43 protein-coding genes and 2 pseudogenes (1 of these 45 running past the window's edge) are annotated in these 48,160 nt (G+C 43.5%); 20 read left to right on the forward strand and 25 right to left on the reverse strand.

Going from position 1 to position 48,160, the window contains the following annotated elements; translation table 11 throughout:
* A protein-coding gene (gene shyA, locus ACTRWI_RS02795) for a peptidoglycan DD-endopeptidase ShyA (protein ID WP_499129176.1) crosses the window boundary here: on the forward strand, window positions 1-1,197 show its 3' portion. The gene continues 120 nt to the left of window position 1, outside the view; 1,197 of the gene's 1,317 nt are visible here — the last part of the coding sequence; its start codon lies beyond the left edge, outside the window; the stop codon is at window positions 1,195-1,197.
* A gap of 145 nt (window positions 1,198-1,342) precedes the next feature.
* On the opposite strand, the gene ACTRWI_RS02800 is transcribed toward shyA, so the two are convergent.
* Window positions 1,343-3,184, reverse strand: a complete 1,842-nt coding sequence (locus tag ACTRWI_RS02800) for a putative bifunctional diguanylate cyclase/phosphodiesterase (RefSeq protein WP_499129178.1) — start codon at window positions 3,182-3,184, stop codon at window positions 1,343-1,345.
* 105 nt (window positions 3,185-3,289) lie between these two features.
* Entirely contained in the window at window positions 3,290-4,186 is an 897-nt protein-coding gene (locus ACTRWI_RS02805) for a LysR family transcriptional regulator (protein ID WP_004737774.1), read from the reverse strand.
* Window positions 4,187-4,293: 107 nt separating this feature from the next.
* Between ACTRWI_RS02805 and ACTRWI_RS02810 the strand changes: the two genes are divergently transcribed.
* The 3 genes from ACTRWI_RS02810 to ACTRWI_RS02820 all read left to right on the forward strand — a co-directional run bounded on the left by ACTRWI_RS02810 (window position 4,294) and on the right by ACTRWI_RS02820 (window position 6,317).
* Complete coding sequence (locus ACTRWI_RS02810) at window positions 4,294-5,499, forward strand: multidrug effflux MFS transporter (RefSeq protein ID WP_499129181.1); 1,206 nt, start codon at window positions 4,294-4,296, stop codon at window positions 5,497-5,499.
* A gap of 97 nt (window positions 5,500-5,596) precedes the next feature.
* A complete protein-coding gene (locus ACTRWI_RS02815; protein WP_004737776.1) occupies window positions 5,597-5,947 on the forward strand; it encodes a hypothetical protein in 351 nt (116 codons plus the stop codon).
* A 235-nt stretch (window positions 5,948-6,182) separates the two neighbouring features.
* On the forward strand, window positions 6,183-6,317 hold the full coding sequence (locus ACTRWI_RS02820) for a hypothetical protein (protein WP_004737777.1): 135 nt from the start codon (window positions 6,183-6,185) through the stop codon (window positions 6,315-6,317).
* 149 nt (window positions 6,318-6,466) lie between these two features.
* On the opposite strand, the gene ACTRWI_RS02825 is transcribed toward ACTRWI_RS02820, so the two are convergent.
* From ACTRWI_RS02825 to ACTRWI_RS02835, 3 genes are all read right to left on the reverse strand, one after another.
* Complete coding sequence (locus ACTRWI_RS02825; RefSeq protein ID WP_128164883.1) at window positions 6,467-7,084, reverse strand: glutaredoxin domain-containing protein; 618 nt, start codon at window positions 7,082-7,084, stop codon at window positions 6,467-6,469.
* Window positions 7,085-7,169: 85 nt separating this feature from the next.
* Window positions 7,170-8,045, reverse strand: a complete 876-nt coding sequence (locus ACTRWI_RS02830) for a DMT family transporter (protein WP_499129189.1) — start codon at window positions 8,043-8,045, stop codon at window positions 7,170-7,172.
* A gap of 155 nt (window positions 8,046-8,200) precedes the next feature.
* The gene (locus ACTRWI_RS02835) at window positions 8,201-9,193 is read right to left on the reverse strand and encodes a porin (protein WP_499129191.1); all 993 of its coding nucleotides are present in this window, start codon (window positions 9,191-9,193) and stop codon (window positions 8,201-8,203) included.
* A 376-nt stretch (window positions 9,194-9,569) separates the two neighbouring features.
* Between ACTRWI_RS02835 and ACTRWI_RS02840 the strand changes: the two genes are divergently transcribed.
* Window positions 9,570-10,589, forward strand: coding sequence for a succinylglutamate desuccinylase/aspartoacylase family protein (locus ACTRWI_RS02840; protein WP_499129193.1), 1,020 nt, complete (start codon window positions 9,570-9,572; stop codon window positions 10,587-10,589).
* A gap of 327 nt (window positions 10,590-10,916) precedes the next feature.
* Here the strand turns inward: ACTRWI_RS02840 and ACTRWI_RS02845 are convergent, their stop codons facing one another.
* The 4 genes from ACTRWI_RS02845 to ACTRWI_RS02860 form a co-directional block, all read right to left on the reverse strand.
* Window positions 10,917-11,636, reverse strand: a complete 720-nt coding sequence (locus ACTRWI_RS02845; protein WP_004737782.1) for a DsbA family protein — start codon at window positions 11,634-11,636, stop codon at window positions 10,917-10,919.
* Window positions 11,637-11,742: 106 nt separating this feature from the next.
* Window positions 11,743-12,312: a protein disulfide oxidoreductase gene (locus tag ACTRWI_RS02850; RefSeq protein WP_004737783.1), complete on the reverse strand. Its 570-nt coding sequence runs from the start codon at window positions 12,310-12,312 to the stop codon at window positions 11,743-11,745.
* A 3-nt stretch (window positions 12,313-12,315) separates the two neighbouring features.
* On the reverse strand, window positions 12,316-14,427 hold the full coding sequence (locus tag ACTRWI_RS02855) for a protein-disulfide reductase DsbD family protein (protein ID WP_499129196.1): 2,112 nt from the start codon (window positions 14,425-14,427) through the stop codon (window positions 12,316-12,318).
* An 899-nt stretch (window positions 14,428-15,326) separates the two neighbouring features.
* Complete coding sequence (locus ACTRWI_RS02860) at window positions 15,327-15,575, reverse strand: hypothetical protein (RefSeq protein WP_008215629.1); 249 nt, start codon at window positions 15,573-15,575, stop codon at window positions 15,327-15,329.
* A 513-nt stretch (window positions 15,576-16,088) separates the two neighbouring features.
* Here ACTRWI_RS02860 and ACTRWI_RS02865 point away from each other — a divergent pair.
* Together ACTRWI_RS02865 and ACTRWI_RS02870 are read left to right on the forward strand one after the other, a co-directional pair.
* Window positions 16,089-16,292, forward strand: a complete 204-nt coding sequence (locus ACTRWI_RS02865) for a hypothetical protein (protein ID WP_499129197.1) — start codon at window positions 16,089-16,091, stop codon at window positions 16,290-16,292.
* Window positions 16,293-16,477: 185 nt separating this feature from the next.
* On the forward strand, window positions 16,478-17,311 hold the full coding sequence (locus tag ACTRWI_RS02870) for a RecX family transcriptional regulator (RefSeq protein ID WP_499129199.1): 834 nt from the start codon (window positions 16,478-16,480) through the stop codon (window positions 17,309-17,311).
* Window positions 17,312-17,486: 175 nt separating this feature from the next.
* On the opposite strand, the gene ACTRWI_RS02875 is transcribed toward ACTRWI_RS02870, so the two are convergent.
* Entirely contained in the window at window positions 17,487-19,334 is a 1,848-nt protein-coding gene (locus ACTRWI_RS02875; protein ID WP_499129201.1) for a M3 family metallopeptidase, read from the reverse strand.
* 202 nt (window positions 19,335-19,536) lie between these two features.
* On the opposite strand from ACTRWI_RS02875, the gene ACTRWI_RS02880 reads away from it, so the two are divergent.
* The 3 genes and pseudogenes from ACTRWI_RS02880 to dbpA all read left to right on the forward strand — a co-directional run bounded on the left by ACTRWI_RS02880 (window position 19,537) and on the right by dbpA (window position 22,752).
* Window positions 19,537-20,103: a hypothetical protein gene (locus ACTRWI_RS02880; RefSeq protein ID WP_499129203.1), complete on the forward strand. Its 567-nt coding sequence runs from the start codon at window positions 19,537-19,539 to the stop codon at window positions 20,101-20,103.
* 217 nt (window positions 20,104-20,320) lie between these two features.
* Window positions 20,321-21,224, forward strand: a pseudogene (locus tag ACTRWI_RS02885) (aldo/keto reductase).
* A 148-nt stretch (window positions 21,225-21,372) separates the two neighbouring features.
* Window positions 21,373-22,752 (forward strand): ATP-dependent RNA helicase DbpA, encoded by a 1,380-nt coding sequence (gene dbpA, locus ACTRWI_RS02890; protein ID WP_102424864.1) that lies wholly within the window; start codon window positions 21,373-21,375, stop codon window positions 22,750-22,752.
* Between the two features lie 105 nt (window positions 22,753-22,857).
* On the opposite strand, the gene ACTRWI_RS02895 is transcribed toward dbpA, so the two are convergent.
* A complete protein-coding gene (locus ACTRWI_RS02895) occupies window positions 22,858-23,031 on the reverse strand; it encodes a hypothetical protein (protein WP_004737794.1) in 174 nt (57 codons plus the stop codon).
* A 277-nt stretch (window positions 23,032-23,308) separates the two neighbouring features.
* Between ACTRWI_RS02895 and ACTRWI_RS02900 the strand changes: the two genes are divergently transcribed.
* A complete protein-coding gene (locus tag ACTRWI_RS02900; protein WP_499129206.1) occupies window positions 23,309-24,145 on the forward strand; it encodes a DUF6279 family lipoprotein in 837 nt (278 codons plus the stop codon).
* 89 nt (window positions 24,146-24,234) lie between these two features.
* Here the strand turns inward: ACTRWI_RS02900 and ACTRWI_RS02905 are convergent, their stop codons facing one another.
* From ACTRWI_RS02905 to ACTRWI_RS02920, 4 genes are all read right to left on the reverse strand, one after another.
* Window positions 24,235-24,858: a 3'-5' exonuclease gene (locus tag ACTRWI_RS02905; RefSeq protein ID WP_499129208.1), complete on the reverse strand. Its 624-nt coding sequence runs from the start codon at window positions 24,856-24,858 to the stop codon at window positions 24,235-24,237.
* Window positions 24,859-24,928: 70 nt separating this feature from the next.
* Entirely contained in the window at window positions 24,929-25,333 is a 405-nt protein-coding gene (locus ACTRWI_RS02910) for a PPC domain-containing DNA-binding protein (RefSeq protein ID WP_499129210.1), read from the reverse strand.
* Window positions 25,334-25,441: 108 nt separating this feature from the next.
* The gene (locus tag ACTRWI_RS02915; RefSeq protein ID WP_499129212.1) at window positions 25,442-26,647 is read right to left on the reverse strand and encodes a DEAD/DEAH box helicase; all 1,206 of its coding nucleotides are present in this window, start codon (window positions 26,645-26,647) and stop codon (window positions 25,442-25,444) included.
* Between the two features lie 207 nt (window positions 26,648-26,854).
* Window positions 26,855-28,486, reverse strand: a complete 1,632-nt coding sequence (locus ACTRWI_RS02920) for an NAD(P)/FAD-dependent oxidoreductase (RefSeq protein ID WP_499129214.1) — start codon at window positions 28,484-28,486, stop codon at window positions 26,855-26,857.
* 256 nt (window positions 28,487-28,742) lie between these two features.
* Between ACTRWI_RS02920 and fdxA the strand changes: the two genes are divergently transcribed.
* The gene (gene fdxA / locus ACTRWI_RS02925) at window positions 28,743-29,066 is read left to right on the forward strand and encodes a ferredoxin FdxA (protein ID WP_499129216.1); all 324 of its coding nucleotides are present in this window, start codon (window positions 28,743-28,745) and stop codon (window positions 29,064-29,066) included.
* A gap of 98 nt (window positions 29,067-29,164) precedes the next feature.
* Here fdxA and ACTRWI_RS02930 read toward each other — a convergent pair whose 3' ends face one another.
* The 3 genes from ACTRWI_RS02930 to ACTRWI_RS02940 all read right to left on the reverse strand — a co-directional run bounded on the left by ACTRWI_RS02930 (window position 29,165) and on the right by ACTRWI_RS02940 (window position 31,599).
* The gene (locus ACTRWI_RS02930) at window positions 29,165-29,899 is read right to left on the reverse strand and encodes an RNA methyltransferase (RefSeq protein ID WP_499129218.1); all 735 of its coding nucleotides are present in this window, start codon (window positions 29,897-29,899) and stop codon (window positions 29,165-29,167) included.
* A gap of 162 nt (window positions 29,900-30,061) precedes the next feature.
* Complete coding sequence (locus tag ACTRWI_RS02935) at window positions 30,062-31,114, reverse strand: aldo/keto reductase (RefSeq protein WP_499129220.1); 1,053 nt, start codon at window positions 31,112-31,114, stop codon at window positions 30,062-30,064.
* A 341-nt stretch (window positions 31,115-31,455) separates the two neighbouring features.
* Window positions 31,456-31,599, reverse strand: coding sequence for a hypothetical protein (locus tag ACTRWI_RS02940; RefSeq protein ID WP_499129222.1), 144 nt, complete (start codon window positions 31,597-31,599; stop codon window positions 31,456-31,458).
* Window positions 31,600-32,028: 429 nt separating this feature from the next.
* Between ACTRWI_RS02940 and ACTRWI_RS02945 the strand changes: the two genes are divergently transcribed.
* From ACTRWI_RS02945 to ACTRWI_RS02955, 3 genes are all read left to right on the forward strand, one after another.
* A complete protein-coding gene (locus tag ACTRWI_RS02945) occupies window positions 32,029-32,529 on the forward strand; it encodes a zinc-binding metallopeptidase family protein (protein ID WP_499129224.1) in 501 nt (166 codons plus the stop codon).
* A gap of 76 nt (window positions 32,530-32,605) precedes the next feature.
* Window positions 32,606-33,073: a DM13 domain-containing protein gene (locus ACTRWI_RS02950; protein ID WP_499129226.1), complete on the forward strand. Its 468-nt coding sequence runs from the start codon at window positions 32,606-32,608 to the stop codon at window positions 33,071-33,073.
* Between the two features lie 428 nt (window positions 33,074-33,501).
* The gene (locus tag ACTRWI_RS02955; protein WP_499129228.1) at window positions 33,502-34,344 is read left to right on the forward strand and encodes a mechanosensitive ion channel family protein; all 843 of its coding nucleotides are present in this window, start codon (window positions 33,502-33,504) and stop codon (window positions 34,342-34,344) included.
* An 86-nt stretch (window positions 34,345-34,430) separates the two neighbouring features.
* Here ACTRWI_RS02955 and ACTRWI_RS02960 read toward each other — a convergent pair whose 3' ends face one another.
* Complete coding sequence (locus ACTRWI_RS02960; protein ID WP_499129230.1) at window positions 34,431-34,874, reverse strand: dCMP deaminase family protein; 444 nt, start codon at window positions 34,872-34,874, stop codon at window positions 34,431-34,433.
* A 168-nt stretch (window positions 34,875-35,042) separates the two neighbouring features.
* Here ACTRWI_RS02960 and ACTRWI_RS02965 point away from each other — a divergent pair.
* A pseudogene (locus ACTRWI_RS02965) lies at window positions 35,043-35,547 on the forward strand (efflux RND transporter permease subunit); the annotation flags it as partial.
* Window positions 35,548-35,864: 317 nt separating this feature from the next.
* On the forward strand, window positions 35,865-36,542 hold the full coding sequence (locus tag ACTRWI_RS02970) for a MaoC family dehydratase (protein WP_499129232.1): 678 nt from the start codon (window positions 35,865-35,867) through the stop codon (window positions 36,540-36,542).
* A 97-nt stretch (window positions 36,543-36,639) separates the two neighbouring features.
* Here ACTRWI_RS02970 and ACTRWI_RS02975 read toward each other — a convergent pair whose 3' ends face one another.
* A complete protein-coding gene (locus tag ACTRWI_RS02975) occupies window positions 36,640-37,455 on the reverse strand; it encodes a phosphate ABC transporter substrate-binding protein (protein ID WP_499129234.1) in 816 nt (271 codons plus the stop codon).
* Window positions 37,456-37,711: 256 nt separating this feature from the next.
* Here ACTRWI_RS02975 and ACTRWI_RS02980 point away from each other — a divergent pair, with 256 nt between their 5' ends.
* Entirely contained in the window at window positions 37,712-38,074 is a 363-nt protein-coding gene (locus tag ACTRWI_RS02980; protein WP_499129236.1) for a DUF3024 domain-containing protein, read from the forward strand.
* Window positions 38,075-38,173: 99 nt separating this feature from the next.
* Here the strand turns inward: ACTRWI_RS02980 and ACTRWI_RS02985 are convergent, their stop codons facing one another.
* The 3 genes from ACTRWI_RS02985 to rnb all read right to left on the reverse strand — a co-directional run bounded on the left by ACTRWI_RS02985 (window position 38,174) and on the right by rnb (window position 41,176).
* Entirely contained in the window at window positions 38,174-38,644 is a 471-nt protein-coding gene (locus tag ACTRWI_RS02985; protein ID WP_499129238.1) for a helix-turn-helix domain-containing protein, read from the reverse strand.
* A gap of 45 nt (window positions 38,645-38,689) precedes the next feature.
* Window positions 38,690-39,004, reverse strand: coding sequence for a hypothetical protein (locus ACTRWI_RS02990; protein ID WP_499129240.1), 315 nt, complete (start codon window positions 39,002-39,004; stop codon window positions 38,690-38,692).
* Between the two features lie 165 nt (window positions 39,005-39,169).
* Window positions 39,170-41,176 carry an exoribonuclease II gene (gene rnb, locus ACTRWI_RS02995; RefSeq protein ID WP_499129242.1) on the reverse strand — a complete coding sequence of 669 codons (2,007 nt, stop codon included), beginning with the start codon at window positions 41,174-41,176 and terminating at the stop codon, window positions 39,170-39,172.
* 657 nt (window positions 41,177-41,833) lie between these two features.
* Between rnb and ACTRWI_RS03000 the strand changes: the two genes are divergently transcribed.
* Together ACTRWI_RS03000 and ACTRWI_RS03005 are read left to right on the forward strand one after the other, a co-directional pair.
* A complete protein-coding gene (locus tag ACTRWI_RS03000; protein ID WP_499129244.1) occupies window positions 41,834-43,750 on the forward strand; it encodes a DEAD/DEAH box helicase in 1,917 nt (638 codons plus the stop codon).
* Between the two features lie 557 nt (window positions 43,751-44,307).
* Window positions 44,308-45,501 carry an acetate/propionate family kinase gene (locus ACTRWI_RS03005; protein ID WP_499129246.1) on the forward strand — a complete coding sequence of 398 codons (1,194 nt, stop codon included), beginning with the start codon at window positions 44,308-44,310 and terminating at the stop codon, window positions 45,499-45,501.
* A 278-nt stretch (window positions 45,502-45,779) separates the two neighbouring features.
* Here ACTRWI_RS03005 and ACTRWI_RS03010 read toward each other — a convergent pair whose 3' ends face one another.
* Together ACTRWI_RS03010 and ACTRWI_RS03015 are read right to left on the reverse strand one after the other, a co-directional pair.
* The gene (locus ACTRWI_RS03010) at window positions 45,780-46,814 is read right to left on the reverse strand and encodes a hypothetical protein (protein WP_499129248.1); all 1,035 of its coding nucleotides are present in this window, start codon (window positions 46,812-46,814) and stop codon (window positions 45,780-45,782) included.
* 9 nt (window positions 46,815-46,823) lie between these two features.
* On the reverse strand, window positions 46,824-47,900 hold the full coding sequence (locus ACTRWI_RS03015; protein ID WP_499129250.1) for a hypothetical protein: 1,077 nt from the start codon (window positions 47,898-47,900) through the stop codon (window positions 46,824-46,826).
* Window positions 47,901-48,160 lie beyond the last annotated feature (260 nt).

Genomic DNA, 48,160 nt, shown 5'->3' on the forward strand with positions numbered 1-48,160 from the left:
GCTCTGCAATCGTCTCAATCGAATCTGACGAAAACGATCGATTTGAACCTACCTGATTCAACCGTGATTGAGTCTATTTTGTCATCTTCTTCTGTCGTGGTTATTGAACCGCCAACGTTTGAATATCGAATTCAAACGGGTGACAACCTAAGTAGCATCTTCACTCAACTTGGTTTCTCTTACAAATCGATGATGAATGTGATGGAAACCGACTTAAACTTCCTTGCACTTGATACGCTCCGCCCCGGTAATACGCTCCGTTTTTGGCGTGATGAGGCGACAGGTGATCTATCCAAAATGGAACTTCAATTCAGTGTTGCTGACAAAGTGGTTTACCGACTGCTTGAAGACGGCTCTTATGAATTTGAAGACATCTCCATTCCAGGTGAGTGGAGACATAAACCTTTAGTGGGTGACATTCAAGGCAGTTTCTCTGTATCAGCAAATAAACTGGGTCTAAATGGCCTTGAGATTGACCACATTGTTACCTTGTTAAAAGACAAATTGAACTTTAGCCGCGACCTACGTGCTGGCGATAAGTTTGAAGTGCTGCAGAAAGCACAGTTTGTCGATGGTGTTGCCACTGGTAAACGCGAAATTGAAGCGATTAAGATCATTAACAAGAATCGCGTTGTCTCTGCGTATCTGCATACTGATGGACAGTACTACGATGCAAATGGTGATAGCTTGCAGCGTGCTTTCCAGCGTTATCCGGTAAGCCGCGGTTGGCGTCAAAGCTCTCAGTTCAACCCTAAGCGTTTGCACCCAGTGACAGGTCGAGTTTCACCGCACAACGGTACTGACTTCGCAACGCCGATTGGTACGCCAGTTCAGGCAACGGGCGATGGCAAAGTGATCATGACGCGTAAACACCCTTATGCAGGTAACTACGTAGTGATTCAACACGGTAGTACGTATAAAACACGCTACCTGCACTTGAGCAAGATTCTGGTTCGTAAAGGGCAAATGGTTTCTCGTGGTCAACGTATTGGATTATCAGGGAAAACGGGTCGAGTTACTGGGGCACACCTTCATTACGAACTGATTGAACGTGGTCATCCTGTCGATGCGATGAAAGCGAATATTCCAATGGCAGACTCTGTTCCGAAAAAGGAAAAATCAGCGTTTATCGCAGCGAGAGACGAAGCGGATGTCTTGCTACAGAAAGAATTAGAAGTACAATCGAAAAAGAGTTAATGATTGACGTTTAGTCGTCATTAATAAGATCGTTAAGACCACACAAATGAAATAGCCGCGATATTAAGCCTAATTTTGAACTATTTGGCTAGGAATCGCGGTTTTTTTGTTCTCAAGGCAACGGGCTTTTCGACGTTAGTCATGCTCAAGCGAGAGGCTCAGAGTGTGTCACGTAGCTGACAATGGCTTCTGGTCTCATTGGTGGAGAGTAGAAATATCCTTGGATCTTGTCGCATCCCATTGCGTGTAACTTTTCTAACTGTTCCTGTTTCTCAACACCCTCAGCCACTAGTGACACATCGAGTCTATGTGCCAGTTGGACAATCAACCAAACGACGCTCTCCGAGGTGGAGTTAGTCAGCAAATTGCGAATGAACGTAGCATCAATCTTAATGCAGTCGATCGGATAGCTGTGAATGTAGCTCAGACTGGAGTAGCCAGTACCGAAATCGTCCAAAGCGATAGTAAAACCTTGCTCTCTGAGGGAGTTAAGTGCGGCTTTCGTTTCTTGGGTCGGTGATAGCAGTACGGTCTCGGTTAACTCAATAACAAACTCGTTTGCTGCAAAGTGATGTTGCTCAATGGCCCGAGTAAGGTAAGAGATATAACGCTTAGAGTCGGTAAGCTCGTGGGCAGAGCAGTTTATCCCGAGCTTGATTTTATAGCCTAGCCCTTGCTCTAACGTTTTCTTTGCACGGCACACTAACTCGATGATGCGCTCACCCAGTTCAACAATCAATCCAGACTCTTCTGCTACTTTAATAAACTCCACTGGAGAGATATCGCCATGTTGAGCGGTTTTCCAGCGTGTCAGTACCTCAAAGTATTCCCAACGTTTTTCCCCCTGGCTAACGATAGGCTGGGCAACCACGTGCATGCCATTGCCATTTGGCGTTAGGTAATTGGAAATAGGGTTTTCAAGTTCACTTCGCAGTGCGGCAATGAGCTCCGACTTTCTTTGGTAGCGAAATCTTAGATGGGTGTCATAACATTGAATGTGGGTATCGGGGCTTTGTTTGCACTCTTTTAATGCCAAGCTGGTGTTGAAGATGATCTGTTCGACATCCTTGTTGTCTCCTTCTGAGCGAGCAATACCAAAACTGACCTCAAAATCGATCTTGATGTCGATGCTGGAGTCTTGTTTGATCTTCGCTAGTATTTGCTCACAGATGGCGATTGGATCGGAGTGGTAGGTTATGAAAGCAAACTCGTTGCCTGCGGTACGAAATGTAAGGTTGTTCTCGGGTAAGGTGCGGCGTAACGTCTCAGCGACGAACTGCAGCACTTTGTCACCAATATAGTTACCGTGCTGGTCGTTGATCGCTTTAAAGCTGTTTATATCGAGTAATGCAACAGAAAAGGGCGTTACGCTTTGCTGAGTGATTGACTCTAGGGTATCTGACAAGCAGCTACGGTTGAGTAAGCCTGTTAAGCTGTCATGCGAGACTTCATAGCTAAGTTGATTCACCAGTTGCTCAGAACGGTCAGTAAGCCACATCTCTCTTAATGTATGGATAATGATGTCAGCGAACAGCTGGTGATGTTTGATCACCTCTTGCTGTTGGCTTGGGCTAAGCGGGGATGTGAAAGTTGAAAATAGTACGCCCATCACTTCTCCACTCTGAGTACGAGTTGGTATCGCGATAGAGTTTTGTGAAGTGATCTCCTGTCGAAAGGCGGATGTCGGTAGAGATTGAACAACATATTGAGCAAACGAGCAGTCCGGGTGTTTTTGATTAACGGCCTGCTGGTAGATATGCTCATGACGAGCGTTTATCTTATCGTGTAAAACATGATCAGAGTGCGCGATAACGAGAGGAACAGCCTGGTCTGGAAAGTACTTCTTCTCAATGATGCTGGTATACTGCGTATCAAAGGTTTGATGTAAGGTGAGTACAGCAGACTCAAGAAGGTCGACACCTTCCAACTTCAATAAGCGACCTATGCGCTCTGTGTTTATTATGCCGTTCTGTGTATGTTGAGTCATAGTCACCATCCATAGTTAACCAGAATCACCGCGTACAATTGTGATATGCGTCTTGTTTATTATTGTCCTCACTGCATATTTTTTCAAATTTATTTGTGACTAGTTTCACAAAATCTGAGTGCTACGTTCTTTGTCTAGCCTATCTTTGAGGTGATCCAGAAACAGTTTGGTTCGTGTATGCGAGTAATCAAGCTTAGGGTAGTAAGCGTAAACCATCACCTCATCAGCGGTGATATTTGGCAATACTGGAACTAATGTCCCTTGTTTTAGATCTTCTTTGATCATGGCTTTGATGGTCAATAATACTCCCATGCCTCGCTTGGCCGCGTGAAATAGAGCCTCAGGATTGGTTGTCGCAAAGTTTCCATTCAATGTGATTCGTTGTCCTTTCGTTAACGTAACCTCACGAGTAGGGCGCTCACCCCAAATCAACGAATTGTGTTGCTCTAGATCTTGTTCACAGCTTGGGTAGCCATGTTTCGCCAAGTAGCTTGGAGCGGCGTAGAAACCGGCTTTGTGCTCGAACAAAGGTGTTTTTTTAAAGCTTAACGAGTTGAGTTGCTCGAGTTCGCGACTTATCACCAGATCTAAGCCAAGTTCAGGCAGTTGCCCTGAAGTGGTGGTAATCAGCTGTACTTTTATGTCTGGATACTTTTCTAAGAAATCGTCCATGTGTTGGACCAGAAATTTAGACCCAACAGCGATGGTTGCGCCAATTTTTAATAGGCCTGCGGGCGTTTGGTTAACCGAGCGAGTTTCATCAATGATCGACTGCCAGTTATCGAGCTGATCTTTGGCACGTTGGTAAAAGAGTGCACCTGCTTCAGTTTGGCTAATCGAGCGAGTCGTACGCTTAAGTAGCTGAGTTCCGATACGCTCTTCAAGCCAGTTTACCCGCTTACTGATCGCAGAGCTGGTGGTATTAAGCTTTCGGGCTGCACCATTAAAACTTCCTTCTTCCACTACTTTTACATAACTTTTTACGTTAAGTATCCAATCCATATTCTTTCCTGTTGGGAATTAATCAAATTCCAATTTGGTTAATTATCAATTGCTGGCTCTGAATGTAAACTCATCTTTGAACAAATAACAAACGAAAAGGAAATTTTTTGAGCCAATCGACCTTTAAAAAAACACCATTACTGTTGGCAATGATGATCATTGCTACTGGGCAAGTGGGTGTCAGTATTTACCTGCCATCACTGCCGCTGATTGCTGCTGACTTAAGTGTCACTCAAGTTGATGTACAGCTGCTCGTCACACTATTTTTAGTGGGTTTTGGCTTATCTCAACTATTTTACGGACCGATGTCAGATGCAGTTGGACGAAGACCTATCTTCTTGTTAGGTCAGGGTGTTTATTTGATTGGTACTGTTGTTTGTGTCGTCTTTTCTGACAACATGACAGCGTTAGAAGTTGGTCGCTTATTACAAGGTTTAGGGGCGGGTAGTGCTTCGGTGCTTGGGCGCAGTGTGCTTCGCGATAGTTATGATGGCGCACAACTCACTAAGGCCTTGTCTTACATCTCAATTACCGCTTCGATCATGCCGATCATAGCGCCTGTATTTGGTGGCTGGATTTCATTCCACCTTGGTTGGGAAGCGGTGTTTCTGTTTGTTTTGCTCTATCTACTCGCGATATTCACTCTGGGCTATTTTGTTCTTCACGAGACGCTCCCCTATAGCAAGAGTCGTTTCCAAGTAAGCCTAGTCGTCAAGAACTACGGATGTTTGATAACAAATCGACAAGTGTTGAGTAGTGCCAGTTACAACTGGATGAGCTACATGGCAAGTTTGGTGTCGTTATCTTTGTTCCCATTTTTAATGCAGGAGCAATTGGGGCTGACAGCTGCGGAATATGGGTCATTAATGATTGTGCCTTCGGCGGGCTTGCTGATTGGCAGTGTGGCATTGAATGTTCTGAATCGTCGTTTTAGTACGCCTCAATTGATGAGCTTTGCAATCTTGATCATTTTAGCGTCTGGAGTTTGGTTGCTGACACATGAATTAACCATCTTTAACTTGGTATGGGCGTTTACTTGGCTGACCATTGCCCAGGGTATCTCATTCCCTCTCTCTATTAGCATGTTGTTGGAACCACATAAGAAACAAGCGGGTGCTGTCTCTGCATTATCTGGCTCGATTCAAATGTGTTTAGCAGGTTTATTGGGCGGTTATTTGGTAGAGAGTTGGGTGACGAATCATCTGCAGCTCGGTGTATTCTACTTAGTGATTGGTGCGGCTATGGGCTCGGTGCTGTGGTCTTCAACACGAATGAAAAAGAAGCTTGGCGATACTGAAGTCGAATATGGTTAGCTTCCTGTGCTGATGTTTGTGTACGCGGCCTTTAATACGTTGTATTTGGATAGATGGTTTTCTACAATACCGGCGTCCATTTAATAGGTAATAAAACATGCAGCAAAATGAATTTGAAGTACTGGTAAAAGCTATCTGTGCACTAGATGGCCTACCACAGGCACTTGAGCTATTGAAATCCAATGAAGATACTGAAGTCGCTGAGGCTGCCGCATCACTGACTGGTCAATTTGCGCTAGCTGAAGTTGAAGGTGAAAAGCGTATTTACCACGTGACACTTCAAGAAAACGAACAGGGTGAAGAGCAAGAGTACATCGAGCATGTGATGAATGAAGGCGATGACTTGATCAAATTTGCCGCTTGGTTCTTTGAAACAATGTTCGAACTAAAGCAAAAAGAGACTTACCAGATTGCTGGTAAAACTTACCGTCAGCCAAAGCGTAGCTAAGCGTTCGTTGTCGCCAACAGTCATAGTTTGACGCGGCTGTTGTTAAGCAAAACATTCATAAAGAGCAGCTCACTTGAGCTGCTTTTTTTGTGAATATCTCAAGCCGTTCTTACGCATAAAGGTGTGTTGCAATAAAAATAGATAACTTGCAATAAAGTGTGATTTGGATCTTGTTTTTGGGCGTTTTCAGTGTAGAATCCGCGCACAAGAAAGTTGATTATGTGCGGAGATAAGCATGAACTACGAACTAGGCCACGCATACCTTGGTCAAATGGCAGCAAAAAACATGATGCACGAAGCAATGTACGGCAAGTCAAAGCCGAAAAAAGCATCATTCATCAAGCGAATGATGAAGAAAATGGCTAAGTAACCATTTTCCAAAACGGAATTTTAAAAGGCCTTAAACTCTTTGAAGTTTAAGGCCTTTTTCGTATGCGCGATAGGTGATTTTATCGCTTTGTTCTATTGTGGATGGACACAAAAAAACATTAATTGGTGACTGAAATTCTTTGAGGAAGATTAGCCTGTTGATTGGTTAGATAGGTCGACGACGTTATTTGGAATGCTGTCTAGACCGTTTTCCTTCATCCAAGCTTCCAAGTTATCAGCCCCGCCGATGTACTTACCATCAAGCCAAATCTGAGGCACGGTTACTGGCGTTTTTTGACCGATGTGCGCTTTCACCTCAGGAATCATTCGATATAGAGCTGCACTGTCTTTAACCACGTCATGGTAGGTATACTCGACACCCGCTTCATCCAACATTTTCTTTGCTTTTACGCAGTATGGGCAGGTCGCTTTACCGTAAACAATATTGCCTTTTAGGCTATCTCGTTTCGTCCACTCTTGGATTACCGATTGTACGAGTACGCCACGGTTAAGCGCTTCACCTTGGCTGACTACCTTACCTTCCACAACTAAGATAGGAGCGTGCCAAGCCCCAAGCTTTAGAGGCTCCCACCAGTGAGACAACCAATCTTTCACTTCTAGTTCGACATCGACATCTGCCAGTTCATTCTCAAAGGTGTCCTTCAGAATGTCTTTGGTAAGGGTACATTCTCCACATGGGATGTTTACTTTAAATGGACCCCAGCTGCCTGCCCAACGGTACAGTGTAATCTTGATTGGTTTCTTCATGGTTACGACCTCGCTTCAAATTCTCTTATCAATATAGAACGGACAGCAGAACTATTTATTTCAAACCTTCTAAATTTTCTTCGTTTTAGCTGGTTTTTTTTGTTTCCCAGTGAGTGATGAAGGCGACAGACGCAATAATGATTGCCGCACCTAACCATAGACGACCTGGCGGTACCCAACTGAATACTAGCCACCCAGCTAGCACATTTAGAGGTAATTTTGCATGGTCAAACGGTTGGACAAAGGATGCATCAGCCACTGAGTAGGCTTTTACAATGGCCCATTGTGCGAGGGCGGTTAACACACCAATTACAGCCAGAATACCCCAAATGGTAGTGCCACTTGGTGTTTGCCAGTCAGGCACGGCTAATATGATGTTGAACGGTGTAATCAATAGTAGGAGATAAACCACCATGGTTGATGGGCTATCTTGTGATGACAGCTTCTTCACCATCAGCGAGTAGCACGCCCAAAAGAATGCAGCGCCAATAGGTAATAAGGTTGCCCAACTAAAGTCTTCGGCCCATGGCTCTAGAATGATCATTGCACCAATGAAGCCCGCTAATGTTGCTCCCCAGCGTGCAGCACCAACTTTTTCTTTTAAGAACAGTCCCGAGCCTATCGTCGCAAACAACGGAGAGGTCATCAGCAGTGCGATACCTTGCCAGATCGGCACAGGGTAAGCGAGTGCCCATATCCAAAGCTGGATACCAATGACCGACAAAAAGACACGGAATACGTGCAGTTTGAGATTGTCGGTCTGGAGTGCGCGGCGAATACCTAGTGTTTTCAAGTAAGGAAGAATGGCTAATAAAGCAATGGCGTATTGAATGACGGCAACGGTAGTAGAAGTCAGTCCGAATTGAATGCTAGCAATTTGAGTCAGGCTGTTAATTACGGCAAAGGCTAAGCCTGCGGTAAGCATCCAGCTAGCGCCTTGGATCGGATGGTGTTGTGACATGATGTTTCTAATTATTTGATGTGGTTTGCCTATGATACGGATTTAGCACCACTTAACCAGAAAAAGCATCGATGAAGTTGGTCAGAATATTCGAAGATGAAAAAAGGCTGAGCAATTGCCCAACCTTTTTAGTATCTACCTAAAGTAAATTTAGATTAGAAGTCGTAGCGAACACCTAGGCGAAGCGTATCTTCACCTTCAGTTGTTAGTCCTGTAGTTACGTCTTTCACTTCATCTAAGCCATTGATGTAGTAAGAAAGGTATGTACGGAAGTTGCTGTTTAGTTTGTAGTAGCCAACAAGCTCGATGCCATCAACAGAGTCGGCCGTAGAACCGTTTGCCGCTTCATCTTCTTGATATGTGTATACTGCTGCAGCAGAAAACTGCTTAGTGATTTTATATTGTGCTGCGAATTCCATTGCAGTGAATGACTCAGCGATAGGGCCAACGGCTTTATCGTTTAAGTCACCCGTTGAGTAAGTTGCTGCTAGGTAAAGGTTATCTAGTGAATATGCTAGGCCAGCAAGGATTTGGTTTGCGCTTCCTTTACCTGCTCCTAGATCTTGACCAGAGTATGCAAGACCAAGATCCAGACCGATTGGCAATGAATAAACACCAGAGATGCCGTAACCATCAGAGTCTTTTTCACTGTTTGCTTGGTAAGTTGCTTCTAACTGAAGGGCATCAAAGCCACCGCGGTATGCAAATACGCTATCCTCTTTATCTGAAGCTGCGTCGATTACTTGCTGAACACCTGAGAATTCAGTGATATCTGTAAAGTCAGATACGATGACTGAAGCCATGTCTTGGCGGCCTACTGAGACTGCTTGACCACCGAAATCAACACCAGCGTACATGTAACGGTTATCAAACTCGCTATCACCAGTGCTTTGCTCTGCTTCGTAGAAACCGAATGCAGTAACCGTATCGGTAAGTTCTGTTTTACCGCCAAGGTTTAAACGGAAACGAGTCTTATCTTCCATTGTACCTTCAACTTCAGCACCACCAGAACCAATGAAGTCACCACGGAATTCCGCACGACCACCAATCTTAAGCTCAGTGCCGTCAGAGCTGTAAACTGTTGCTGCTAGAGATGAACCTGAAACTAGTGCTGCTACCACTGCAGAAGCTAGAACTGCCTTTTTCATAATCACTTACCTTGTATTTTAAAATCCGTGAGCGAAGTGCTCTCCGTTTCGATATGAAGCTAATTTAGTGCAGCTAAATTAAGCTTTCATTTCTATAAAATTACATTTCAGTGAATAGGGAACTTTTTTAAGTGTTGATTTTATTGTACTTTTATTTCAATTGGTTGAGTGATTAGTGAATAGTTATCCAAATAAAGTAATTGGAGAGTAGTCACCGGGTTGGTCTCAATCTGAAAGATAAATTGAGGAAGTGGGAAGGGAGAGCAAGCGAGTAGCGTCTCTTGGACTGATTAACTGCTTGTACTGATTACGATATCCTCTATGATGCAAAAACTGGCAACAGAATAGATTTTGTTCAAAAGCATGGAGAAGTTGGATGAGAACAGAGTACTTAGGGGATGTTTTACAAGGTAGGCAGGTTATTGGCTCTTTGAATGTTGAAGACTTGCCGATTGGAGAGCATCAGTTTTGGTTTCAAGTCACCAGTGATGGGTTAGGACAACCAAAAAATATGCCTGTCTCTGTTTTTAAAGGTAGCCAAGATGGACCTAAGTTGATGATCACCGCTGGTATCCACGGCGACGAGCTAAATGGCGTGTTAGCTGCACAACAAATTATCCGAGACTTAGTGGGGAAAGAGCTAAAAGGAACCGTGACCGTTGTACCAACGGTGAATCTGTCAGGTTTACTAAACCATAGCCGAGACTTCATCTCTTCGGACCCTGGTTCTTGCCCCGCGAACCTCAATCGACTTTTCCCTGGAGACCCGCATGGCTTAGCAGCCGAGCGCTTTGTTGCTTCTTTATGGGAACGCTTACTCAAGCACAACGCTACTTTTGCCGTCGACTTACATACCCAGACTCGTGGTGCGGTATACCCGCTGTATGTGTTCGCGGATTACAGAATTGATCAATGTTTAGAAATGGCAAGACTGATGCGACCGGACTGCGTGCTCAATGATCCCGGCGATCCCGGTATTCTAGAAACGGTTTGGAATCGAAGTGGAATCCCAAGTATTACGGTCGAAGTAGGGATGGGTAAATTCACTCAACCGGATATGATTCAAAGAGCTGTAAACGGCGTTTTTAATATGCTCTCTTACTATGACATGTTTGAATCTGCTCAAGCATCTGACCTCGAAAATAAGCAATTACCTGGAATGGATTGGGTTGAAGGCAACAACGTGGTGTCGATACGTGCTGATATTGGCGGATTTGTCCTTCCTCAAGTTGAACTTCTACAAAGTGTAGAAAAGGAAGATTTGTTGGCTGTTCAATATGATGCGTTTGGCAATGAGTGCCGCCGCTATCATGCGCCATCGGCGGGGCGCGTTCTCAGTTACAACGTGGATGCGTTGAGAGAGCCTGGTGCGCTTGTATGTCGTTTATTGAGTTAAGTACTATCGAGTTTCACCTTTAGGCACTTGCTCTATCACCTTTGAAACACTCAAAAAAAGACCGAGCTAAGCTCGGTCAAAGGACAGTTGTCTAGAGTTAACACGTCTTCGCACTCTCGACAGAACTGTTTTTAAGCTACCGAGGTTAGATTAAGAGCCCATTGCGTAGTGGTGACACTTAGAGTGTTTTTCTATTGCAAAATGATGACCTTACAGTCATGACTTCAAACCGCAGTGAAAATACTGGTAAACAAAAAACCTACTGTGAACTAAACAAATAGGCTTTTGGTTTTTACTGGGTGGCTTTGCCTTTACTTATTAGCGAGATTAAAACGCTTCATCCACGATCTCTTTCAAGCGATCGTAAGGAACATACCCTGGTAATATTTTCCCATTCATCATCAGTGTTGGTGTGCCTGTTAAACCGAGTGCACTAAACGTTTGGTGGTTGGTTAGCAGTGTTTGACTTTGGTCCGGCGTCGTTTCTAATTGTGCTTCTGTTCCTGTTTTCTTCGCGACTGCTTGCAATGATGATTTGGTGTGAATACCACTTTTCGCCATCAGTAATCTGTCGACTTCTGGGAATGCTTCTGGTTTATCCTTCCAAACTTTCATCGCATATAACGCCGCATTGGTATCAAGGCCGCTTACTTGTTGCTGTTTGAACGACAGGTAAACATTGATGATCTTAATATCACTGTCTTCTGAGGCTAGTTGAACCAAGCCTTTTTCTAAACGCTTACAGAATGGGCAGTTGTAATCAGTGAAGTTAATGATCACCGACTTACCATCAGGGTTTCCGGTAATTGGATGAGCATCGTTGTTGTACAGCCAATCATGGCTCTCTGCTTGAGCTTTCTTTGCTTGCGCTTGCCCTGCAACATACTGCTCTAAGCTGGTATGTAACCCTGAAATTGTGGAAGGGTTCTCTTTGAGGAATTGGTTGATCTCCTCAAGTTGCTGTACTTGCTCTTTGTTTAGTTCTGCGAAAGCGCTTGCGCTCATCATTGAGCCTAAAATCAGTGTGCTAATTAGAAGTTTTTTCATGTTATTAATCTCAAATTCTTGTAATGGCGAGCGCCAATTGAGTTGCGCTCGCGCTAATGCTCTTTAGTTGGTTTAAATTGACCTAACGATCTATTTTGCAGATATATTATGCAAAGTAAGTTCTTAGCCAAAGTCCGATTGGAGAAGTAACGCCCGTTGCGATACTGCTTATCTTTCCATCTTTGATGATGACAATACTTGGTGTGACATTGATGCCCCAACTTCTGCTGATCGAACCAGAAAGATCATTGATCACAGGGAAATCATACTCTTTGGCATCAATGAAACGTTGTACTCGTTCATCTGACCCGGAGGACAAAGCAACAGAGACGACTTGATGTGAATCGCTGAAGCTATTCACGGTCGGGCTCACTAGTTTGCAAGCACCGCACCAGGTAGCCCAAAAGTAGACAATCACTGGTTTGCCATTTTTACTGAGCTCAATAACGTCAATATCTTCACCTTGGATCGATTGACCCACGATTGGAATGGCATCTCCTTGAGGCATGTTTCTACTGTGATAAAAATCCATAGCAAAAGAGACAACGCCTACGATCAAGATCATTGAGATGAGCTCTTTTCCCCACTTCTTAAGACGGCTCTGCTTTTTCACTTCGTGCTTTGCATCGCCACTTTCCGTTGTGCCAGTTGTATCTTTAGCGTTGGGAGTCTTCATTGATTACCTCGCTGCATCGATAGCTTGAACAACTGTATCGCTGTCTAAAATCACGGGTAGAGGGATGCCTTGTTTGTAGCTTGGGCCGTAAACGATGTTAAATGGAACACCGAATCGCCCATTACTTTGCAGGTATTGGGTGACGCTTTCGCTTGGTGTTGTCCAATCGCCCTTCATTAAAACAATGTCTTCTTGCTGCAGGTGGCTGTACACTGGGTCTTGGAGAATCACACCGATCTTGTTTGCTTTACAGGTGATACACCACTCAGCTGTCACATCGACAAAGACCGTTTTTCCTTCCTCAACTAACTGAGGAATTTGTTTAGCATCTAACTTCTCCCAAGGTAGGTCATCGACAATCGGGGTCGCCCAGTTATCAGCAGTCATGCTACCGACTATAAGCGCTGCACCAAACGTTAGAGTAGTGGTCGCCATGATAGGAATCAGTACTTTTCGGCCTAGTTTCATGCCGATCCAAATTAATACCGAAACAACAATAAACAGAGACAGCAGGATGGTCGGGAACTTACCGATGAATGGTGTCAGTAAGCTTGTTAACCATAAGCTGGTGATGAACATCATTAAGCCAAATACCAACTTAACTTTGAACATCCACGCGCCCGGTTTCGGCAGCAATTTGGTGAGGCTTGGGAACAGCGCAAAGATTAGCCAAGGCGCACTCATACCAATGCCAAGTGCAATGAAGATAGCCCACAGTTCTTGGTAGCTTGCCCCAAGTGCATAAGCTACGGCGGTACCAAGGAATGGCGCGCTACACGGTGTTGCTAAGAGTGTGGCAAACATGCCTTGAACGAAGTGACCCGAATGTGAATCGTCACCTTTGGTCGCCATCCAGGTGTTTAACCCTGAAGGCAATCGGAACTCAAATAAACCCAATAGGTTAATTGAGAACAGCAAGGTGATGCTCAGCATGAACCCAATAAACCAAACGTTCTGGAATTGGATTCCCCAGCCAATCGCATTGCCCCCCACTTTTAGAAGTGTCATACCAAGCGCTAGCAGTGCGAATGAAGTAATCACACCAGCAGCAGAAGCCAGGAACGAAAGTCGGATATGACGATGAGAGGCCCCTTGATTCTGAATGATGCTGTTGAGCTTCATTCCTAATACGGGTAACACACATGGCATGATGTTGAGGATCAACCCACCAATCAAGGCAAAACTGATCATCGCAATGAAGCCGTTGTTGCTCTCTTGATAAGCTATTGCTTCTGAGCCGACTTTAGCTGTCATTTCTTCGGCAAAGTTGGTGTCTGAGACAGTGATACTGATCGTACGATCGGTTAGGTCGACTTCGCCAATCCAGTTGCTCACGTCAGATACAGCGGTCATTGTATTGTCGGTAATATGAACGGTAGGTGGAGAGAAGAAGTCATCGATTACTTCTTCGCCGTCAATCAATACCATAGGTTTATCCCAGCCGTCTTTACTCGTCAGCTGAGTCACCAATTGTTGTTTGCTTTTATCCCAGTACAGGCCATCCACAGAAGCTCGATTAGCTTCGCGTGGAGACTGACTCATGCCCTGATTGAACAAAAACATAGCTTCCTCATCGAGTTCCAATGTTTGTGGGTTAATCGGCAATTCAATGTCGTAATCGGTCAAAACACAGATATTGGTACACGACGGAAAGGTAAAAGACGCCTTGAATATCGCAAGCTTGGTGTTGTCTTTCAATGTGAGCGTAACAGGGAAACTGACATGCTTTTTATAGCCCAATGTTATTACATCTAGCTGCTCGTAATATTTAGGGATAGGCCAATGCCATTTCACGGATTCGATGTTGGTAGAGCCAGACCAGTCCCAGCTTGGCGGGATGCCTCCTTCACCAGGGCTACGCCAATAGGTTTTCCAGTCTCCATCGAGCACGACATCGAGTACGGTCTGAATTTGAGAACCGTCATCGGATTGTTCTCCTGTCGACATCATTCGCATCTTTACAGGCGGGTGCTCAGGCACACTCAGCCAGCCGGTCGTTTGTGCCAGAGCTTTGAATGAAGTCATTACCAGTAGGGAAGTGACTATAGTTTTCGCGCATGTACGCATGCAGAATGCCAAAAAATCGGCAAACTTAGTTAGAAGTGTGTTGTACACAAATGTATCTCCAAAAAATAAATAAAAGGGTGTAATGGCCCGGTTATTTATTCTCTAAATATACAGTGCGTTAAGTGTAAGCGGTGTTTTGTTGGTCGAGCAGAGCGATGATTGTCTCTAGATAATCTCGATATGTGAGGCGGAAGGCTGAATGCTACAGCCATCAGAAGAATAAAAGGGACTAGCCAGCCAGTTTTAGGTGTCGCGAAGGTGAGCATTTTAGAGCTCAGTTCACAGGCACTCGAAGTTGGCGCAGACAGTGATTTAGATGCTTGAGAACCGAATACGCTGGAATAAAGCTCAGACATTTTTTCCGACGAAGCGATAGAGGCTTGCGGATCACTGCTTTCAGTGCCAAGACGCGTTGATTGACTAATAGAATAGTTGGAAAACGTAACTTTATTTGCAGACAGCGTACTCGCCAGACAAGTTATGATAACCAGTCCGGTAAGGAAAAGCGCCCAAAGCGATTGCTTTTGTTGGCGGTTTTGTTGAGTAAAAAAGAAACTAGGTGTGCTTAGCAAATCAATCAGTAATAGAGTCAGTTAGTATCGGGTCTTGGTCTTTAAATTGACGAGTTATCTTTACTCACGGAGTAATCAAACAGCTCATTTCACGGCGGCTAGCTTAGATAACTTTGCTTCGTGCTACAAGTCACAAAACGGTCAAAGCCCAAAAGTGTATCATCACTAAACCTAGACGTTAAGGCACCGCGATTGGAGTTAAGTTCATAAGAGTCTGATCTTTTTTTAATATTTCTTTTTACGGTGTCTCTAACAAACATTTGCGATGATTTCGGGTACAAAAAAGCCCAATCATTCACCAGGGATCTGATTGGGCTGGTTCAATTCTTCTCTGTGGCTGCAGAAGCTTGGTATTCTAACTCCCTGCTAGCCGTTTTAGTGACTACGGCGTGGGCCGTTACGCACTAGGTCTTTGCCGTTTTCAAATACTTCGTCAGTGATCCAACGAGCAAGTAGAACTTGGTGGCTGCTATTGAATACAGCAACAAAGTGACGACCGTCAGAGTTATTGGTTGCCATACCAACGCCTTCAACACCTTCTAGGCCTAAACCGCCAGCTTCTACTGAAATGAGGAATTGTTCTAGTTCTTCAAGCGTTTTAATTACATCAAGTTCGTTGTTCATTTTTTCATTCTCTTGCTGTAACCAATACCGGGTAATAAGGCGTATTAAAGCATGCGCCTAAAGCCGATCTCAGTCGTTATTCTTTGTTGGATGCGTACTCTACAGGTCATGGAGAGCGATTGGAACTCTCAAATATTAGATACGGGCTGATATTTTACGAAGTTTTAACACAACATACGTTTAAGTGCTTGTTATCCATATTCTTTTTACTACAATTTATAGGGTCAATTTAGACAGTAATAGGAATTAATATGATGTAGGTTTGGCGTTGTCTATTGTTAATGTTGACGTTTGTCGTATTCGGAAGTTTCGCGCAAAGTGTCGATAAGATAACACAAGTACAAGATCAGCTTATGCTCGATCTGGCAACCATTAGAAAGGGCGTTTGATGCTGAGAAACCCTTTCTTGAAGATATTTTGAGACGTAAGAACTAAGGGCTGGATGCCGTTCTGGCTCATCAGGTTGAACTTTTACAAAAACTACTGACATTGAACGAAGATAAAATCGTTTCAATGAGTAAAGAAAACCGTTCGGCTGAAGGTGATGTTAAGAAGCGTCTTGAATTACGTATTCAGAAACGAATCGGGATGATGGACACTTACTACCAGCAGCTCGCTAAAACATTAGCATGGTCAAAAGAGCTTGGTGTCGATGTTACTGCATCGGAAGATACGCTTCGACGAAGAAGGAATCACTATTCCATTCCCTCAACGTGATGTGCATGTATACAACCACGAAGAGAGCTAGTCACTCATTGATTAAAGTGACAATTAAATGGACGCTATTTCGGCGTCCATTTTTTTGTTGTCGTTTTATCTTAAACTTCATTCCGCTATCACACTTCACCCAACTCCGAATTGCGTTATCATGGGGTAGGCTCAGTCTGGACAGTTGAAATTGAATGGATGATTCACAGCAAAACCCTAATACAAAACAAACAACGGTAAGAAAAGCGCGACGAATTGAAAGCGTCATGAACTCTGCCATGTGGCATTTAACTCAGAGGGATATGACTGAAAGCGAGTTGACTGCGAAACTGAAAGTGAAAACGGACAATCAAGATTGGATTGACGAAATCTTGAGGAACTTAAAAGGTTACGGCTATCTCAAGTCTGATCAGGCTTTTGCAGAACAATTTGTCGAGCAAGCTTTCTTTGGCGAATTTGGCTCGCGATACATCGTTGAGAAGTTGAAGAAGAAAGGGCTAACAGATTCGGTTATTTCGGATGCGATTCATAAGGTATCTGCTGATAAAAACATCGATGAACAAATGATATTGATCGATCGAATCAATCATTACTATTCAGGCTTTACCATGAGCCGTGAAAAGCTTGTAGCGACTTTGCAAAAACGTGGCTTCAGCTATCAACAAGTCAAGGTTGCTATCGAGCAGCATCCGCAAGCCCATGAGCTCAAGAGTAATCTTCAGATCAAGGCCGAGAAGGCTGATTTGGAGAAAGAAGTGTTGAAATACGCGCGAAAAGGTAAGGGTTTGACTGCCATTCAGCAAGAGCTGAAACAGCGACAAATCGATACAAGCGAGCTATCAGAGTTAGTCGATCGATTAATCAACGAAGAGCAACTGGATTTCTATTCGTCTTGTTTAGAACAATTACAGAAAAAGTCTTACGATCTTAATGACCATAAAGAGCGCTCCAAGGCTTATGCGATGCTCAGCCGTAAAGGTTTTTCATCTGATGAGATAAAGTTCGCATTAAGTGAAGGCAACGAGTAACTGATGAGCAGAGAAAACAAGATAAATAGAATTATCAATCTGTGTTCTGGTGCTTCCAGACTACGACGTGAAGTAAATTGGATTAATTTTCTACTGCTTCTTATTAGCGAATATAAAAAGGACGATTAATATCGTCCTTTTTATATTTTTATCAAATAGTTATAGTGAACGTTGGTTAACGTCCGTATTTTTCAACAATAAAACGCTCAAAATCATCACACATTTTCTCGTTCGACTCTTCATTATTCGCTAATTCAGTTGCGCCGTCGACGATCGATATTTTCGCATTTAAATCTGCGATTTGTGCACGTTCACGAGAAGCCAGTTGCTTGATCTTTTTCTCTTCAATTGCCCAAGCTTGTTCAGGTGATAAGTTGCACTCATCAGCAAGGTATTTGGCATTGAAACCTTCTCCAGTCAGGCTTTCTATTGTTCCATTGTGATTAACACTATTGCCTTTACACCAATAGTGCTTAGCCAATAAAGGGCCGATCTCAGGGTTGTCTGTTAAGTAGCCGAACTTGTCAGTGAAGTAAGCTCGCGTTTGATACACCGCCATGTGAGCCAGTAAGTAACCTTGGTATGCGCAAGAGGCCTCGTCTGATAACAGATGTGGGATCGCCATTAATGGACGTGGGCTGCAATCCAAACCGAGTATGCTTTTTTCGCTACGACGAGCGAGCTCCGTGATCTTCTCAGGCGTAAGATCTTCATCAGCCATCTCATACAACGCCCGTTCAAAGTAAGGCACCACAAGAATACTGCGTTCTTGGTAGGCTCTGAATGGCTGCTTGCTATCAATCATTGCTTTAATGAGCTCATTAGGTACCGGCTGACCTTCATCATTGACTGCGTATTGTTTTAGCCAATCGGCATCATTTAATAGGCTATCACAGAACATAGACTGAGTTTCCGCGTAAGCCATTGAGGTCGGTGCAAACTCTTGAGAGAAACACGGTGCATTCATTTTGACGTTGGCAAAGTGTGCTGCGTGCCCGCCCTCATGAAACAGAGTGTTGATTCCATCATAGCCGCTGCCGATTTGATCGGGCTTAGCGTTACTTGTGAAGTTGACTTGAGCTGGCACCCAAGTGTCTTGGTCATAGAACGAAGGAATAGGTCCATGACAAAAACCATTTGGGTACTTGCCTTTGCGATCAAGCAGATCCAACTTCAGTACGGCTTGAGAATATTCGATATTTAATCGGCCAAAAGATTCAACCCAGCGTCTCAATGACTTTGAGAAAGGGACGTAAGGGTCGAGGTCATTCATCACGTCACCAGCAAAAGAGTACGTGAAGTTATGGCCTTCGAGGGCCCCTTGCCCCTTTTGCGCAGCCAAGTTAGTAAGACTTTTTTGGTGACTATCTCGGGTACGTGCCTCAAAGTCGTCCAAAATCGTAAACAGTTGCTCAGTGGTCATCTGCTCCGTTTTTACGACGGAATAATCGAAAAAAGTTTTAAACCCTAGAGACTGGGCAAACTTATTACGTTTTTTGATGAGTTTAATAAAGCCGTTCACAAGTAGCCATTGTTCTAGCCCCAATAACGCTTGGTGTGCTGAACGCCTAACTTGCTCATTACTGTTACTTCTCACCGCTGAACCTAGGACAGGAAGCGAGACTTCTGTTTCTTGTTCCGCTTCATTTACGTAAGTCATCACGTGGTTTTGCTTTTTCTCAAACAGTTCCCCTTCAAACTTGATGAGGTCTGCCTTTAGCGCTTGTGAATTCTGCGATTCAATAGCATGCGATTTGAACGTAGCTAACCAACCATTTAGCCCGATTAAGGTGCGCTCTTTTTCTTGAGGATCTTGAATTTGGTCGATGGTCTTTAGTTGGGCTTCGATAGCCTTTATCTGTTCAGCAGAGCTTAGAAACTCGGTCCACTGGGTTTGAGCGAGGGTTGAACCATCATGATCGTCACTGGTGCCCATGTAGGTATCCCAAAAGAAGTCTTCTTTGGTTTTGTGAGTTGCAAGATACTTGTGATTCAGTTGGTTGAGGTAGTTCGTTGCCGTCATGACATTCCTTGAAAATTAATTATTAATTTCAGTAATATAACACATCTATTAAGTGGTATTTGTGATGTCTGATTGAAGGTTTGCCGATTAGTGTTTGTTCAGCCTAGTCTTGCTTTTTAGCCTAAATCATAGTCTCAACAGGTTGCTGGTTGATTGGTTGCGTATAATGAATCACATCTAGTGATTTGAATAAGCCATATTAATGAAAAGTCCTTCTGCTCTAATTGTACTACTAGCTTTCAATACCCTCTCTTTCTCCGTGCAAGCGAATGAAAGCTGGTGGCTGCGAACCTTGTTTAACACGAGTCCCTCCTTGCCTAGTTCCCAACACTATATCAACGACATCGATTTAATGGATTGTGGCGAAGTCGGAGGCACTCAGCTGTGTAGTGACCTAACGCAGTACTACGATCTTGATGTGTATGTAGAGTTGGACTTAAGAGCATCAAGTGTCGAAGCCGTTCGTTTCACACTGCCATATTCCAAATTAAGTCATACCAAACTTCAAGCTTACCTGCGCCAAGATGGCTTTGCGCTCAGCTCAATTCGTATTGGGGAAGATGAGTTCGATGTTGTGACCCAACTTGAACACGCGGAAAGGGAGGAAGTAAGTGCTGACATAGTGGACAAGCAGTTAATAGAGTTTATGAATGGATCGCACGACTCTTCAGAGCAAATAAGCCGATGGAATGTCCCGAATGTTGACTCTCCTTGGATCGTTCTCACTAGTGACGGAGACAATTTGACCGTGGAACTTAATCGCTTTTAATCACTCAAATTTATAGAAAGTGTTATTTTTCATTCGAGTAAACCACCTTTTTCGTAGAACGCCTGAGAGCCAGACGGCAAGCTATTATTGATTTGAGTGTTCGTTTTTCTGTTGCTCTCACAGTTTTAGCAAGCGTTCACCTTTGCCATTTGTTAAACGTTGAGACGTCGGTAAAACGAGCATAGGATACGCTCAATATTGATAAAGGAGACAACCCATGGTTGCAAAAGTAACGATAGCGCCACAAGGCCCAGAACTTTCTGAGTTGGTGCAAGGATACTGGCGTACGGCAGAGTGGGGTATGGCCCCTCAACAACGTCTAACTTTCCTTAAGCAACACATAGACCTTGGTATCACAACGGTTGATCATGCGGATATCTATGGTAACTACCAATGTGAAAAGCTGTTTGGTGAAGCACTTGCGCTGGAGCCTAGCCTTCGAGACGAGATTCAAATTGTCACCAAGTGTGATATCAACTTGTGTGGTGACCACACTCCTGAGCGTAAGATCAATCACTATGACACTAGCGCACAGCATATCTACCAATCAGTAAATAACTCATTAGAGCGCCTAGGCGTTCACGACATTGATGTGTTGCTGATTCACCGTCCAGATGCCTTAATGGATGCAGACGAGGTAGCAGAGGCCTTCGCAGAGCTGCACAAAGTCGGTAAGGTTAAGCACTTTGGTGTATCTAACTTTTCACCACGTCAATTCGAATTATTGCAATCTCGACTAGGCAAACCGTTAGTGACTAACCAAGTTGAAATCAACCCATTGAATTTCGACGTTTTACATGACGGTACTTTGGATCAACTACAGATGAACCGTGTTCGTCCTATGGTCTTGTTTAGGTGGCGGTAGTATCTTCAGTGGTGATTCTGCACAAGCAATTCGTGTGCGTGAGGAACTAGAAGCGATTCGTCAAGAAGTGGGTGCAGAAAGTATTGACCAGGTGATCTACGCTTGGGTACGTCGTTTACCGTCGAACCCAATTGCTATCATTGGCTCTGGTAAGATTGAACGTGTTAAGACAGCTGTTGATGCACTGAAAATCGAACTGACTCGCGAACAATGGTATCGCGTGTGGGTGTCTTCTAAAGGTCATGGTGTGCCATAGAAAGCAATACTTAAAGAAGTAAAAGCCAGCTAACAAAGCTGGCTTTTTTGTGTTCGCCTAACCTATTTCTTCAAAACTGTGATTAAGGTGGAATAATTTTCAAAAACACTCATAATGCACTCTGTTTTTCACCAGTTGGATATTTCCATTGAGCACTTCAAAATTCTCTTCTATCGCCCTTAAACCTGAGCTTTTGCATACGTTGGATTCTCTTGGTTATACTGAAATGACGCCGATCCAAGCGTTAAGTCTTCCTACTATCCTAAACGGCAAAGACGTTATCGGTCAGGGTAAAACGGGTTCAGGCAAAACAGCTGCTTTTGGTTTAGGCGTGCTGCAAAACCTGCGCGTTAAGCGTTTCCGTGTTCAATCTCTAGTGTTGTGTCCGACTCGTGAACTGGCAGACCAAGTCGCAAAAGAGATTCGTACGCTTGCTCGTGGTATTCACAATATTAAAGTGCTGACACTGTGTGGTGGTATGCCAATGGGGCCACAAATTGGCTCACTAGAGCATGGCGCTCATATTTTAGTCGGTACACCAGGTCGTATTCTTGATCATTTAGAGAAAGGCCGCATTGACCTATCTGAGCTGAACACGCTGGTATTAGATGAAGCGGATCGCATGCTAGAGATGGGCTTCCAAGATGCGTTGGATGCAGTTATCGATGCAGCACCAAAAGATCGTCAGACTCTTCTGTTTAGCGCAACCTTCCCTAAACAAATTAAATCTGTAGCTGACCGCATCATGCGCAACCCAGAAATGGTGAAAGTTGAATCGACGCACGATCACTCGAGCATTCAACAGCACTTCTACAAACTTGAAGGCTCTGAGGCTCGTGACGATGCTCTAGAGTTGTTGTTGCTTCATCATCAACCAGAATCAGCGGTTGTGTTCTGTAACACGAAGAAAGAGGTACAGAACGTGACTGACGAACTAAGCCACCGTGGCTTTAGCGTTATCGAACTGCATGGTGATATGGAGCAGCGCGAACGTGATCAAGCTTTGGTTCAGTTCTCAAACAAAACTATCTCGATTCTAGTTGCGACAGACGTTGCGGCTCGTGGTCTAGACGTTGATAACCTAGATGCAGTATTCAACTTCGAGTTATCTCGTGATCCAGAAGTTCACGTACATCGCATTGGTCGTACAGGTCGTGCAGGTAGCAAAGGCGTGGCGATCAGCTTCTTTAGCGAAAAAGAGATGTACCGTGTGGCTCAAATTGATGAGTACATGGACATGCCAATCGAGCCATCTGAACTACCAGCGAAACCAATCGCTAAACCATATTACTCAAATATGGTGACGATCCAAATTGATGGTGGTAAGAAAGCCAAGCTTCGTGCAGGGGATATTCTTGGTGCATTGACAGGTCAAGGTGGTATCGAGGGCAAGTCGGTGGGTAAAATTAACTTATTCGCAATGCGTGCTTACGTAGCGGTAGAGCGTTCTGTTGCTAAGAAAGCATTGAATAAGATCGAATCAGGCAAAATGAAGGGCCGTCAGTTCCGCGCCCGAATTCTGAAGTAATTTGAGAATCGAGCCCTTTACTGTCACGTTCAGCGCGGTGCAGTAAAGGGTGTCTCTTAATGGGGTGGTCTATTTACCCATTCTATATAATGATTAATCTGCTCTCTATTCATCGGGCCTTATCGAATAAAGGTCGTTCAGGTGTTTCCCTTCGTTAAGATACCAAGTCATCGCTTCCTGTCGGTTGCTCGCTATTATGGTCATGGTAGTTACTTTCCCATCGTCAAAATAGCAAAGCTCGTATTCTAACGCGCTGGTATTTTCAGGAATAGCGGCCATAAGCTTCCCTCCCAAATACTGTTCATTCGATACTCATTTAAAGCGTGCAGCTATTTCCAACTTACATTTCAAATAAGCAAAAAAGCCGAATAACATCACTGATAACAATAGGTTTTATTTTAATCATTTGCCGAAATGGCTTATTTGGCAAGGCTAAGTCTCAATTTATCTGAAAGTTTTACGAGAACTTGCTTTTTTAGCTAATGTTATAAAAGCAAGAGTAAATCTATCTTGTCGTTTGGGTTTACTGATTAGTAATAGGCTGTGAGAGGGTGTAATGAGAAAATGCCGTTGGTTACTTCTATTGGTCTGTTTCCTATTTGTTGGGTGTGGAACTAAATTCGCTTATAACAACATCAGTTGGTTTGCGGTGAGTTACATAGAAGACTTTGTTTCTCTATCTAATAGTCAAGAGTCTGAGTTAGAGGCTCGTTTAGACTCTCTTCAAGCATGGCACAAAAAAACTCAGCTGCCGCTTTATATTGAACAGCTACAAGTGCTGCAAAGTATGAGTCGTTCAGAGTTGAACTCCGCTTTTATTGTTGAGCAAAGTGAAAAAATAAAGAGCCATATTCGAATCATCGTTAATAAATCCTCTCCTGACATTTACGCGTTAAGTATGCAGCTTAGTCCTAAGCAGGATAGAGAATTCTTAACGAACTTTAGAAAAAAGCAGCAAGAGTTTTACAAAGAGAGATTATCTTTGAATGATGATGATTCTAGAGAGCGATATCGCGAGCGAATAGAAGAGCGTTTAGAGCGATGGTTAGGATCGGTATCAAAAGAACAAAAACAGATTATTATGACTTGGTCTCAAGAGTGGATAAATACTAATGATAACTGGCGAGAGTATCAAAATAATACTTATCAAGAACTCACTCTGCTGATGGAAAAGAAGAGTGACTTGCATATCGCTCAGCCGATTATTATGAAGTTGCTTTTGAATAATGAGTCTTATTACCCTGATGATTTGGAATCTCACCTGAACAAGAATATGCAGACATCCGCAAAGTTCTTAGTGAATATCGCAGCGGTAAGTAGTGATAAGCAATGGTCTTATTTCATGAATGAGCTAGAGAGCCTCGAGTCAACACTGATGACCTTGCAAGAGTAGGGCGTAAGCCAGCCTTTCTGATAAATGAAAAGGCCGCTCTAGAAACATAAAAAGTGGCCTCCTACCCAAACTATTTGTTGTGAACGCTATTAACCTCGGCTACTCACTAGGAGCTTTGGAATAGCGCCTTTGGCTGTCTTGGATATTTTCTGCATCAATTGGAAGCTAGGCTGTTGTATACCGTGGTCACTCTGCAGCTCATCAATCATTAATAACCATAGTCTTGCTGTCATCTCTGAATCGGCTAACGCTCTGTGGAAAGTACCATCGTTGTCGATATTCTTGAAACGAACAAGGTCACCTAACTTATGAGTCGGCGCGTCTTGGATAAGACGACGAGCGATCAGCATTGAGCATGCAAATTGCCCATTGTAATCGCGACCAATATTATCTAATTCTGCATCAAGAAAGCGCTTATCAAACGAGGCATTATGAGCGACTAGTTGGCTGTCTTGAATGAAGTCTGCAAATTCATCCATCACTTCTCCGCAGCTAGCAGCAGTGCTTAACATACGATTCGTGATTCCGGTATAGCCTTCAATGAACCCGCTCACGCGAAATCCTGGGTTCATCAGTTGTTGAAAGGTGTCGACCACTTCGCCGTTAACGAGTTTCACGGCACCAATTTCTATCGTTCGATCGCCCATATTCGGGGACAAGCCAGTGGTTTCGAAATCGAGAACGATAACGGAGTCTGCGGAGTGTGGAGCCATGGTGTTTCCTAATAACTGTTTATCTGTGTCGCTTTGTATAAGCGTTGGTATTGCCTTCGGTGTAGCCAGCTTATTGTGGTTTATCACTGATAGTGAGCTCAGTGTAACCTGTCGAATCGTCATGCTCTCTGCTGAAGGTCAAGGTATCGTAGCGATGAAGAATCAATTCAGCGGTGGTTGCGATGATGGTTCCTTCAAGTAAATGACCACCAATCACGTCGCCATTCTCATCAGCTACCGAAATGTGCACGTGCTGGTGGTTAGGTGTTAGTGTTGCCATAACCGACACGATTTCGAACGGCGCTTGAATTAACTTTGTATGGTTTGCATTTGCTAAGCGAATATTGATCTGAGAAACACAGCCCACACAAGATGCAATAGAGCCTGCTGCGACGTTATGTTTAGTCACTAGCTTTTGTAGTTCAAGCTTTAAGTCTTGGCCTCGGGTTAATCGTGTTGCAATTGGGGTGATCATTGGTTTCCCTCTAACTCTCACTGGTTTAAAGAACAAAACGAAGCCTTAGTTGGCTTCGTTTTGTCATAATTTGGCAATACGCTTTGGCTTGAAATCAAGCTCGGATAATTACTTGCCTTCTTTTTCTTGCTGTTCTCTTTTCTTCTTAGGCACAAAGTTCAGCACCGAAATAGGCACTTCTTTACGTGGTTCAAAACCCTCAACCACGCGGCGTTCAATCAAGTGACCAAGGCGCTTTTCAATAATGCATAGGTTCTTGAAGTTGTCTTTTGATAAGAAAGAGATCGCTTCACCGCTTGCATCAGCACGGCCAGTACGACCAATACGGTGAACGTAGTCGTCTGCTGGGAAAGGCATATCGTAGTTAACAACGCGTGGTAGGTTATCGATATCAATACCGCGTGCAGCAACGCCTGTTGCCACTAGGAACTTAAGGTGACCTTTCTTAAAGTCAGCCAAGATCTTTTCACGGATCGCTTGGCTACGTCCACTGTGGAACGCTTCAGCATGAATGCCACGCTTTTCAAGTTGAGATACGAGTTTAGCTGCCCCATGCTTGGTTTCGATGAAGATAAGCGCTTGATCCCAGTTACCTTCAGTAATCATGTGGCTCAGCAGTGCAGACTTACGGTCTTTATCTACCGTGACTAGCCATTGCTCAATGTTCGCTTTTGATGCGTCTGTTTTGGCAATTGAAATCTCTTCAGCATCACTGATCGCGCTCTTCGCTAGGGCTCGAACCGGTGTTGAAAGCGTTGCTGAGAACAGCAGATTTTGTACATCTTGCGGTAAGCGAGCGATGATCTTGTTGATGTCTTCGATGAAGCCCATGTCTAGCATACGGTCTGCTTCATCCAGTACTAATACTTCAACTTCATCAAAGTGAACCGCACGTTGACCATACATGTCGATCAAACGTCCTGGCGTCGCTACTAGAATATCAACACCTTCAATCAGACGATCTTTTTGATGTTGGTAAGAAACACCACCGTACATTGCTAAAGACGTTAGGTTTAAAAACTTCGCGTACTTCTTGATGTTTTGTTCAACCTGAACCGCCAACTCACGCGTTGGTGTAAGGATCACAGCACGGATGCGTTTCTTACGTTGCGTTTCACTTTTACTTAGCATCTCTAAGATAGGGAGAACAAAGCTCGCAGTTTTGCCTGTACCTGTTTGTGCTGCCGCAATAAGATTCTTACCAGAAAGTATAATCGGAATTGCTTTTTCTTGAATAGAGGTTGGCTTTTCGTAGCCTTGTTTTGCAACGGCTTTAACAATAGGTGAGCTTAATCCAAGCTTAGAAAATGGCATAAGTTTCTCGGTATGATTTGGCTAAATAGCGATGGAAAGGTTTAACAATCTTATACAAGGATATGATTAATGGCGGCATTCTACCATGTTGCTTGTGTACTACTAGCAACATACACACTTTAGTTGGATAATGCTGGGTCAACAACATGACGATAAAGGGCTCATTGAGCCCCCTTTGATATATGCTTTAGACCGTTAACTGAGTTCTTAAGCGATTTTGATCTTCTCAGCTTGGTTCTGCTTTACCATAGACAGCGCAAGTGCTTCCGCAACTTTGATACCGTCGATACCGGCAGACAGGATACCACCTGCGTAACCCGCGCCTTCACCAGCAGGGTAGAAGCCCTTCAGGTTGATGCTTTGGAAGTCTTTACCACGCTTGATACACACTGGAGACGATGTACGAGTCTCAACACCTGTTAGTAGGCCATCTGGGGTAGAGAAGCCTTTGATCTTTTTCTCGAACGCTGGGATTGCTTCGCGGATTGCTTCGATTGCAAAGTCAGGTAGCGCTTTTGAAATGTCTGTTAGGTGGATACCCGGTGTGAATGATGGTTGTACATCACCCAGAGCACTTGGATCGTGACCTTTCAGGAAATCGCCAATTTTTTGTGCTGGAGCATCGTAATTCTCACCACCAAGTACAAACGCGCCACTTTCTAGTTCACGTTGTAAACGGATACCTGCTAGCGCGTCACCTGGGTAGTCGCGTTCTGGGTCGATACCAACGACGATTGCACTGTTTGCGTTACGTTCTGCACGAGAGTATTGGCTCATACCGTTCGTTACAACGCGGCCTTCTTCAGAGGTTGCAGCAACCACAGTACCACCAGGACACATACAGAAACTGTATACAGTTCGACCATTCTTACAGTGGTGAACCAGTTTGTAGTCTGCGGCACCTAGAATGGGGTTGCCTGCGTTCTTACCAAAACGAGCTTCATCAATCATTGACTGTTTGTGTTCGATACGGAAACCAACAGAGAAAGGTTTCGCTTCCATGTAAACACCACGGTCATGCAGCATTTCAAATGTGTCACGAGCACTATGACCAACAGCCAGTACAACGTGGCGAGATTTGATTTCTTCACCGTTAGAAAGTGTTAGACCTGTGATTTGGCCATCTTCCATGAGAAGGTCATCTACACGAGTGCTGAAGCGGATTTCGCCACCCAGCTCGATGATAGAAGCACGCATCTTTTCGATCATGGTAACCAGTTTGAAGGTACCGATGTGCGGCTTACTTACGTATAGGATCTCTTCTGGTGCACCAGCTGCAACGAACTCTTCAATTACTTTACGGCCGTAGTGTTTTGGATCTTTAACTTGGCTGTAAAGCTTACCGTCAGAGAATGTGCCTGCACCACCTTCACCATACTGTACGTTTGATTCCGTGTTCAAAGTTCGCTTACGCCAGAAACCAAAGGTATCTTTAGTACGTTCACGAACTTCTTTACCACGTTCAACGATGATTGGGTTGAAACCCATTTGAGCAAGTACTAGACCAGCGAACAGACCACAAGGGCCAAAGCCGATAACAACAGGGCGCTCAGTTTGGTGTTCCAACGCTTTGGCTACGAACTTATACTCCATGTCAGGAGTCACTTTGACGTGTGGGTCGCTGATGAAGGTTTCTAATAGCTCAGCTTCGTTTTCAACGAGAACATCCAGCGTGTAGATAAGCAGGATCTTTGATTTCTTACGAGCATCGTAGCCACGTTTAAAGATATTAAAAGAGATAACCTGATCTGAGTTGATGCCAAGCTTCGCTTCAATCGCTTGTTGAATGGCAGACTCTTCGTGGTCTAGTGGAAGTTTAATTTCGGTTAAACGTATCATTTCGATGTCTCGTTCTTGTAGGTGTCTTAGCTAGACCGCTTCTAGTGAATGCAGAGTTTGATGTAACACTGATGTTGGGAAGAAGTGATAAGCTCACAATGGCGCGCATTTTACGAGAATTTGATTTATCTGTCATACTAATTTGGAAACACGTAGCAAATAGGCATGATATTAGAGCCGTATGATGTTGAATTTTGCTTTGGGATGAGTATTATCCCCATTCTTCAATTTTGACTAACTTATAGAGCAGAGCATCATGGCATTTGTCGTAGGCGATAATTGTATTCAATGTAAATACACAGACTGTGTGGCAGTGTGTCCCGCAGATGCGTTCCATGAAGGCCCAAACTTCATGGTAATTAACCCGATCGAATGTATCGATTGTGGTTTATGTGTACCTGAATGTGATGCTCAAGCGATCTTCCAAGAAGATGAGCTGCCTGAAGATCAAAAGATCTTCATTGAAGTGAACGCAGAACTTGCTGAGATTTGGCCTTTGCAGACAGAAGTAAAACCAGCAATGGATGATGCGGAAAAATGGAATGGCGTGCCTGATAAATTGGCAATGCTAGAAAAGTAATTCTTAAAATCTTAAATTAAAAGGCGTACTGATTTAATCAATACGCCTTTTTTAATATCTGCACACTGTCGATTAGTCAGTGAGCGGGTGAGTGAGCTCTAACTATGCTGACGACGCATATTGTCAAGAATGATACCTGTCGCCATTGCTACGTTCAGAGATTCAGCGCCACCGAATGCTGGAATGGTAATCTTATCTGTTACGAACTTAGCTGCGTGTTCACGGATGCCGTGAGACTCGCTGCCCATCAGTAATATACCGTTCGCAGTAAAGTCAGTCTTATGAACGCTTTCGCCTTCTAAAAACGCACCATAAACAGGTAAGTTCGCTTGCTCTAAGTAAGCTGGTAAGTCCGTTTGGCTCACGTGTACTCGACCAAAGCTGCCCATCGTCGCGCTGATGGTTTTAGGGTTGTATGGGTCTGCGCAATCAATGCTCGCAACGATATTTTTAATGCCATACCAATCAGCTACGCGAATGATCGTACCTAGGTTGCCCGGGTCAGATACGCCATCAAGCGCAATCATCAAGCCTGTCGCTTCTGGTAATTCAACCTTTGGGATCTCAACCACGGCAATTGCCGCATTGTTACTGACTAAAGTGCTCGCTTTGGTTAGATCGTCTAGCGAGGCTTCAACACAATCAAACTCAATCAGTGATGCGTGATTTTCAGATAAGAAATCAGCAGTAGCAAAGACGTTCTTCACGACTAAGTCACTATTGAATAGCTCAAGAACGTTCTTTTCACCTTGAACTAGAAACAGGCCGTGGGCTTTACGTTGTTTCTTTTGGCCCAAAGCACGAAGGAGTTTTAATTGGTTTTTTGAAATCATGTTTTTATCCTAGATATAAGCCCGCGCATTATAGAGCAAAGGTTAGATAACCAAAAGTGCGATAAGCCAATGCGATCCATATAAAAACAAAAGCGCACTAAATAGTGCGCTCTTATAGGATCAACTTAAGCTCAACGGAACCTGATAAGCTTAACCTACCGATTAATACGGTACAGGATAGCGCTTAAAGACGGTGTTGATATCAGTCAGAACTTCTTCAGAAAGCGGCTTGCTGAACGCTGCTATATTCTCTTTAAGCTGTTCCATAGTGGTTGCACCAATAATGGTTGAGGTAACGCCATCCACTTGGTTACACCATGCTAAGGCGAGCTGACTTGGCGTGAATCCATGTGCGTTTGCCACTTCTACGTAGCCTTTAACTGCTTCATTAGCCAACTCAGTATCACGGAAAATACCTTTGCGCTGCATGTAAGTCCAACGGCTGCCTTCCGGCCTTGCGCCATCAATGTATTTGCCACTAAGCATACCGGCCGCCAAAGGTGACCACGGTAAGTAAGCGACGTCTTCATGCACGCAGTTTTCAATCAAATATGGCCAGTCTTTCGTGTGTAGCAAGCTGAATTCATTTTGGATAGAGACCATACGCGGCAAACCATGTTTCTCAGCTAACTTAAAGTAAGTGTTAATCCCCCAAGTGCTGTCATCGGATAGACCAACGTGGCGAATTTTGCCTGCTTTAATACAGATTGCAAGAGCTTGTAAGATCTCCAACATTTCAGCTTCATGCTGCTGTCGGTCGATGTCGCTAAAACGAATCTGGTTAGGAAAATGCTTACCGAAGTGCGGTGTTGTGCGATTTGGCCAGTGAAGTTGATACAGATCGATATAATCCGTTTGCAAGCGTTTCAATGAGGCATCCACAGCGGCGATCACCGCTTCACCAGAGATAGGGCCACCGTTACGAACCCAAGGCAATCCAGGGCCCGCAATTTTACTAGCAATGATTAACTCTTGGCGACGCTGTGGGTTGCGTGACAGCCAGTTACCGATAATCGTTTCGGTTTTACCATAGGTTTCTGGAGAAGGTGGTACTGCGTACATCTCTGCAGTATCAATAAAGTTAATGCCTTGGCTTAGTGCGTATTCAATTTGTTGGTCGGCTTGCTGTTGAGTATTTTGCAGCCCCCAAGTCATGCTCCCAAGACAAATTCGGGAAACGGGAATTTGACTACTTCCTAGTTTTGAATATTCCATTGAATTCAGGATTCCTGTTGTTGGGTTCTCTGGTACTCGCATTATAGTTTTGAAAAAAGGGCGAGTGATGGATAAAAACGAATATGAATTATTAGCACAAAATGGCGAGGCAAGGTATCGCTTGAGGCAGTTTAATGAGTCATTTTTCAGCGTCTGAGTAAGCGTGAGTGATGTGTGAAAAGTAACAAAAGCTTTGGAGCGAGAAACACATGTCAATGATTGGTAGTGTCAATGGAATTAAAAACAAATCGAGGGGAGAAGTACTGAAAATAAACAAGCTCTACCGGATAGTGAATAGAGCTCATTTATAAGAGGGTATGGTGTTAGATATACGTGATCTACTAGGCTGCGCTGGTATCAAATCCACCTTGGGTTTGCGCCTGCTTTAGAGCTTCCTGCCTTTGAACTTCTTTTTCAGTTAATACTGGTTGAATTTGTTCCTCAGAGGCTTGAGGAGAGAAAATGAAATATTTATTAATCGTCATAGCTACATCTCCGTCTAACGTATGACAGATTCTGCATCGGAGATAAATTGTGAACATCATCCACTTTATACTTTTTTTAGGCTGAGAGCGGAGGGCGTAGAATGTGTACAAAGCGATCTCTCATCATCCGAACGCAATACTGAACTGACGCAACCCTCTAGATTAAGTATAGGAAGCCGATCAAATTTCGCACAATAATGATTTGGAGCAAATACATAGATAGTCAGGGGCGTAAGATGAAACACCTCGCTACTGACTCTGTACACGTATTTATCTAATAATTAAGTCAGTAAATCAATTGCTTAATCCATGGTGAGATGAATTATGGAAAAGCTTGTAGAATGTTTCCTGAATTACGTTACTTTTGATACTAAATCCGATCCTTCGAATCAGCAGTGCCCAAGTTCTCCGGGTCAAATCACCTAATTGATGATGCCATCACAAGAAACGCCAGAATGCACTGAAGGCTATGAAGGTTTCTATCACTTGAAGTCAGCGGAAATGGGTGTCGCTCGCTCTGAGCTAGGTTACATTATTTGCGACTTTGAGCGCGAAGGTGTAGAAGCGCGTAAGGCATTCATGCAACAGAAAGTCGATGAATTGAATGAGCGCCTTGAGAAAGGGCATGTGAAATTGGTTCTTACCGATAGCTACTTCAATATGAAAGAGATGGTTGAACCCCATCAACATATTATTGAGTTGGTGAAGCAAGCGATGATCGAGTACGATGTGGAACCGATGATCAAACCGATACGAGGTGGTACAGACGGTGCTCGCTTGTCATTCATGGGCTTGCAATGCCCGAATATCTTTACTGGAGGTTACAAATTCCAAGGTATTCATGAGTTCATCACTATTCAGGGTATGGAACAAGCGGTAAAAGTGATTGTTGAGTTATCGCAACGCACAGCCGCTCACTACCAAAAATAGCGGCCTTTAACGCGATATCTCTTTGTATTTTTAAAACTATTCAATAATACTCTCTTTAAGCAAAAGGGAGTATGCGATGAAAAAGTCAGTTTTACTCTGCACCCACTTAGCCGTGGGTGCTGTTGGTTTTGGGCTTGGTGTTTACGCATTACCCATCTTAATTGAGCCTGATTTTCCATCTTCGAGCTCGGTTGAAGCGATCAGCCAACAGGCCATTTATACTGGTGAGTTCAGCAAAGACCGCCAAGACAGTGATTTCTTACACTGGGGCGAGGGTATCGTTTCGGTTTCAGAAAGTGCAATTGCGTTTGAAGGCGAACTTGCTCCAGGGCCGGACTACAAGGTTTACCTATCTCCTAAGTTCATTGAAACCGAGCAAGTCTTTAATGGTAGTAAGAGCGAGTTACTCAGAGTCGGAGATGTCAAAACATTTGACCGGTTTATGGTTGAACTACCGGAAGGTACTGATCTTAATCGATTTAATACCGTTGTGATTTGGTGTGAAACCTTTGGCCAATTTATTACTTCTGCCAAAATAAAATGATAGCCTTCTAGGGCGTGTTGATCTTTCGAGCTGATTTTCGCAGCGAGTTGCTGGGTATTTATATAAGACAGAGGCGTCGATGTGTAGCTAGCCTACATGAGAAGCCGATAACGTAGTAGAAATGATCAGCAAACGCTGCCCGAAGGGTTCGAGCTGGGCGCCCCCGCAAAAAGCTTTTTACTCTTTGGTGAGGGAGATTTGCTTAGAATGGCTATGCTACATCTCCCTCGCTGCGATTAAAACGCTTTTGACTAGGCGCCCTGTCTGAACAAAATTTAACCGCGAAAGGTCAACACGCCCAAATAGTTAATACCAGAATGAATACGAGCGCTCAGGAGTTGAGCGCTTTTACATAGCACTGATATTAGCGGCTTTATTGTAAAGCGAACCGTCGTAAAGCTAAATGTTGTAATGCTAAGGATTAAGTAATGGAAAAAGTGTGGCAAGTCATAGATTTTCTACTCGCTCATAAGTTTATTTTTAGTGCGCTGATTATCAGTCTGGTTTTAATCATCCGCCGAATCACCTTGTCTCAAATTAGGGGTGATGTTGCTTTCCTTAGCGAAGACCAACGTAATTGGATGTCCCGCACTAAAAACGGCACCTTTACGATTATTGTAATTACGCTTTTCCTCCTCTGGAAGTCTGAAATCAGTGAGTTTGCTCTCTCTGTAACTGCGATTGCCGTTGCGATCGTAGTCGCTTCAAAAGAGATCATTTTGTGTTTCACCGGCTCGATTCAACGTGCTAGCTCACGATCTTTCCGAATTGGTGATTGGATTGAAGTGGGCAAAATTAGTGGTGAAGTGATCGAACACAACTTGATGGCGACAGTGATTCAGGAAATCGACCTTTATCACGGGCAATACCACTTTACTGGCAAGACGGCCACGCTACCTAACAGCATGTTCTTTACTTACCCAGTGAAGAATCTCAACTTCATGAAACGCTACGTTTATCATAGCTTCACGGTGACAGTGAAAGACTTCGTCAACCTCTACCCAATGGTACCTGGCTTAATCTCGAAGATTGAAGAGCATTGTGAAGAGTTCATTGATGTTGCGCGTCGTTATAACAGCGTCATTGAAAAGCACGCTGGCGTCGACCTTCCGGGCTCTGAGCCTCACATTCACATCACAAGCAGTTCGACGGGGGAACAAGAGGTCCATTTTATGATTTTCTGTCCAACTGAGAAGGCGGTTCACTTAGAGCAAGAGATTCGTAGAGACTTTATGGAAGAATACTCTGAAGCATTTCCTGTCAGTGCTTAATTCTGCGGTCCGCTGAGCTCCAAACCAAAGAAAGCCGAGAGCGCTAATATCGACTCTCGGCTTTTTTGTTCTTGCTATCTGTTCGTTTAGTCTAGGTCAGCCAGTGGCAACCAATCGACTTGTACGCTTGCTTGCTCAAACATATCTTGGCTCACCTTGATTTTGTCTCCCCAGCGAGAAAGGAAGTCTTCACTTTGCTCTGGGCAGTGGACTGCAGAAATACCTGTCTGAATAATCTTTGCTGCACAGTTTGGACAAGGGAAGTGAGTCACCCAGATTTCACAGCCGTCTAAATCACGCTTGGCAAACAAGATTGCGTTCTCTTCTGCGTGAAGTGTTTTCAGGTATTTCATCTCACGATCGTCAGTGTCTGCACTATCTGATACGCCATGAGGGTAGCCATTAAAGCCAACTGAAACAATACGGTTGTGTTTGGTGATAACTGCACCAACTTGAGTGGACGGATCTTTACTCCAGGAACCGACTAATTCCGCCATTTGATAGAAACGTTTTGCCCATTTTGAAATCATTCGAATTACCTTAACAAGGAAGTATGAGTTTTTATTATTGAAACCAGCTTATGTTAGACAATATATGCAGAGAGGGGAAGTAACAAACATATATTTGATCATGAATTGTTGATGGTTTGTAAAGGGTTGATATATATCCAATTTCAATTTACAAGTTGAAACACTTTTATCTTTATTTACCTATTCACGGTAGCTCATTATGAGGGTTGGACGATCCCGATTGCTATTATCCTGGTTGTATCGGTCGCGACTCTGGATTCCTTTTTGGCGCTGAAACTTACGGGCACGCCGCTAAACTTGTATGCGTAAATAGGTTTGGTTCTCTTGATAGCCTTGGCAGCAAAGAACGCAATTTTGATTGTGGAATTTGCGAAGGTCAAGCGTGAAGAGAAAGACGCACCAATCGACGATGCAGCTGTGAAGGGCGGTACGCTACGTTTCCGTGCTGTGAACATGACCTCTTGGTCGTTTACCTTGGGTATCTTCCCACTAATCTTTGCAGCCTTTGCAGGTCATGTGAGCCAAAACTCTCTGGGTATTTCATTGATCGGTGGTCTGTTATGTGTGTTGTTGGCGGGTACTTTCCTAATCCCAAGCATCTATGCATTTGTACAACGTAAGCGAGAAAGCACATGGCGGTAATACTAAATTAGTGCCACTCGATGATGAGTAGAAGAACTCACTTTTCATAAAGCGGATTCTTCTTAAAATAAATCCTAGTAAAAATTGAGGCTCAACAGTGTGCTAAGCCTTTTTTATTACTCAGATGTATAAAAACGCTTTTTATATAATCAAGTTCTTATTATGTGATAGAGCTAACACTCTATTTTTGGTTTTCTAATAAAATGATGTTTTATTGCTAACTGTCTGTTTATTAATGAAATATAGGTATTCGGCTAACGCTTGTATGCTCGAAACCATTTGCACAATAGTGTGAACTGTTTCAAAATTACGAAGTTATATTGAAATTTTTTGTGCATTGAGGTTCTTATGAAGGTCATTGATTTATTTAAACACCGAGGCGACAGCTTGTCATCGCAACACTCAGAGTTTATGCAATGGATGTCTCCAGCTCTTAGAGATTACTGGGGCGACTTTCTGAACCGCACGCAAAATAGCCACTTTTTTGCATGGGTTCGTGATCACCATAAACCTGCGGTAAATGAAGATGTGCCAGTCGAGCAGCAAATCGTATTGAAGCCAGAAGCACAACTTGTGTTTGACGAGCTGAACGAGAAGATTGGTGAAGTTATTCATACTGGTGACTGGATCAATGTAAGCCAAGATCGTATTAACCAATTTGGTCTTGTGACTGAAGATATGCAGTGGATCCATACTGAGCCAGAGAAAGCAGAAACTGATTCTCCTTTCAAAACGACGATCGCGCATGGTTTCCTAACTTTGTCTCTGCTTCCTCGTTTGACTGACAGCGTTGATCCTGACAAGTCTCAATTTCCAACAGCTAAAATGGTTGTGAACATTGGCCTTAACCAAGTTCGTTTCCCATACCCTGTAAAATCGGGCAGTAACGTTCGTGCGAAAAGTACGTTAACGAAAGTAACACCAATTAAGAAAGGTCTAGAGATCGAACGCGAGATTCGCGTAGAAATCGAAGGTGTTCGTCGACCTGGTGCGGTTATCATTTCAGTGATTCAACTTCACTTCTAAGTGGTTTGTAACTAAGCGATTTATAAAGATTCAAAAAAGAGAGAGCGTGATGCTCTCTCTTTTTGTATTCATAAGATACAACTTACTCACTCATTTACTACTTAATGCGAGTGTAGCCGTATTCCTCAATAAGGTCTTGGCCTTGTTTAGATTTCACAAACTTGATGAAATCTTTGCTCTCTTCAGAAACCGAATCAATTTTGTGCAGCAACAAGAATGGGCGAGCTAGCTCATAGCTATGGTTAGCGATGTTTTTAGATGTCGGTTCTACACCTTCAAAAGTGATGGCCTTGATTGAGCGATCAATTGAGCCAACAGAGATAAAACCAATCGCGTGCGGGTTGTGGTTCACGATGGTTTTAACCATGCTATTACTGTTAACTACCAAGTTATTTGGATTGATGTCAGACACTAAACGGTCGTTAATGATCTTCGTTAAACCAAGCAAGCTTTCGAAGCTGTAGCGTGAACCTGACGATGCTTCTCGAGTTACCACCGCGATAGGCTGATCGGCACCACCCACTTCTTTCCAGTTGGTGATTTTGCCTTTGTATATATCAAACAGCTGTTCGCGAGAAACGTTATTTACGCTATTTGAGCGGTTAGTTACAACAGCTAAGCCGTCAAAAGCAATTGGGAATACTTTGAGTTTGTCGCTCTGTTCTTGATCAGTTAGGTAACGTGAACTCATACCAACATCAGCCACACCTTTATTAACCAAGGTAATACCCGCTGTCGAGCCGATGCCCTGAACCGCGATATAGCTCTCAGGGTGAGTCTTGTTGTACTCCTCTGCTAATACGTCCATCACTCGAGAAACAGAAGTGGAGCCCGAAATATTGGTTTCTTGCGCTAAAACAGCTTGAGAAGACAGGGCTAAGGATAAAAGAGAGGCAAGCGCGACTCGTAACATAAACAACTCCTAGTTAATAACATTTGTCGCATATCATAGGTGGGTTATATGACACTTTTGTGAAATTCCATATGCTTGCCTTATAGTGAAAAGGGCTAATGAATGTTCGGTTTGAGACCCCTCACGTGAGTAAGACGGGTTTATGGGAGCGTGGTCGGGATTTTGTTGGGGTGGGTTCGCTAAAATCTCGGTTGAGTCCTAAGCTTTCAAAAGGGATTCCAACTTTGAGAATTTCTATGAAGTTACAAGGAGTGTTATGTCCGTCATCCATATAGAACTTAATCGTCTTCTCGTTGGGGCTGAAAAGCTCTGTACTTCCCGTAATAGCAGTTTACCTGTTGAGTTAGGCAAATCCTTATTTGAAGAATGTGAGGGCGGTGTGATGTTCTCACAGGCGCATTATCTGCTCGACTCATCTCATAGTGATTACACAAACGACATTGCCTGCGTGACTTTTGATGAGCCGTCAGCATGTTGGCTGATTACAGTGCCATTAGAAGATGATGCACAGTCTGATACTGTGGCTTGGGGACCTTACCCTTATCTTCCTAAATCGAAAGACCTTGAAGCAGTGTTAGCTGAGATTGAAAAAGATCCCAAATCGTACTTTTGGTCATAACCACCAACCTTATGCCTTAGCTGGTGGTGATACAACGCCTAAATCTATCGGCTTAGATTTGCCGAAACCAAATCTTTTATCTCAATTTATTTAAATTCTTTAAACCTGTGGTTTCACGCTTTGCAATTGAGATTGTGCGATAAGTGAACGGAAATCTCTCGGTGTTTTTCCGTGATACGTTTTAAAGGCTGTACTGAAATGCGCAGCGCTCTTAAAGCCAGATTCATAAGCGATTTGGGTAATGGATTTGGTCGACGTTCTTAGTTGCGTTGCGGCATGAGCAATACGCTTAACCTTCAATAAGTTTGAAAACGAAAGGTCTTCAGCCGATAAACGGCGTTTCAGTGTGGCTGGCGACATGCCCATGTAACTGGCGAGCGTATCCAAAGAGATATTGTTTTCAATATTCTGTTCAATGTAGTGAATGACTTTTTGTGTGACCGTTAACCTTGAAGCTCGTGCGATGATAACCAGTAGAGCTGGGTATTGTTCGACCATCAGTGAGAGCAGACCTAACCCTAATTGAGTGAGTGCGTAGTCATTTTTAGTTGAAGAATGAGCTAAAGACATGATGAGGTCTTTCAGTTCGCAGATCTCGGTGTCGGTTTGGTTGAATTAGATGTACTGGTTGGGGACTCGAGTGGACTCTAGAACACTGAATTGGTTGATGAATTTCTGGAAAATATCTAAATCAAAATCTAAGCAGGTTGCGCTGAATTCGCCATTTACTGTATCTACTGTGATGTCTTTAATCTGGCCGGAGTTATAAAGTGTGAAATCGCCTGCCTGCAATGAGGCTTCGGTGCCATCGGGGAGCATGAAAGAGATACTGCCTTTTGAAACGATGAAAATACCATTTTTAGAGGCGGGGTACCGCTCTCGCTTCCTGGGGATGAAGTTTCTGAATTGAGTAACTGTTATTGATGACATAATGTGCTTCTTTGACGTTGTAAACGAGTTGCTTATTAATTTTAGTATTGTTTAAGCATGAGACATTTACAAAAAAGGCGCTAATAAATAGCGCCTTTAGAAGTGAACCTTTGAAGCTTTCGGCTTTGAAAGCCGTAACCTTAGAAGCTCTAATCGTTAAAGCTATTAAGCTTCGGTTTCGATTGTTGTTTCGGGCTCGCTAGGCAAGTCCGCAAAGACTTGAGTAGGCTTTGCTACTAAATTACGGTTTTCCTGATTAACTCCAGAGAGAACGACTTCTAAAACGTCTCCCAGTTTGTATACCATTTCTTTATCGATAGATACAGTACCCATATCACTGTTGCACTCGATTCTTTCTTTATTATCAAGAATGAGAGAACCAGGGATAAATGCAGCGGCACCATTCTCTAGCAAGCGAACACGCATACCTGCACGGTTAATGTCGAAGATCTCTGCTTGGAAGCGTGTTTCTTCTGCTGGTGCGTTAGCTAGGGTGCGAGCATATAACCAATCACCAACATTACGCTCAGCCATACCGTGATGGCGGCGGTGTAGTGCAAGTTCATCACCGATAGTCTCATCTGGTGTTTGAATTGGTGCTTTGCCAAGGATATGCGCTTTCAGCATACGGTGATTAATCATGTCGCCGTATTTACGAATTGGAGAAGTCCATGTCGCGTAAATGTCTAGACCCATTGCGTAATGTGGTGCAGGTTCATTGCTGATCTCACTGTACGCTTGGAATTTACGGATACGGTTGTCGTAGTAATTGCTGTCAAGTGAACCTAACCAGCGACGCAATGCTGAAAAACCTTCAAGAGAAACGATCTGCTCTTCTGTAAACGGTGTTGTTGCTTGTGGGTTAACCAGTTCAAGAACGTCTGTAACTTTCTCGGCTTTGAAACCAGAGTGGCAGTTGAACACACCTTGGTTAAAGCTTTCTTTTAACACTCGACCTGCACAGATGTTTGCGCTGATCATCGACTCTTCAACCAACTTGTTCGCACTACGACGCATATCTGCGTGAATAGCAACAACATCGTTATCTTCACTTAGTTCAAAGCGGTAGTCAGGGCGATCTGGGAATACCACTGCGTTCGCCGAGCGCCATACTGAACGTGCTTGTGCAAATTCGTGTAGGTCAGAAACAATCGCTGCGATCTCTTCAGATGGTTGCCACTTCTCTGAGGTACCTGTTTCTAGCCAATCTGATACGTTGTCGTACGCTAGACGAGCGTGAGATTTAATGTTCGCTGCAAAGAAGTTGATGTCATCGCCAATAACGCCATCTTTAGAGACAGTCACTGTGCAGCATAGAGCTGGGCGAACTTCATTCTCGATAAGCGAACATAAGTTGTCTGCAAGGTCACGAGGTAACATTGGGATGTTACGACCAGGTAGGTAAATAGTGAAGCCACGCTCGCGAGCTACTTTGTCCATTACATCATCTGGAGAGATGTACGCTGTTGGATCAGCAATCGCGATAGTCAGTTCAAAATCGCCGTTCTCTTTCTTTTTCGCGTATAGCGCATCGTCCATATCTTTTGTGCTTTCGCCATCGATAGTCACAAAAGGAACATGGGTCATGTCTACACGTTCAAGATCAGCATCATCGTTGATCTGCCAGTTGTCGATACCTTCCGGCTCGCTGTTTGGAAGGTCGTTTTGTGCGAGAGTTACCCACCAAGGTGCGATCTTGTCGTCAGCGTCAGTGATCTTTTCTGAGATTTGCGCCAAGAAGCCATTATCGCCTTTTAGCGGGTGCTGAATGATGTGTGCAACAACCCAGTCGCCTTCTTTTAGCGTCTCAGGGTTTAAACCTTTCTGAGCTTTAGCTTTAAGTTGCAGCTTTTTCAGCTGTGGGTGATCAGGAACAACGTTAAGTCGACCTTTGAACAGCTTTACTCGTGCGATGAATCGAGTAAGACCTTGTTCCACTAACTCTTCTGGCTCAGCTACTTCACGCTCCTTTTCAGTACGGATGATAGCGACTACTTTGTCACCATGAATGCATTTCTTCATATACGGTGGTGGGATGAAGTAGCTAGTCTTGCTATCTACTTCTAGAAAACCAAATCCTTTTTCAGTGGCTTTGATTGTGCCTTCCTTTTTCGGGAGGGTTTCTTGGATTTGTTGCTTAAGCTGAGCGAGTAGAGGGTTATCTTGAAACATCTTACTTTTATCTTACGAGAACAATTGAGCACACTATAATCATTGCGAGGCCTGATTACTACTTAAAGCCGAAAGGAGCGCAAATTAATTGCTATCTTATTTACAAGGGCGTGTTGATCTTACGAGCTGATTTTTGCAGCGAGTTGCGGGGTATTTATACAAGGCAGAGGCGTCGATGTGTAGCTAGCCTACATGAGAAGCCGATAACGCAGTAGAAATGACCAGCAAAAGCTGCTGAAGGGTTCAGCTAAAAGCGTTTTACTCTTTGTTGAGGGAGATTTGCTTAGAATGACTAGGCTACTTCCCCCTCGCCGCGATTAAAACGCTTTTATCTTAAACAAAATTTAACCACGAAAGGTCAACACGCCCTAGGTTCAATTCAATTGATGTAAACGGCTATGACGAGATATTCATCAAGTTTTGACGATATGATAGCCAGCATTGAAAGAAAACCGAAAAATATGTGATGTGATTCAATTTTTTCTGGCTTTTTTTATGCATTTAAGGAATAATCCGCCTCCCTTAGACGTCCCTAATGGCTTGAAGTGTTTTATTACTGCTTCGTAACTCTGAATGGAATCAGTATCTGATTGGATCAGTATTGGAAATGGTAGAGCTCCCGGGACCTTTTGTTTACTTATATATAGTGGGATCCCAATGTCCGAATCTGTAATTCAATTTAATGAATTAGCCCTAAACGAAAACATCCTTTCAGCTCTTGATAGCATGGGTTTCGTTTCTCCAACTCCAATCCAAGCAGCAGCTATTCCTCTTCTTCTTGAAGGCCGTGACGCACTAGGTAAAGCACAGACTGGTACTGGTAAAACAGCAGCATTCTCTCTGCCTTTACTAAACAAAATCAATCTAAACCAACACAAACCACAAGCAATCATCATGGCTCCTACTCGTGAGCTAGCGATCCAAGTTGCTGCGGAAATCAAAAACCTAGGCCGTGACATCAAAGGTCTTAAAGTTATTGAAATCTACGGTGGTGCTTCGATCGTTGACCAAATGCGCGCTCTAAGCCGTGGTGCTCACATTGTTGTTGGTACTCCAGGTCGTGTTAAAGACTTACTAACTCGTGACCGTCTACACCTAGATGAAGCACACACATTTGTTCTTGATGAAGCAGATGAAATGCTAAAAATGGGCTTCGTAGATGACGTTACTTGGATCCTTGAGCAAGCGCCAGAATCTGCACAACGTGTACTATTCTCTGCAACTATGCCTCCAATGGTTAAGACTATTGTTGACCGTTACTTACGTAACCCTGCAAAAGTTGACGTTGCTGGTACTAACCACACAGTTGATAAAGTAGCGCAGAACTTCTGGGTTGTTAAAGGCGTAGAAAAAGACGAAGCAATGTCTCGTCTTCTAGAAACTGAAGAAACTGACGCGTCAATCGTATTCGTACGTACTCGTCAAGATACTGAGCGTCTAGCTGATTGGCTATCTGCACGTGGCTTTAAAGCTGCTGCACTGCACGGTGATATTCCTCAATCTCTACGTGAGCGCACTGTTGATCACATCAAACAAGGTGTTATCGATATCCTAGTTGCAACTGACGTTGTAGCTCGTGGTCTTGATGTTCCACGTATCACTCACGTATTCAACTACGACATCCCATTCGATGTTGAATCTTACATCCACCGTATTGGTCGTACTGGCCGTGCTGGACGTAAAGGTAAAGCGATCCTTCTGGTTCGCACAAACCAAATTCGTATGCTTCGCACAATCGAGCGCGTAACTAAGTCTACAATGGAAGAAATCCAACTTCCTCTACGTGACCAAGTTGCTGCTGCACGTGTTGCTAAGCTTGGCGCTGAGCTTGAAACAGAGAAAGAGAGCAAAGCTCTAGAAAACTTCGCAGGTCTTATTACTACTCTGCAAGAGTCTCTAGACGTTGATGCAGCTACTCTAGCTGCAATGCTTCTTAAGCGTCAGCAAGGTAAGAGCCCACTGTTCTACATTGGTGAAGACCCAATGATCGCTGCTATCGAGCGCGACAAGAACCGTCGTAAAGAGCGTCGTGAAAACCGTGATAACGGTGGCCGTGATTTCAGCAACCAAGATTGGGATACTTACCAACTACAAGTTGGCCGTGAGCAAGGTGTTCAGGTTAAAGATATCGTTGGCGCACTAGCAAACGAACTTGGCCTAACTAAAGGTTCTATCGGTGCTATCAAACTGGACCAAGGTTCAACTTACGTTCAACTGCCAAAAGCAATGAACTCTGAAACTGCTGGTAAACTAAGCAAGTTACGCATCCGTCAAAAAGAAGCTGGTGCTGTTGTTGTAGACTTCAACGATTTCCGTGAACCACGTCGTGGTAACGGTGGCCGTGGCGGTCGTGATGGTGGTCGTGGTGGTTACCGCGGAAACCGTGATGGTAATCGTGAAGGCGGTCGCGGTGGATACCGTGGTAACCGCGATGGCAACCGTGAAGGTGGCCGTGATGGCGAGCGTCGTTTCGACCGTAACCGTGGTGGCGATCACCGTGGCAACTACCGTGGTGAACGTGGTCATGGCAACGGCGGTAACCGTGGTCGTCGTCCAGAGCGCAACGAAGGTTAATCAACTTATAGCTTAGACGCTCTAGTCTAGATACTGAATTTAAAAGCCGAGCATAATGCTCGGCTTTTTTGTGCCTGCTTGTTTTAACTCCCGGGGGAAGGGATCAATCACTCTATCTTGCTCCGTAACGTAACTGTCTAGCGTTGTAAGGCCATACTTAAATTATGTGCTACAGGTAAGTAGTAGTAATAAAAGCCTCTCGAATTGCTGTGTAATCTGCTTACGCTGGGCTCAACTTCTAGAGAATGTAGAGTGTTGGACGGGGCGAGTACAGTTGCTTTGTTTCATGATTCTGACCGTCTATCGGAACACTCAAATTAAGTTAAAAATAGTTTAAGCAGCCGTTTGCTTTGTCGGTTTTTCGTTTTCATATTTAACTATTTTTTAATTTTGCTCTCGAAATAAATAAAATAATGACTAAGATCAACTTAATTGTGTTCATTAAGTGATTTTTTCGAAACAAAAGTTGAAAGATTCAAAAATTATTGAATAATGGGCTTAACTAAAATTGAAGTAAACACTTCATCTAATTCGTACTGAAACAGGATCCATATCCAATGTCTAATTCGTTTGTTCTGGTTATTAACTCGGGTAGTTCATCCCTAAAATTTGCTGTCATTGATTCTGTTTCTGGTGAAGCAGTGTTGAGTGGCTTAGGGGAGTGTTTTGGTCTTGAAGATGCTCGTATGAGCTGGAAATACCAAGGTGAGAAAACTGAAATTGCTATTCAGGGTGAAGTTAGCCACCACAAGATTGCTATTGGCAAATTGGTAGGCCTGATGGAAGACCTTGGTTTCACGGCTGATATCGTTGCTATCGGTCACCGTATCGTTCACGGTGGTGAGAAGTTCACTCAGACTGTTCGCATTACTGAAGAAGTAACGAACGAGATTGAAAGCCTATCTGATCTTGCTCCACTTCATAACCCAGCAGGTGCTATCGGCATCCGCGCTGCGATTGAAGCTTTCCCTTCTCTGCCTCAGTTCGCTGTATTTGATACGGCTTTCCACCAAACAATGCCACAACGTGCATTTACTGGTGCAATCGCTAAAGAGCTATACACAGACTTCGGGGTGCGTCGCTACGGCTTCCACGGTACTAGCCACTATTTCGTAAGCCGTGAAGCTGCGAAGATGCTAAACAAGCCTGTTGAAGAATCTAGCTTCATCTCTGTTCACCTAGGTAACGGCGCATCGGTATGTGCTATCAAAGACGGTAACAGTGTTGATACATCAATGGGTTTCACACCGCTTTCAGGCCTTATGATGGGTACTCGTTGTGGTGACTTAGACCCAGGTATCATCGAATACTTACTTAAGAAAGGTTGGTCACAAGAGCAAGTCTTCAACTCTCTTAACAAGGAGTCTGGCTTCCTAGGCGTGTCTGGTCTAACGAGCGATGCTCGTGGCATTTTGGAAGCTATGGAAGAGGGCCATGAAGGCGCTAAGCTGGCTTTCGAAGTATTCACATACCGCGTAGCTAAATACGTTGCTTCTTACCTTGCAACACTAGACTCTCTAGACGGCATCATCTTTACAGGTGGTATCGGCGAGAACTCTCTACCAATCCGTCGTGAGATCCTGAAAAACCTTAAGATCCTAGGTTTTGTTGAAGATGTTGCTGGCAACGAAGGTGCTCGTTTTGGCGCAGATGGCATTATTGCTAAGTCTGAGATGCTAGATGCCGTAGCGATGGTTATCCCAACTAATGAAGAGTTTGTGATTGCTCAGCAGTCGGTAGAACTTCTGTAATTGATATTAAAACGAAATACCGATATGCGAGTCTAGTGGGCTCGCTTTTTTCTAATCATATGTTCGAGCGGCTATTGTTAAGCTGTATATAACGTCACACTCATTACTTTCTTTAAATCAGTATGGCTTTTGATGACTTGTTTGTGCTATCCAGAAGTTTGTTATCGATGGTGTGATTATCGAAAAGCTTTATCCTAATTAAATATGTCTCGTTGCAGACATTTTTGTTCAGAACTTGTTCAAGAAATACAAAGGGGAACCAAACGAATCGTTTAAAGTTATTCGATTAGTAACGGTTGTAATAAGTTCAGTCTTGCTTTTTCCCTCTCCATCCTCTCTTCTTTATCTATCGATAGTGCAGAGCTTTCAACCCCGAATAACTCTACTCTTTTATCGATAAAAATTATTTTATCTTCTTCTGACGGGTCACCAAGTTTTTCGATAAATATGTTATCCAAAGACCATGTATGTTTACCTTTATCTAGGTCTTTTAGTAATGCAGCATCTACTTTAAACATATTTTTCATACGTTTATTAGACTCGGACTTATATTGTTCACTTGTTAGAATGGCAATAGGTATATCATCTCTCAATAACAGAGCTCGTATCATAAAATAACCCAGTTCAGCGCTCTCAAGTCGATAATTTATTGCCATATGGTTATGTTCGTATAATGGGTACGGGTCAATATGTAAGTCACCTTGTATCACGCTTAGAACGTCAAGCTGTAATCTAAATTGGTTTGAAGTAACGTTGTCTATCACAGTGATGATAATTGGTAGCTCATAGTCAGAAAGTTGTAATTGAAGGCTTGTTGGAGGTCTCTGATGGGATATCGCGCTATGATTCACAAGGACTTGTAAAGGATTTGGCCCGCTTAATGAAACTGTAGCGACATCGTTTGTTGTATAGACTTTTTTATCGAAGCCAACGGAAAATGCTATACCTGCTCCAGCGAATATGTTGGGATACTCAGGGAGTGAATCAACTTCAGACACATCAAAGGGTTGTGAATAGTTAGGAAACAAGGTGTCATGTTGTACCCTAGAGCTCAATGACTCAGAAAGGGCAACTTTATTTAGCAAATCTATATCTTCTGGCTGTAGAGAGTTGATAGTCTTTTCTACATTGTCAGTTTTATTCTGAGAGATTACGGGAACTGTATTGTGATTAGCACCTCCGGTATCTAACTTAAGGTTCTTTGAACTGAGGAATGTAGGAGTAGACACATCAAGCGCAGACTTTTTAACCAATAAGGACAAGGCGGCGCACGCCGCAATAATTAGGGTTAGAGTTGATAGCGTGCGCAACATAGCAATGTATTACCTGAGCTTGGAAAGTAATTCTGAGATACTTGAGTTGTTGGTATTACTAACAAACTTATATTCTTTCTTCCAAATCCAGTAGCCTGAAGTTTCACTGTTCTCGGATAAACTGTCATTGAAAGGGATAGTACCGAACTTGACTAACTCATTATTAGTAAGTTTCCGATCAGACAAAATATTACCGTGTGTAGCGATTCGTGAACCTAACCATGGATAGAAGTTGTTACGGCGATTTTTATTACTCATACCATTGGATTGATAGCCAGTTTGCCCCGACATGGCTATCATCTGGCTACACGACGAAGTTTTATTAGTAGCTTTCGAACCACATTGTGAGTGAAGTGGAACTAGGTCATCTGCATCACCAACTAAAAGACCCATATTGATTAAATAATCGGTGAACCAATTTTTTTTGCCTGAAGATATGACACGAAGTCTAGGTATTGAACTGTAGCGAGATGATGAATTAGTCAACGAACTTGCATGGTGAGTAGTCAATTCATTCACAAAACCCAAACCCTTGTTTGTACTTCCAAAAACTAGTGCGGTTAGCCAATCATTATCAAAGTAAACTGCGTGGTTTGATAACTCAGTGCCACCACTAGCACCGGCGAAGTCAATACTCATTTCGATTTTTAATGGTGACTTCCCTTCAAAAGCTAACCAAGCTTTCTGGTACTTCAGAATGTACTCTTTGATCAAATCACCAGAGGAATGGGTGACAAATACAATATTCTGGTCTCCGAATTGTTTTTTTATATTGGTGACATGCTCAGCCAGGATTGGCTTTAACTCTGTAAAGGTTAAGTGGGAGGGCCAACCAACACAGTAAGAAGCCATTCTGCGGATTTCATAATTTATAGGACATCGATCTAAATATTGTTCCCGGCTTGGCGGATTCGACAAATCAGAAAATTGAAAACCATGTACTAAAACGACACGCTTTCCATTTAATCCTTCCTCACCTAGCCACGCTGCATTAGCAATTCCGTAAAAAAGTGAATAAGTGATTAATAAACCCAACCAGATTTTAGTCGAACGAGAGCTGAATAAGATAGAAAACTTATTGATCATGTCAAATCCTTATTGATAGTTTTGTTATCACCAACTGGGACAGTACAAAAAACAACCATGCAATGTCAATAGATCTAACGCACGTTTTTTAAACACCCATGAACCCAAGGGGCGAGGTTTTAATGTTCGAAGTTCCAAGGTAGCGCATCGATATCAGCCTCAGCTTTTGCATGCTCTTTCGTGAATTTGACCATGTAGTCATAGAGGATAAGGTCGTTGTGTAGTAGTCAACTAAAATTGGCCACGGTTTTAGAGTTGTT

The organism is Pseudoalteromonas sp. G5_S1_14_S5 (assembly GCF_054968605.1).

Coding starts and splice junctions, on each gene's coding strand:
- ACTRWI_RS02990 (WP_499129240.1), bottom strand. CDS start 39,004: ATGTCATCAATAACAGTTACTCAATTCAGAAACTTCATCCCCAGGAAG.
- ACTRWI_RS02950 (WP_499129226.1), top strand. CDS start 32,606: ATGAAAAAGTCAGTTTTACTCTGCACCCACTTAGCCGTGGGTGCTGTT.
- ACTRWI_RS02935 (WP_499129220.1), bottom strand. CDS start 31,114: ATGGAATATTCAAAACTAGGAAGTAGTCAAATTCCCGTTTCCCGAATT.
- ACTRWI_RS02825 (WP_128164883.1), bottom strand. CDS start 7,084: ATGAAGAAACCAATCAAGATTACACTGTACCGTTGGGCAGGCAGCTGG.
- ACTRWI_RS02805 (WP_004737774.1), bottom strand. CDS start 4,186: ATGGATTGGATACTTAACGTAAAAAGTTATGTAAAAGTAGTGGAAGAA.
- ACTRWI_RS02800 (WP_499129178.1), bottom strand. CDS start 3,184: ATGACTCAACATACACAGAACGGCATAATAAACACAGAGCGCATAGGT.
- ACTRWI_RS02930 (WP_499129218.1), bottom strand. CDS start 29,899: ATGATTTCAAAAAACCAATTAAAACTCCTTCGTGCTTTGGGCCAAAAG.
- ACTRWI_RS02940 (WP_499129222.1), bottom strand. CDS start 31,599: ATGACGATTAATAAATATTTCATTTTCTCTCCTCAAGCCTCTGAGGAA.
- ACTRWI_RS03010 (WP_499129248.1), bottom strand. CDS start 46,814: ATGTTGCGCACGCTATCAACTCTAACCCTAATTATTGCGGCGTGCGCC.
- ACTRWI_RS02820 (WP_004737777.1), top strand. CDS start 6,183: ATGAACTACGAACTAGGCCACGCATACCTTGGTCAAATGGCAGCAAAA.
- fdxA (WP_499129216.1), top strand. CDS start 28,743: ATGGCATTTGTCGTAGGCGATAATTGTATTCAATGTAAATACACAGAC.
- ACTRWI_RS02975 (WP_499129234.1), bottom strand. CDS start 37,455: ATGTTACGAGTCGCGCTTGCCTCTCTTTTATCCTTAGCCCTGTCTTCT.
- ACTRWI_RS02980 (WP_499129236.1), top strand. CDS start 37,712: ATGTCCGTCATCCATATAGAACTTAATCGTCTTCTCGTTGGGGCTGAA.
- ACTRWI_RS02865 (WP_499129197.1), top strand. CDS start 16,089: ATGAGTAAAGAAAACCGTTCGGCTGAAGGTGATGTTAAGAAGCGTCTT.
- ACTRWI_RS02835 (WP_499129191.1), bottom strand. CDS start 9,193: ATGAAAAAGGCAGTTCTAGCTTCTGCAGTGGTAGCAGCACTAGTTTCA.
- ACTRWI_RS02875 (WP_499129201.1), bottom strand. CDS start 19,334: ATGACGGCAACGAACTACCTCAACCAACTGAATCACAAGTATCTTGCA.
- ACTRWI_RS02870 (WP_499129199.1), top strand. CDS start 16,478: ATGGATGATTCACAGCAAAACCCTAATACAAAACAAACAACGGTAAGA.
- ACTRWI_RS02920 (WP_499129214.1), bottom strand. CDS start 28,486: ATGATACGTTTAACCGAAATTAAACTTCCACTAGACCACGAAGAGTCT.
- ACTRWI_RS02985 (WP_499129238.1), bottom strand. CDS start 38,644: ATGTCTTTAGCTCATTCTTCAACTAAAAATGACTACGCACTCACTCAA.
- ACTRWI_RS02830 (WP_499129189.1), bottom strand. CDS start 8,045: ATGTCACAACACCATCCGATCCAAGGCGCTAGCTGGATGCTTACCGCA.
- ACTRWI_RS03005 (WP_499129246.1), top strand. CDS start 44,308: ATGTCTAATTCGTTTGTTCTGGTTATTAACTCGGGTAGTTCATCCCTA.
- ACTRWI_RS02910 (WP_499129210.1), bottom strand. CDS start 25,333: ATGATCACCCCAATTGCAACACGATTAACCCGAGGCCAAGACTTAAAG.
- ACTRWI_RS02895 (WP_004737794.1), bottom strand. CDS start 23,031: ATGGCCGCTATTCCTGAAAATACCAGCGCGTTAGAATACGAGCTTTGC.
- ACTRWI_RS02840 (WP_499129193.1), top strand. CDS start 9,570: ATGAGAACAGAGTACTTAGGGGATGTTTTACAAGGTAGGCAGGTTATT.
- ACTRWI_RS03000 (WP_499129244.1), top strand. CDS start 41,834: ATGTCCGAATCTGTAATTCAATTTAATGAATTAGCCCTAAACGAAAAC.
- rnb (WP_499129242.1), bottom strand. CDS start 41,176: ATGTTTCAAGATAACCCTCTACTCGCTCAGCTTAAGCAACAAATCCAA.
- ACTRWI_RS02815 (WP_004737776.1), top strand. CDS start 5,597: ATGCAGCAAAATGAATTTGAAGTACTGGTAAAAGCTATCTGTGCACTA.
- ACTRWI_RS02845 (WP_004737782.1), bottom strand. CDS start 11,636: ATGAAAAAACTTCTAATTAGCACACTGATTTTAGGCTCAATGATGAGC.
- ACTRWI_RS02905 (WP_499129208.1), bottom strand. CDS start 24,858: ATGGCTCCACACTCCGCAGACTCCGTTATCGTTCTCGATTTCGAAACC.
- ACTRWI_RS02850 (WP_004737783.1), bottom strand. CDS start 12,312: ATGAAGACTCCCAACGCTAAAGATACAACTGGCACAACGGAAAGTGGC.
- ACTRWI_RS02945 (WP_499129224.1), top strand. CDS start 32,029: ATGATGCCATCACAAGAAACGCCAGAATGCACTGAAGGCTATGAAGGT.
- ACTRWI_RS02915 (WP_499129212.1), bottom strand. CDS start 26,647: ATGCCATTTTCTAAGCTTGGATTAAGCTCACCTATTGTTAAAGCCGTT.
- ACTRWI_RS02900 (WP_499129206.1), top strand. CDS start 23,309: ATGAGAAAATGCCGTTGGTTACTTCTATTGGTCTGTTTCCTATTTGTT.
- ACTRWI_RS02960 (WP_499129230.1), bottom strand. CDS start 34,874: ATGATTTCAAAATGGGCAAAACGTTTCTATCAAATGGCGGAATTAGTC.
- ACTRWI_RS02860 (WP_008215629.1), bottom strand. CDS start 15,575: ATGAACAACGAACTTGATGTAATTAAAACGCTTGAAGAACTAGAACAA.
- ACTRWI_RS02970 (WP_499129232.1), top strand. CDS start 35,865: ATGAAGGTCATTGATTTATTTAAACACCGAGGCGACAGCTTGTCATCG.
- ACTRWI_RS02955 (WP_499129228.1), top strand. CDS start 33,502: ATGGAAAAAGTGTGGCAAGTCATAGATTTTCTACTCGCTCATAAGTTT.
- ACTRWI_RS02880 (WP_499129203.1), top strand. CDS start 19,537: ATGAAAAGTCCTTCTGCTCTAATTGTACTACTAGCTTTCAATACCCTC.
- ACTRWI_RS03015 (WP_499129250.1), bottom strand. CDS start 47,900: ATGATCAATAAGTTTTCTATCTTATTCAGCTCTCGTTCGACTAAAATC.